Annotated in this window: 50 protein-coding genes; 12 read left to right on the forward strand and 38 right to left on the reverse strand. The window is 45.5% G+C overall.

Features of this window, described 5'->3' with window-relative positions:
* From B9T16_RS03615 to B9T16_RS03640, 6 genes are all read right to left on the reverse strand, one after another.
* The coding region (locus B9T16_RS03615) for a reverse transcriptase domain-containing protein (protein WP_410244118.1) at positions 1 to 612 on the reverse strand (612 nt) is incomplete at its 3' end.
* The gene (locus tag B9T16_RS03620) at positions 602 to 832 is read right to left on the reverse strand and encodes a reverse transcriptase domain-containing protein (protein WP_014274255.1); all 231 of its coding nucleotides are present in this window, start codon (positions 830 to 832) and stop codon (positions 602 to 604) included. The genes B9T16_RS03615 and B9T16_RS03620, both read right to left, overlap by 11 nt.
* On the reverse strand, positions 792 to 1,013 hold the full coding sequence (locus B9T16_RS03625; RefSeq protein ID WP_014276721.1) for a reverse transcriptase N-terminal domain-containing protein: 222 nt from the start codon (positions 1,011 to 1,013) through the stop codon (positions 792 to 794). The genes B9T16_RS03620 and B9T16_RS03625 overlap by 41 nt, the downstream gene beginning before the upstream one ends.
* A gap of 21 nt (positions 1,014 to 1,034) precedes the next feature.
* Entirely contained in the window at positions 1,035 to 1,259 is a 225-nt protein-coding gene (locus tag B9T16_RS03630; protein ID WP_014276720.1) for a reverse transcriptase N-terminal domain-containing protein, read from the reverse strand.
* Positions 1,260 to 1,933: 674 nt separating this feature from the next.
* Positions 1,934 to 2,332 carry a heterocyst frequency control protein PatD gene (gene patD, locus B9T16_RS03635; RefSeq protein WP_410244119.1) on the reverse strand — a complete coding sequence of 133 codons (399 nt, stop codon included), beginning with the start codon at positions 2,330 to 2,332 and terminating at the stop codon, positions 1,934 to 1,936.
* A gap of 134 nt (positions 2,333 to 2,466) precedes the next feature.
* Positions 2,467 to 2,631: a hypothetical protein gene (locus B9T16_RS03640; protein WP_410223138.1), complete on the reverse strand. Its 165-nt coding sequence runs from the start codon at positions 2,629 to 2,631 to the stop codon at positions 2,467 to 2,469.
* 199 nt (positions 2,632 to 2,830) lie between these two features.
* On the opposite strand from B9T16_RS03640, the gene B9T16_RS03645 reads away from it, so the two are divergent.
* The gene (locus B9T16_RS03645; RefSeq protein ID WP_410244120.1) at positions 2,831 to 5,125 is read left to right on the forward strand and encodes a RelA/SpoT family protein; all 2,295 of its coding nucleotides are present in this window, start codon (positions 2,831 to 2,833) and stop codon (positions 5,123 to 5,125) included.
* Between the two features lies 1 nt (position 5,126).
* Here B9T16_RS03645 and B9T16_RS03650 read toward each other — a convergent pair whose 3' ends face one another.
* The 6 genes from B9T16_RS03650 to B9T16_RS03675 form a co-directional block, all read right to left on the reverse strand.
* Positions 5,127 to 6,506: a hypothetical protein gene (locus B9T16_RS03650; RefSeq protein WP_006617020.1), complete on the reverse strand. Its 1,380-nt coding sequence runs from the start codon at positions 6,504 to 6,506 to the stop codon at positions 5,127 to 5,129.
* 222 nt (positions 6,507 to 6,728) lie between these two features.
* The gene (locus B9T16_RS03655) at positions 6,729 to 7,331 is read right to left on the reverse strand and encodes a pentapeptide repeat-containing protein (protein WP_410244121.1); all 603 of its coding nucleotides are present in this window, start codon (positions 7,329 to 7,331) and stop codon (positions 6,729 to 6,731) included.
* Between the two features lie 19 nt (positions 7,332 to 7,350).
* Positions 7,351 to 8,061, reverse strand: coding sequence for a hypothetical protein (locus B9T16_RS03660; protein WP_317268757.1), 711 nt, complete (start codon positions 8,059 to 8,061; stop codon positions 7,351 to 7,353).
* A gap of 92 nt (positions 8,062 to 8,153) precedes the next feature.
* Entirely contained in the window at positions 8,154 to 9,347 is a 1,194-nt protein-coding gene (locus tag B9T16_RS03665; protein WP_410244122.1) for a hypothetical protein, read from the reverse strand.
* A 578-nt stretch (positions 9,348 to 9,925) separates the two neighbouring features.
* Positions 9,926 to 10,564, reverse strand: coding sequence for a DUF3386 domain-containing protein (locus B9T16_RS03670; protein ID WP_006617228.1), 639 nt, complete (start codon positions 10,562 to 10,564; stop codon positions 9,926 to 9,928).
* 218 nt (positions 10,565 to 10,782) lie between these two features.
* Positions 10,783 to 13,260: a CHAT domain-containing protein gene (locus tag B9T16_RS03675; protein ID WP_410244123.1), complete on the reverse strand. Its 2,478-nt coding sequence runs from the start codon at positions 13,258 to 13,260 to the stop codon at positions 10,783 to 10,785.
* A 9-nt stretch (positions 13,261 to 13,269) separates the two neighbouring features.
* Here B9T16_RS03675 and B9T16_RS03680 point away from each other — a divergent pair, with 9 nt between their 5' ends.
* The 5 genes from B9T16_RS03680 (at position 13,270) to B9T16_RS03700 (ending at position 20,388) form a co-directional block, all read left to right on the forward strand.
* Positions 13,270 to 13,911 carry a hypothetical protein gene (locus tag B9T16_RS03680; protein WP_006617226.1) on the forward strand — a complete coding sequence of 214 codons (642 nt, stop codon included), beginning with the start codon at positions 13,270 to 13,272 and terminating at the stop codon, positions 13,909 to 13,911.
* A gap of 25 nt (positions 13,912 to 13,936) precedes the next feature.
* Positions 13,937 to 14,869 (forward strand): DUF1822 family protein, encoded by a 933-nt coding sequence (locus tag B9T16_RS03685; protein ID WP_410244124.1) that lies wholly within the window; start codon positions 13,937 to 13,939, stop codon positions 14,867 to 14,869.
* Complete coding sequence (locus B9T16_RS03690) at positions 14,869 to 17,172, forward strand: CHASE2 domain-containing protein (RefSeq protein WP_006617224.1); 2,304 nt, start codon at positions 14,869 to 14,871, stop codon at positions 17,170 to 17,172. The genes B9T16_RS03685 and B9T16_RS03690 overlap by 1 nt, the downstream gene beginning before the upstream one ends.
* A 34-nt stretch (positions 17,173 to 17,206) precedes the next feature.
* Entirely contained in the window at positions 17,207 to 17,992 is a 786-nt protein-coding gene (locus B9T16_RS03695; protein WP_006617223.1) for a DUF928 domain-containing protein, read from the forward strand.
* A gap of 317 nt (positions 17,993 to 18,309) precedes the next feature.
* The gene (locus B9T16_RS03700; RefSeq protein WP_035738032.1) at positions 18,310 to 20,388 is read left to right on the forward strand and encodes a protein kinase domain-containing protein; all 2,079 of its coding nucleotides are present in this window, start codon (positions 18,310 to 18,312) and stop codon (positions 20,386 to 20,388) included.
* Positions 20,389 to 20,624: 236 nt separating this feature from the next.
* On the opposite strand, the gene B9T16_RS03705 is transcribed toward B9T16_RS03700, so the two are convergent.
* From B9T16_RS03705 to B9T16_RS03720, 4 genes are all read right to left on the reverse strand, one after another.
* Entirely contained in the window at positions 20,625 to 21,299 is a 675-nt protein-coding gene (locus B9T16_RS03705) for a Uma2 family endonuclease (RefSeq protein WP_062945685.1), read from the reverse strand.
* Between the two features lie 367 nt (positions 21,300 to 21,666).
* A complete protein-coding gene (locus B9T16_RS03710; RefSeq protein ID WP_410244125.1) occupies positions 21,667 to 24,141 on the reverse strand; it encodes an ATP-dependent Clp protease ATP-binding subunit in 2,475 nt (824 codons plus the stop codon).
* A gap of 336 nt (positions 24,142 to 24,477) precedes the next feature.
* Positions 24,478 to 25,332, reverse strand: a complete 855-nt coding sequence (locus B9T16_RS03715) for an META domain-containing protein (protein WP_006617325.1) — start codon at positions 25,330 to 25,332, stop codon at positions 24,478 to 24,480.
* A gap of 314 nt (positions 25,333 to 25,646) precedes the next feature.
* Positions 25,647 to 27,170: a site-2 protease family protein gene (locus tag B9T16_RS03720; RefSeq protein ID WP_410244126.1), complete on the reverse strand. Its 1,524-nt coding sequence runs from the start codon at positions 27,168 to 27,170 to the stop codon at positions 25,647 to 25,649.
* Positions 27,171 to 27,245: 75 nt separating this feature from the next.
* On the opposite strand from B9T16_RS03720, the gene B9T16_RS03725 reads away from it, so the two are divergent.
* Complete coding sequence (locus tag B9T16_RS03725) at positions 27,246 to 27,893, forward strand: MBL fold metallo-hydrolase (protein ID WP_317268763.1); 648 nt, start codon at positions 27,246 to 27,248, stop codon at positions 27,891 to 27,893.
* A 75-nt stretch (positions 27,894 to 27,968) separates the two neighbouring features.
* Positions 27,969 to 28,433, forward strand: coding sequence for a hypothetical protein (locus B9T16_RS03730; RefSeq protein WP_006617322.1), 465 nt, complete (start codon positions 27,969 to 27,971; stop codon positions 28,431 to 28,433).
* Here B9T16_RS03730 and B9T16_RS03735 read toward each other — a convergent pair.
* The 8 genes from B9T16_RS03735 to B9T16_RS03770 all read right to left on the reverse strand — a co-directional run bounded on the left by B9T16_RS03735 (position 28,430) and on the right by B9T16_RS03770 (position 32,898).
* Positions 28,430 to 30,625 carry a PAS domain S-box protein gene (locus tag B9T16_RS03735; protein WP_410244127.1) on the reverse strand — a complete coding sequence of 732 codons (2,196 nt, stop codon included), beginning with the start codon at positions 30,623 to 30,625 and terminating at the stop codon, positions 28,430 to 28,432. The two genes, B9T16_RS03730 and B9T16_RS03735, sit on opposite strands and share 4 nt — an antisense overlap.
* Before the next feature lie 439 nt (positions 30,626 to 31,064).
* Entirely contained in the window at positions 31,065 to 31,235 is a 171-nt protein-coding gene (locus tag B9T16_RS03740) for a hypothetical protein (RefSeq protein WP_410244139.1), read from the reverse strand.
* On the reverse strand, positions 31,171 to 31,344 hold the full coding sequence (locus B9T16_RS03745) for a hypothetical protein (protein ID WP_410244128.1): 174 nt from the start codon (positions 31,342 to 31,344) through the stop codon (positions 31,171 to 31,173). The genes B9T16_RS03740 and B9T16_RS03745 overlap by 65 nt, the downstream gene beginning before the upstream one ends.
* A gap of 159 nt (positions 31,345 to 31,503) precedes the next feature.
* Complete coding sequence (locus tag B9T16_RS03750) at positions 31,504 to 31,674, reverse strand: hypothetical protein (protein ID WP_410244129.1); 171 nt, start codon at positions 31,672 to 31,674, stop codon at positions 31,504 to 31,506.
* Positions 31,675 to 31,679: 5 nt separating this feature from the next.
* Positions 31,680 to 31,838: a hypothetical protein gene (locus tag B9T16_RS03755; protein ID WP_014274976.1), complete on the reverse strand. Its 159-nt coding sequence runs from the start codon at positions 31,836 to 31,838 to the stop codon at positions 31,680 to 31,682.
* A 210-nt stretch (positions 31,839 to 32,048) separates the two neighbouring features.
* On the reverse strand, positions 32,049 to 32,183 hold the full coding sequence (locus B9T16_RS03760; RefSeq protein WP_286131442.1) for a hypothetical protein: 135 nt from the start codon (positions 32,181 to 32,183) through the stop codon (positions 32,049 to 32,051).
* 5 nt (positions 32,184 to 32,188) lie between these two features.
* A complete protein-coding gene (locus B9T16_RS03765; RefSeq protein ID WP_014274976.1) occupies positions 32,189 to 32,347 on the reverse strand; it encodes a hypothetical protein in 159 nt (52 codons plus the stop codon).
* A 32-nt stretch (positions 32,348 to 32,379) separates the two neighbouring features.
* Entirely contained in the window at positions 32,380 to 32,898 is a 519-nt protein-coding gene (locus tag B9T16_RS03770; protein ID WP_410244130.1) for a response regulator, read from the reverse strand.
* A gap of 256 nt (positions 32,899 to 33,154) precedes the next feature.
* Here B9T16_RS03770 and B9T16_RS03775 point away from each other — a divergent pair, with 256 nt between their 5' ends.
* Positions 33,155 to 35,191: an FAD-dependent oxidoreductase gene (locus B9T16_RS03775; RefSeq protein WP_410244131.1), complete on the forward strand. Its 2,037-nt coding sequence runs from the start codon at positions 33,155 to 33,157 to the stop codon at positions 35,189 to 35,191.
* 129 nt (positions 35,192 to 35,320) lie between these two features.
* Positions 35,321 to 35,824 carry a hypothetical protein gene (locus B9T16_RS03780; protein WP_006617761.1) on the forward strand — a complete coding sequence of 168 codons (504 nt, stop codon included), beginning with the start codon at positions 35,321 to 35,323 and terminating at the stop codon, positions 35,822 to 35,824.
* 255 nt (positions 35,825 to 36,079) lie between these two features.
* On the opposite strand, the gene B9T16_RS03785 is transcribed toward B9T16_RS03780, so the two are convergent.
* The 4 genes from B9T16_RS03785 to B9T16_RS03800 all read right to left on the reverse strand — a co-directional run bounded on the left by B9T16_RS03785 (position 36,080) and on the right by B9T16_RS03800 (position 40,997).
* On the reverse strand, positions 36,080 to 36,547 hold the full coding sequence (locus B9T16_RS03785) for a hypothetical protein (protein WP_410244132.1): 468 nt from the start codon (positions 36,545 to 36,547) through the stop codon (positions 36,080 to 36,082).
* Between the two features lie 97 nt (positions 36,548 to 36,644).
* Positions 36,645 to 38,321, reverse strand: a complete 1,677-nt coding sequence (locus B9T16_RS03790; protein WP_410244133.1) for a DUF3352 domain-containing protein — start codon at positions 38,319 to 38,321, stop codon at positions 36,645 to 36,647.
* A gap of 81 nt (positions 38,322 to 38,402) precedes the next feature.
* On the reverse strand, positions 38,403 to 38,624 hold the full coding sequence (locus B9T16_RS03795) for a hypothetical protein (protein ID WP_006617758.1): 222 nt from the start codon (positions 38,622 to 38,624) through the stop codon (positions 38,403 to 38,405).
* Between the two features lie 105 nt (positions 38,625 to 38,729).
* Positions 38,730 to 40,997: a heavy metal translocating P-type ATPase gene (locus tag B9T16_RS03800; RefSeq protein WP_410244134.1), complete on the reverse strand. Its 2,268-nt coding sequence runs from the start codon at positions 40,995 to 40,997 to the stop codon at positions 38,730 to 38,732.
* 21 nt (positions 40,998 to 41,018) lie between these two features.
* Here B9T16_RS03800 and B9T16_RS03805 point away from each other — a divergent pair, with 21 nt between their 5' ends.
* On the forward strand, positions 41,019 to 41,159 hold the full coding sequence (locus B9T16_RS03805; protein ID WP_353912561.1) for a hypothetical protein: 141 nt from the start codon (positions 41,019 to 41,021) through the stop codon (positions 41,157 to 41,159).
* A gap of 157 nt (positions 41,160 to 41,316) precedes the next feature.
* Here the strand turns inward: B9T16_RS03805 and dnaX are convergent, their stop codons facing one another.
* From dnaX to B9T16_RS03855, 10 genes are all read right to left on the reverse strand, one after another.
* On the reverse strand, positions 41,317 to 43,620 hold the full coding sequence (dnaX, locus tag B9T16_RS03810; protein ID WP_410244135.1) for a DNA polymerase III subunit gamma/tau: 2,304 nt from the start codon (positions 43,618 to 43,620) through the stop codon (positions 41,317 to 41,319).
* 34 nt (positions 43,621 to 43,654) lie between these two features.
* Positions 43,655 to 44,287, reverse strand: a complete 633-nt coding sequence (locus B9T16_RS03815; protein ID WP_410244136.1) for a HEAT repeat domain-containing protein — start codon at positions 44,285 to 44,287, stop codon at positions 43,655 to 43,657.
* Positions 44,284 to 45,159 (reverse strand): HEAT repeat domain-containing protein, encoded by an 876-nt coding sequence (locus B9T16_RS03820; protein WP_006618349.1) that lies wholly within the window; start codon positions 45,157 to 45,159, stop codon positions 44,284 to 44,286. Before B9T16_RS03820 ends, B9T16_RS03815 begins: the two co-directional genes overlap by 4 nt.
* A 25-nt stretch (positions 45,160 to 45,184) precedes the next feature.
* On the reverse strand, positions 45,185 to 45,448 hold the full coding sequence (locus tag B9T16_RS03825; protein ID WP_006618348.1) for a phycobilisome linker polypeptide: 264 nt from the start codon (positions 45,446 to 45,448) through the stop codon (positions 45,185 to 45,187).
* A 45-nt stretch (positions 45,449 to 45,493) separates the two neighbouring features.
* Positions 45,494 to 46,360, reverse strand: coding sequence for a phycobilisome rod-core linker polypeptide (locus B9T16_RS03830; RefSeq protein WP_410244137.1), 867 nt, complete (start codon positions 46,358 to 46,360; stop codon positions 45,494 to 45,496).
* 108 nt (positions 46,361 to 46,468) lie between these two features.
* Entirely contained in the window at positions 46,469 to 47,284 is an 816-nt protein-coding gene (locus B9T16_RS03835) for a phycobilisome linker polypeptide (RefSeq protein WP_006618346.1), read from the reverse strand.
* A gap of 183 nt (positions 47,285 to 47,467) precedes the next feature.
* On the reverse strand, positions 47,468 to 47,956 hold the full coding sequence (cpcA, locus tag B9T16_RS03840; protein ID WP_006618345.1) for a phycocyanin subunit alpha: 489 nt from the start codon (positions 47,954 to 47,956) through the stop codon (positions 47,468 to 47,470).
* Positions 47,957 to 48,067: 111 nt separating this feature from the next.
* Positions 48,068 to 48,586 (reverse strand): phycocyanin subunit beta, encoded by a 519-nt coding sequence (locus B9T16_RS03845; RefSeq protein ID WP_006618344.1) that lies wholly within the window; start codon positions 48,584 to 48,586, stop codon positions 48,068 to 48,070.
* A gap of 383 nt (positions 48,587 to 48,969) precedes the next feature.
* Positions 48,970 to 49,995 (reverse strand): ABC transporter permease, encoded by a 1,026-nt coding sequence (locus tag B9T16_RS03850; RefSeq protein ID WP_410244138.1) that lies wholly within the window; start codon positions 49,993 to 49,995, stop codon positions 48,970 to 48,972.
* 153 nt (positions 49,996 to 50,148) lie between these two features.
* A complete protein-coding gene (locus B9T16_RS03855; RefSeq protein WP_006618342.1) occupies positions 50,149 to 50,490 on the reverse strand; it encodes a hypothetical protein in 342 nt (113 codons plus the stop codon).
* 231 nt (positions 50,491 to 50,721) lie between these two features.
* On the opposite strand from B9T16_RS03855, the gene B9T16_RS03860 reads away from it, so the two are divergent.
* On the forward strand, positions 50,722 to 53,250 hold the full coding sequence (locus B9T16_RS03860) for a mannose-1-phosphate guanyltransferase (protein ID WP_035738034.1): 2,529 nt from the start codon (positions 50,722 to 50,724) through the stop codon (positions 53,248 to 53,250).
* Positions 53,251 to 53,258: the final 8 nt, after the last annotated feature.

The following is a 53,258-nucleotide window of genomic DNA, read 5'->3' on the forward strand; positions in this document are numbered from 1 at the left end:
ACTTATCAGTGCTGATTGTGGTGCGGTTTTATATTGTTTGATTACACCTTTTWTYATTTCTGTGTGGGCAACAACTGCTTTTTGGCTGGGTTTTATGTGGGTTTTATGTCCGATTAATCGACTCTTATATCCCCCTGTTTTTCCAGACTTGTATTTTCCTACTGGGTATTGCCTGATATTGAATCCGAGAAAATCAAACCCAGGTTCTTCTGTTTTGCCATTATACTCAATAGGTTTGAGTGTGTGACCAATTCGAGTCTTTTCGGGTTTAATCTCTAATCCTACAGGGTTTAACCATTCGGTGATAGCAATTTTGCACTGTTCAATGATTCCTAGGTCTTTGGATATGACTACAAAATCATCGGCGTATCGTATTACCGTGGCAAAAGGTTTGTAGTTGGTATTCTTAGGATACATTTTTTCTATTAACCTAACCATCCCCAACAGTGCGATGTTGGTGAGTATTGGACTTATTGCCCCTCCCTGGGGTGTCCCTGCTTCTGTATCCTCAAATACACCGTTATCTAGCACGCCTGCTTTKAGCCATTGTTTCAGGTCTCTTTTTAGGCGGCTTGGACAATGAATTTTGGACAGTAGGTATTCATGGTTCACGGTAAGAGCATTTTGCTATATCGGCATCAAGAACATAATATTGTCCTTGATTTATGGCAGTGTAAATTCTGCTAATTGCGTCATGGGCTGACCGTCCTGGACGGAACCCGTAGCTTGTGCCTTCAAATCTCGATTCCCATTCAGGTTCGAGAGCCGACTTAACCAAGGCTTGCCTTGCTCTATCTTGGATTGTGGGTATTCCTATTCCAGCTTTTTTCATCCCTACCAGGTTTTGGAATCCACACCCGTCGCAGTGGTTTTGCTTTGAGATTTCCCTTAATGTTCTTGACCAGTTCAAACCTTTGTCTTGGAGAGATTACTCTTACTCCATCAACACCGGCTGTCTTCTTGCCTTGGTTATCTTGGGGGGCGGGTTTATTAAGCTGACTGTTGGGAAGCATGGCTGACCGTGGAACCCGCCCCTACAGTCTCACTGCTAGGAGCCGGGCATAATATGATTTCACCAATAGACGTTGCCACCTTCGTGCCTTAGCATTTTGTCCCGATTTAGCTGCTCGAAATATACTCTTTTGGAGCTTGAAAACTTTCCGTTGAACCTTAGTCCATGGGATTGCCTTCCATGCGTTGTTCGTAGTCTTGATTGGTTTTGGTTTCCCAAACCCTTTCTTTAAACTCGCTATCGCCATTTGTACACCTACTAGGCTCTATTTCTTTACAATCAAACCGTGACCTGTTAGCATATCCCTGCCATTACAGTAGGGCGTTGGCTTTTGGTCACATCTCACATCCTCTAGGACTTGCGGTTACACTTATCCCTACTGATATCTCGACCAGATAATCAGAGTCCAGGAGGACTTAAAACGTTCCGTTTATATGGGCATTCCATCTTTAGATTTGTCCTTTCCACCGGGGTACTTTTAAAGGTCTGTGTAGGTAGTAACAGAAAACACCTACTTTTCCCCTTGCTCTTTTGAGCGCAGCGTATCAACCTATTTCGCTACTTACAATTGACGGTGGTTCAAGCCAGACATTTGGTCTCCCTAATCATGGATGGTTGGCAGTGGTCTCGATTCTGGTGTTGGGTTACACCTCGGAGCCTTCCGTTCCCCGCTTCAGTCTTGGGTTTGTGACTCCCAAAACTGGGGGTGGCTATCGCCGTTACCCTAATTTCCTAACTTTACTTATCCATTTCTGGGCTTCCTATAAGGAATTTGTATGAGTTAGTTCGTTTTGACCTTGGGTTCCCTGCCTTGTTTTGTATATTTCTATACCAAACTTTTGGGACATATAAACAGTTGTGAGGATGGTCAGTATTGCGCTCCTTATATTCAACCGAGGGGTTGAAATCCCCACCGGGTAGTTATTTCGGGCATTTCAGCCCTATTTCGTACCCGAACGTCTCGCACTCTGTGGTTTTGTCTAACACAACTGTGGAATATCCAATTACAATGGAAATGCGATCGCGCATAGAAGCAAGTCGCTCCCTGGTGGTAGCACTATGACGCGAGGCTTTCAGAAATCTTAGGTCTAACCCCAACAATCGCATCTGCTTATGGGTTTCTGTGATGTAGGACTGAAGTTGCGCCAGGCTGTCACTATCGCCTAGCTGCATAATCCGACTCTCAAACACCCTCTGAACCTCGCCAAAGGCTTCAGTCATCTGATTTACATCGGATTGGTCAGAAACCATGGTTTTTTGGAGTCTTTCCAAAGATTGCCTGAATTCTGTGATCGCTTTATGGAACTCCTTTGTTAACATAATGTTAAGAAGTTTGTCTATTATTTAACCATCATAGACAAAAATTGTACCTAAGCGCGACTGGGCTCACCCCAGGTTAATCTGGGTTAAATCTGGGTTAATGGTGATCCCTATGCAATTAGCATCCAATTGGGTTAATTGTTATGGTTATGAGATATGGGCGATCGCCCTATAGGAGAATACAGGGATATGTGGGGAATATCTGGGGGATAAGTTAGGATATTTCCCAAAGCCTGAAAATATCCCGTACAAAGGTGCGATCGCACGGCAATCACCCAGGTAACAGCCCCTGTGTGCAAGTGTGAATCGCTAACCTAATAGTAGCATCGCCGCCGGGGTTGTGGAGACTCCAGCGGTTCAATGATCAATTATTTTTTTCACACTGACTGCTGTTAGTCAGGAGAAAGCCCTATTTTACTCTGGGTCCGTCGTCCCACATATTTTGTATCGAAAACTACAAAGTCATCAAGTATCTGTAATTGAATAGGCCTAAATACCATGAACATCAAAACTCTATCATCCTCAAACACCTACGAATGCTTAGTGCCTGACTGGCTACAACATTGTCTGGACAACTCCCAAAGCCTGGAGTCATCAGATACCCGGTCATTTTCTCCAGACAATGATCTGATCTCGCGGGCTTTCCTATTTGCTTATCAACTGCATAAGGGACAATACCGCAAATCGGGGGAACCCTATATTAACCATCCCATTGCTGTAGCAGGTATACTGCGATTTTTAGGTAGTGATACCGCTATGGTGGCGGCGGGGTTTCTACATGACATCATCGAAGATACTGATGTCACTCCGGAAGAATTAGAAAGCCACTTCGGACCGGAAGTCCGCCATTTAGTGGAAGGTGTGACCAAACTATCTAAGTTTAACTTTTCTAATACCACAGAACGCCAAGCTGAGAACTTCCGGCGGATGTTTCTGGCTATGGCTCAAGATATTCGAGTGATTGTGGTTAAACTAGCCGATCGCCTCCATAATATGCGAACTCTGGAATTTATGTCAGAATCGAAACAGCGAAGTATTGCTTTAGAAACGCGCGAAATTTTTGCCCCGTTAGCGAACCGTTTGGGTATCGGTCGTCTGAAGTGGGAGTTGGAAGATTTAGCCTTTAAGTATATAGAACCGGAAGCCTACCGAGAAATTCAAATCCGGGTAGCTGACCGCCGGGCTATTCGGGAAGAAAAACTAGCAGCCTTAGCGGATATTTTACGCGATCGCATGGAAAAATCGGGGATCCGATGTTATGAAGTAACAGGTCGTCCCAAGCACCTTTATGGCATCTACAAAAAGATGCAAGAACGCCACAAGCAGTTTCATGAAATTTATGATATTGCTGCCCTGCGTTTAATCGTAGAAACTAATGAGGAATGTTATCGAGCTTTAGCGATCGTTCATGATTCTTTCCGCCCCATTCCCGGACGTTTTAAAGATTATATCGGACTGCCAAAACCTAACCGTTATCAGTCTCTACACACGGGAGTTATTGGGAACACTGGTCGCCCGGTAGAAGTGCAAATTCGCACGGTAGAAATGCACCATATAGCGGAATATGGAATTGCTGCCCATTGGAAATATAAGGAAACGGGCGGTTCAGAATTTGGCAAATTAACTGAAGCCGATGAGAAGTTTACCTGGTTGCGGCAACTACTAGAATGGCAAAGCGATCTCAAAGATGCTCAGGAATATTTAGATACGGTTAAAAACAACCTTTTTGATGAGGATGTTTATGTGTTCACCCCTGATGGTGATGTGATGGCTTTAAGCAATGGTGCTACTACGGTAGATTTTGCCTATCGGGTGCATAGTGAAGTGGGTAATCATTGCAAAGGTGCGAAGGTGAATGAACGGATGGTTCCCCTAGATACGGTGTTAAAAAATGGGGATATTGTGGAGATTTTAACCAATAAAAATAGCCATCCTAGTTTAGACTGGTTGAATTTTGTCAGAACTAGCACGGCTAAAAATCGGATCCGTCAATGGTATAAGCGATCGCATCGTGATGAAAATATCGCCAGAGGTCGGGAACTTTTAGAGAAAGAAATGGGTCGCAATGGTTTAGAATCTCTCCTGAAATCCGCGCCAATGCAGACAGTAGTTCATCGCTGCAATTATCACAGTGTTGATGATTTATTAGCTGCTTTGGGTTATGGAGAAATTACCCTGAAACAGGTGGTGCATCGACTCCGGGATGTGGTGAAAGCTAATAGTCCGGTTCCAGAAGTTTCGATGGAACAGGTGGCTAATAACCTACAAATGCAGAATTTAGCGCCTAGAAATACATTAAATGGCTCTGTACCTACTTCTACATCTACTAGCAAGTCTCCCATAGCCGGGGTTGAGGGGTTAATGTACCATATCGCGGGATGCTGTAATCCGATTCCTGGAGAGCCAATTATTGGGACTGTGACCCGGACTCGTGGGATTTCCATTCACCGCCAAGGCTGCCATAATGTTAGCAAGGTTAGTGGCGATCGCCTAGTTCCAGTTAGTTGGAATCCTACCCCCATTGACCAAGGACGACGGAAAACTTATCTGGTGAAAATTCAGATTGAGGTATTAGACCGGGTGGGGGTACTCAATGACATTTTATCTCGACTGAAAGACAACAATATCAACGTTCGTAGCGCTCAGGTTAAGACCTTTCGCGACGCTCCGGCTTTGATAGAGTTGGGTATCGAAATATGCGATCGCAATCAATTTGAGCAAACCTGTCTACAAATTAAAAACATCAGTGATGTTCTCAACTTGCGTCGCATGAACCGAGGCGATCAAAGCTAGGCTAAATTCGCCAATCTACAGAGGTGAGGGCGGCTTCCCACATTAAATGGGCGACTTCTGGGCGAGCAATATCGCTATGAGCGCCCTGGGAACCGCTACCCTCGCGGATAAATTCATCGGCGTTGATATTATAAATGGCTCCGGGAACTAAGGGATAATGGGCATCTATGGGTAACATATCGCAATTAACTGCTCGGAATTCGTGATCACCACTAGCCCCAAATGCTCCTAAAGCTCCATATTTAGGCAGGTTGTCGGTTGAGTAGAAACTAATCGATCGCCTGATTAAACTCGCAGCAGAAGCCCCTAGCGGATACCATTTACCTAGGGCGGTGTCCCATTTCGAGTGAGTAATAGCGATCGGACCTTTGACCAGGCTGTTGGTGATGATACCATGAAAATAACCCGGCACTCCTGGACTCAGGGGAATATCAGGAGAATAAGACCAGTGAGATAACGCCCCCTGTACCAGCAACAGGGAGTTAATGGGGTGGTGATTTCTCAAGTCGGTTCCCGACCCCGCCAAAGCCCCAGAAACGACGATACAGCCAAAACTATGACCCATGAGATGGAAACGCAGGCGATCGCCTCCCGCTTGTTGTAGTTGGGCTAACAGGTGAAAAGCGGCATTTTCCCCAAACTCTCGGGCGCGGTCTTTCATTTTCCAAAAGGAGAGGGTTCGCAACGGCGCTAGAAGTCCCCCCCAACTAAATCCGCTAAAACTGAGGGCTTCGGTTCTGGCTGCGGCAAAGGTAATTTCTGGATCAAAGGGATCGCGATCGGCACTGGGGGCGGCGGCAATGCCTATGGCTTGTAAACCAGCTTCGCGGTCTAATATTCGATAAGCATTGAGAACGTCTATAGGCAGGGTTTCTGGGGCTATATTTTCAGTGGCGGCATTAAAAATCACTTCTAGGGCGCATCTGGCGGCGGGGGTGTCGGCAATATTTTCCGCATAGCGATCGACCATTTCATCAACTACAGATAATCGCTGATTTTCCAGGTTCTCTTGGGGGGAATTATTCAAATTCATCGATAGGGGGGATTCTCCTAATTCATAATCTCCCCAAGGCATACTAGGCCAGTGTAAACCAATGGCTAGGGGATAAAATCCCGGTTGTACTTGCTGAAAACGTGCTTGATCATCTTTCTGCTGAATAACTGCTTCTATCCATCTTGTATACTGTCTCCGGGAGGCGGGAATATCACTTAACCAACCGTGGCTAAACAAAAATACATCGGTAACTGGTTGTTGCTGAATTACTTGTAAAACTCGTTCACTCATGAGACCGTCCGGGTCGTCAGTGCGTTCGTTTCCGTCTTTATCAAAGGCAATTAGATAATAGATAAAATCGCTGTTAGGGATAGTTTCAATGGGCATTTAATTTAAGAGGTGCTTATCATAATTAATCATAGCAAATCGGTTAATGATTTGGCAATATCGATAAATGGGCGGTTAGGGGTCAGCAGGGGAACCGGACGGATTAGAGATAGGCTTGATTACTTTCGATTATCTATCCCCCGGATTTTTTAAGCATCTGTAGCCCTATCTAAAACCAGGAAAAGGCTGTGGCTGCATCAACTAACCACAGCCCCTAGGTGATTAACTGGCTGGGGATTTTTTAATTATTTGTAATCCTGTGGGTAAACGCAGCATTTGTAAACCGATATTTCCCCGGGTAGGATTATAATCTAAGTTGGTATTTTCTAGGTTAGCCCCTGATAAATTCGCCCCTTCTAATTGGGCGGCTGAGAGATTGGCGGCTGTTAAATTCGCCCAAGTTAAATTAGCATAGTTTAAGTTTGCACGGCTGAGGTTAATATGAATAGCTTGACAGTGACTGAAATTCGCACCTACTAAGCTAGTTTTATAGAAGTTCGCCCCTTCTAAATAGGCGGCGGTGAAATTAGTGCGATCGCATTTACTACGGCTAAAGTTAGCGTTAAACAAGCAAGCATAACTCAAATCACTGTCTTGTAACTCACAATTAGCCAGGACTAAGTGACTTAAATCTAACCCTCGCAAATCCACGCCTTCCACAATTAGATTATTGAATCGGCGTTCTCCCCCCTGTAAGCGATTAATAAACTCGCTGCTACTGATGAGATTTTTTACGGGTTCAATGTCGTCAATTTCGGAGATATCAATATCGGCAGATTGGGATTTTTTGCCACTATTAAATAATTCATTCAGCCAGTTAAACATTGGTTTATCCTCCATGGTATCAATACTCTACTGAACCCCAGAATTGGGGAACTTGACGGGTGACGTTTTCTCGCAGTCGGGGAATTAAGAGCATCACAGTGATATAAAGGTCTTCAATTCCAGTGATTAAAGTGATTAGCTTCAAATCAGGATTAGGATAGCGACTGAGTTGATTTTGCAGAGCTTGCGGGCGCAGATATTCCTGTAAGTAAGACAAACCGTAACGCACATCATTAACTTGCTTAATTAAGGTCAAATAACAAGAGGCAAAACCTTCCTCAAATCCCGGTTCTGGAGCATCGGGATGATTCCTGGCGATCGCAGTTAAACGCTCCAGAAATTCGATAGTTTCAGTCAAGCTATCCAGCAACTCAAAACGCTGCTTTGAGTCGGGTTGATTGCCATTTTTAATGTTTTCACCAAAATCTGATATCAAGGCGCTTAAACTGTTAAATAAGCCTGGTAGAGATGATTCTATATGGTCTAGGTCGGACAATAATGCGCGGGCTTGTTTGGGGGATGTCAGTTGTCGTTGATAAGCTAACCTGGCGATTTCTTGCAATTGGGGGAGAGATTCACAGCGCCCAGTTTTGCGGTAGTTTTCCAAGAACCTGATCAGCAGAATGCGATCGCTAATTTCAGCGGGGGAAATGTCGGGTTTATTCTCAATGGGAGTAAGATGAGAATTGTTCAGATTACGATTAGGTTGTTGCATGGGAATCACTTTCATGGTTGCTAAGGATTTGAGCCAATGGCGGTGGGATAGTCTGTGAAAATATCCTGGTCAATTGAGATAGTAGAAAAGCACCCTAATTTGGCTGGTTATTTTTTGGGGGAATTATCCGGCAAATCTGCACCACTAATAAGATATTCGAGATAGGCTTCTATGGCTTCTCCCACTGCATCATCCCGCGACATAATCACATCCTCGCGGCGGGCGTGGGCGAGAGTCATCCAACAGGCGGCGGTGCTACTGACCACGGACAAAACCATCCAACCGAGGGAAATTCCCAACCCCGCAATATCAAAGCGCATGACTTTATAGGTGAGGTTTAACATGGCTAACCGGATGATTTCAGTGCCAGAGATTAGCTGATAATTATCATCAAAATGTCGGTCAAATAATTGGGGCATTTGTTGAGCCATAAATAGGACATCATCGCCGATTTGATGACGCTTGGCTAATTTATTTGCCCAGTCCTGCTGTGCTTGTTGTTTGATGGCGATCGCCTCTTGTTGTAGCCGCAACATCCGCTGTTCTGCGGGCAGATTTTCCGTGGGAACCGTCCGCCAATTGCGATCGCGATCGGCCCAGGAGCCGTATAATTTGACATATAAAGTATCCCAATTAGGATGATTGCGGGACGTGCTTTGAAACTCTTGCCGTAACTTTTGGTACTCTTCGCGCGCGCTTTCATAGGCGGGAGTTGTAGCCGGAATATCCGCCAAATTCTGAGTTTGTGTCTCGATGATTTCCAGGGCTTTTAAACTGCTAAGTTCCGGGCGATTATTCAGGGCTTCGCTACCGATAGCAGCCGCCAGAGATTGCAAGATTGACATAGCGATCATTGCCGCCGCCCCCGCTTTTGCCCAGTCCTGGTTGCCCCGTTTTCGTCCCGCCACAGCAGTACCATTTTCGTTAGTGAAACGCACCAGTAACAGGTTCAGCATTGGGCTAAAAATGAAAGCCAAAACGCCAAATTCCTTGAAAGCAAAAAACAAAATTGGTTGATTGGTTATGGCATTAACCAGACTAGCAGTGCTAATTACCCCCGCCGTGAGTTGGGAGTGTTCGACCAATTCATCAGTGACCCGTTTTTTGCCATAGAATTGTTTGGGATTTGCCCAAATGAAACCTAGGAGAAATAAGCCGATCTTCTTTGGAGTCTGTTGGGAATTATTAGCTTGGGGGCGAGGTTCTAACAGTTCTGGGTGCAGTTCCCGTAAAGTTTCGGCTGCCTTTTTTGCCTCTTGTTGAGGTTCGGGAATAGCAAAGGATTCAAAAGGTTGACTCATGGTGGGTGTTTTTTTGCTAAGATGGGCGAAATAGCCCCCCCGTGATTCAGCAAGGGGGACTCCAAATACTTATCAGTCCAATGACACTGAATTTATACAGTGATAGTCAATTCAGTTTCATCAACAGCCATTTCAGAACATTTCGCCAATCGACTTGAACCCTATGTGCAGCCGCACCTTCATGATTTAATTATCGGTTGGGGCGGGTTTATTAATATCCCGGTGGCGATGCAAAATTGACAGCAGAACCCGCCCCTACAATTATCAATTGTCCGGTGGGGCGGGTTTATTAATATCCTGGTGGCGATGCAAAATTGACGGCRGAACCCGCCCCTACAATTATCAATTGTCCGGTGGGGCGGGTTTATTAATATCCTGGTGGCGATGCAAAATTGACGGCGCTGGGGCGGGTTTATTAATATCCCGGTGGCGATGCAAAATTGACAGCAGAACCCGCCCCTACAATTATCAATTGTCCGGTGGGGCGGGTTTATTAATATCCTGGTGGGGATGCAAAATTGACAGCAGAACCCGCCCCTACGCGGTGGCTTTGTTCAAAATGAGATTACCAAACTAACCTAGCTTAACAGTTGAATGTTAGAGAAGGTAAAGCGATCGCTCCGATCGCTTTCTGGGTTGTGGATAATCCGCTCACTGAGGATTTGATACTTGCCTACTGGGGTATAGGAATCTTCAAAATCGCTTTTTTCCCCCTTCTGTGCCCCCGTTTTGGGGTCATGATAAACAGAATCATAACGGTGGGAAAGATAACCCTCCGGCGTTTGGTGGCTGCTGTGGGTGTAGATCGTCACTACCACCCCGTGAATGTGACGATGCACCATGCAAACCTCATTATTGCGGAGTTGGTAGCGATCGCCTTCCCCCTTGCCGCCGATAATGATTTCTACCGCCCCGGTTTCGTCCGTTTCGCCATAGCTAAACGTATTTTCTCCATGCACCGCCTCAAAATCTCGACGTACCCGGTGGATCGCCGTTTCCCACAGTTGCCCATGGATAGCCTTTTGCGCCGCCTCGTCAGCAACATCTAGCACTTCTGCCTTCATATCCGACCCGACCTTCGCCCGACCATGAATCACCTGGCCATCATGTTCGTAGGTGACATCAGCAGTGTAGCCTGGGAAATCCGCATCCCAGGTGTAACGATTTTCATAAGCAGCGCGGAAAAGTTCGCGAGCAGAAACTTGTGTAGCCGTCATAAATACTCCGAGTGTGAAGATGAACAATTATCAATTAGTATAAACCATTACAAGCAGATAGCCTTGGTGGGGCATTGCGCCCTGGCGATAGGGTTTCCCTCCCCCTAGCGGTTTCTCCCTGTCTGGTAACGGTCATTCATTCACACCAAAACTACCTCCCCCGCTACAGTTTCCGGCAGGGGGGTCACAAACCAGGAGTCAGAAACGGGGTTGTATTTCTATTTGAGAGATTCGCCCATGAGGGTAAAAGCTGCCCAATGTTTGGGTTGAGGATATTCTTCCATAGTGGTCAACATGGCTTGTCGTAAAGCCACAGCCCGATCGCCTTTTTGGGGTAGAAGTCGATAAAATTCCTGCATTAATTTGGCGGTGGGTGCATCCTCTGCTTGCCATAGAGAGACAATCACACTTTCAGCCCCGGCACCAATAAAGGCACGAGATAATCCGATGATACCATCACCTGTAATTCTGCCTCCACCTGTGTTACAAGCACTTAAAACCACTAAGGAAGCTGTTAAATTCAATCCCATGATTTCCTCAGAAGTGAGAAACCCCCGATCGCCATAACTTGGAGTTAGTGCGATCGCCCCTAAAACACCCCCAGACTCGCTAAAATCATCCAGTAACCCGTGGGTTGCTAAATGCACGATCGCCGCCGCATTAATGCGTTCCAAAACCTCTGATTTCGTCGCTGCACTACCAATTAACGCTTCTGTATTCAACATAGAGGCGATGGCGATCGCTTCGGCTTCTGCACCGGGTAAATTAGCTAATCTCTTGGGTTCTTCTCCCGGTTCTATAGACAATTTTGGCATCACCGGATTGCCCACCACTAGAGCATTGGCGGGGTTATTTGTCCTGTTAATTCTCCGGTTTTCTGCCAGTTGGCGAGTCAATTGTAACACCTGAATGGCTGGGGCGGTTAGAATAGTATGGTTGAAAATTAAATAGCGATCGCTTTCATCGATTAACGCCGGAAACGGCACAAACAATAACTCCTGGTGGGGGATAAATATCACCTTATCTTCTGGATTTTGCGGCAGTAAATCGGCAATCGGTTTTATCAGTAAATCGTGCAATTGTTGCAAGTGACTATTTCTGAGATTGCGGGTAGAAATGCTGGGCAGAGTTTCCGTGATTCCCTGGCGAGTTCCCCGCACCAAAGCCGTTAATAAACCTTCCGCTTCCGAGTCCGTACCCTCCGCCAAAAAAGGCACTAAAGTCTCCCTAAACGTTTCTAATTGGCTTAAATTTACTTCCCGAAAAGTGATGTTTCCCGTCGGCTGCACCACCCAAATAAATAAAGCGGAATTGTTGCCGAAATTATCACTAATAATCGAATATTGAACTAGGGTAGCATTTTGCTGTCCTGCCACTTTTTGAATGTCGGAAATCCTCATAGGCGGATTATTTTGCCGGTCATATTCTTGCACCGCTTCAGGAGATAGTTGTTGGGCGATTAATTCCAGGAAAGCACGAGCGCGTCCTCTCTCGGCAATTTCTAAGGCGATTTCCGGTTTATTTTGGCTAATTAATGCTTTTTGTAGTATACTATAACTAGACCGATATTTATCAAAAATCGAGACTTTATTGGCATCGCTCAAGCCGGGTCGCAGAGATTCTAATGCGTCAATTGCCGCGTATAAGGTTTGGGTAGCTTCCGCGATTTTTCCAGCTTCAAATAAAGCGACACCTTTATTATTGAGGGTGACAGCAATTCCGGCTGTATTCCGTAAATTTCGCCGAATTTCTAAGGCGCGATCGTAGAATTCTATGGCTTGGGAATAGTCCCCCATTAATCGATGAACTGAACCGATATTATTCAAGGCTTGACTCTGGGCATCTTCTTCACCGATCGCCCTCATAATTTCTAATCCTTGGTTGTACAATTGCAACGCTTGGGAATAGTTGGCTAATTTCTCATAAGCCGCCCCCATATCTAACAGGGTTTGACCAACCCCGACAGCATCTCCGATTTCCGAGGCGATCGCTAACCCTTTCCCATAGAATTCTAACGCTTGGGAATAGTCCCCCAGAGCATGATAAACCGCCCCCATATTAGCGAGAGTAATTCCCACCGCAAAATCATCATCTTCTTGTGCAAATATCGCCCCGGCTTGTTGGAAATAAATCAGGGCTTTTTGAGGTTGTCCTAAAGCTCGATAAATTTGCCCCATATTATTAAAAATAACAGCCGATCCATAGGATTCTTCTGCTGGCAAAACTGCCAAGGCTTGCTCATAAAAATTGATGGCTTGGGGATAGTTAGCTTGGGAGGAAGAAAGCGCCCCCAAATTAATCAGAGTTTGGCTAATTCCCTGTCGGTCGTTAAGATTTTGGCGAATAGTTAAAGCCTCGTTTAAAAAATGCCCAGCCTGGGGATAATTGCCCAAATTGCGATAGACAACACCGATATCATTTAAAATCAACGCTTCTAGTTGGCGATCGCCTTCCACCCGCACCTTATGCAAAGCGCGATCGAAGGTTATCAACGCTTCTTTCAATTCACCGCCAGCGACCTGTTTATCTCCGATTTCATGCAATTGAATCGCCTCAATGACCAGATCTTCTCCCCTTTCTTGTGCCAAAACTGGCAACCCTGTTACCGGAAACCAAAGAAATTTGATAAACTCAATTTTACCCAGAGTCATAAACGCAATCAGAAACAGACAGGATGAAATGTTTTTTAGAGGCATTTTACTTAAATGATTAATGGCCAATTACAATCGCTCATTACCGAGACTTGTCGCCACCCTCCCGGAAGCCTAAAACGCCAGCAAGGGTTAACTCAACTGTATCGAATGATTGTCAAATCAGGCAAGCTATGGCGAGAAAATACCCCCTATTATGAGGAAGTCTGGCAACAAACTTGGCTATATTTTTGCCTAAATCTCTGTGAAGCCACCACCGGGAAAGATAAATATGATAGCGATCGCAGTAGCATCACCACCTGGCTAAATGTTTACCTAAAAATGCGCCTCAAAGATAGGGCTATTAAACACCAAAACCAGAAACAACAAATGGTTTCGGCTTCACAACCGCTATATGATGATGACACCCTCACCTTTTTGGATACCTTTGAAGCCCCCCCAGATATCCCGCCGATCCTGCAAGCTACCCGCAAGTGGGCGGAAACTGACCCAGAGGGAGAATTGCAGCGTCTCCAACTCCGGGGTCGAAAAGATGTTACCTGTCAACTGTTGATTTTACGTCGTTTACCCCCCGAAACTACCTGGGAGGATCTTTCCGCAGAGTTGGGTTTACCAGTTTCTACCCTCAGCAGCTTTTATCAGCGGAAATGTCTGCCACAATTGCGTAAATTTGGCGAATCAGCCGGATATCTATAAAGAGGTCATTCAACCAATAACAATTATGGCTAATCATACCCAACAAACCGAAAATTCTGCCTTACCCATGTTGATCGGCACAAATTCGCGCCGCCTCGCCCAACAATTTGCGAGGGAACAACCCAATCGCCAAAAAGCTGAACAGGTTTATTTTAACACTCTGGCGGTTTGTGTGGTGCGTAATTATTTGGAGTGGATGGGAATTGCTACCCAACTCAATGCTGGTGATAGTTGGAATCCGATCGCCCGCTTGGCTAGTGATGTGGCAGATCTACAGGTGACCGGATTGGGGATTCTCGAATGTCGTCCGATCCGCGAAAATCAGCAAATTTGCCGAATTCCCCCGGAAGTTTGGGGCGATCGCATTGGCTATGTAGTCGTGGAAATTGAAGATTCTTTAAAAGCCGCCAATATTCTGGGATTTATTCATAGCATCGATCGCCCAGACATCCCCCTGAGTCAGTTGCAACCCGTAGAAACACTGTTGACCACTTTATCTGGGTTGCGTCGGCAGAATTTGGTCAACCTTAGTCAGTGGTGCCAAGGAATCTTTGGGGAAACGTGGCAGGATTTGGGCTCAATATTTAGCACTCCAAATCTCGCCTATAATTTTCGCACTTCTCCACCAGATAGACAAGCTGAGATAGAAAGGGGAAAATTGATTGATTTGCAAATGCAGTTGGGCAGTCAAATGGTAGTATTGTTGGTGGCGCTAACACCAGAATTTGATACTATGGCAGTCAGAGTGCGACTTTATCCCCCTGATGGAGAAATTTATTTACCGCCGAATTTGCGGTTAGCATTACTATCAGACCAGGCAGATACTTTACAAGAAGTGCGATCGCGCCGTCATGATAATTATATCCAACTGCCCCGATTTACCGGAGAAACGGGGGAACGCTTTTCTATTCAAGTTGCCCTAGAAAATGCCATGATTATAGAGAACTTTGCTATTTAATGACCAGTCCCAAAAAACCAACTATTGTTGTCATTAATCTAGGATATGGGAATTTGCTATCCGGTTTTCCCCATGTCACCGCCCTACTTTGGGAACCGGAAAATCCCCGTCCCCTAAAATTTACTGGCGCGTTACCTCCCGCCCAGGAATTAGATGGGATTTATCGTCGTTGGAATTTGATTTATCAAGCACTTTATCGCCGTCCAGGATGGCATCCCCGCATCAAAATAGATCGGGAAGATATCACCAATGTTTCTCAGGTAGAATTTTCGGATATTTGCCAGCAGTATCTTCAGGTTATTAATGAGTGGCTGGGTGCTGAGAAATTTAGAAATATCGATCGCCAATTGCGATCGCATCTCAACCAGAATGACGAAATCCAATTAATTCTGGAAACTGATGATGAATTAGTGCGGCGTTTACCTTGGCATTTTTGGGATTTTTTGTCTGATTATCCCCAAGCCGAAATTGCTTTAAGCGCCCCAGAATATCAGCGAGTGCAGAAGTTAAACCGAAGAAAACAGATTAGAATTTTAGCTATTTTAGGCAATGATAACGGCCTCGATCTGGCGGAGGATCGCCAAGTTTTGTCAGAAATTGCCGATGCGGAAACTGTTTTTTTGGTTCAACCTTCCCGTCAGGAAGTTGACCAACATTTATGGGATGATCGCGGTTGGGATATTTTATTTTTTGCCGGTCATAGTGAGAGTGAAGAAAATGGTAACGGGGGTTTATTGTCGATTAATGCCACTGATAAAATCGGCATTTCTCATCTAAAATTAGCCTTAAAAACGGCTATCAGCCGTGGCTTACAACTAGCGATTTTTAATTCTTGCCAGGGGTTATCCTTAGCTGCGGAATTTGCTGATTTACATATTCCCCAAATTATTGTGATGCGAGAACCCGTGTCGGATCGGGTAGCCCATGTCTTTTTAGTCGGATTTATTCAGGCTTTTTCTAGGGGTTATTCCTTTTACTTGGCAGTGCGACAAGCCCGGGAACGTTTACAGGGTTTAGAAGATAAATTTCCCTGTGCTAGTTGGTTGCCAATTATCTGTCAAAATCCCGCCGAATTACCGATAGTTTGGCGACAGCAACAGCCCCCAATAAAACCTGCTTTTTCCCAAGGGCGCGATCGCACTTTTTGGTTAAGCAGTTGGGGGATAGCTTTAATAATTCTAATTATCCGCCAATTGGGAATTTTACAAGGGGGGGAATTGAAACTCTATGATCACTTAATGCGATCGCGTCCTCCCGAACCACCCGACCCCCGAATTGTAGTCGTTGAAGTGACGGGAAATGATGTACAATCACGACAAGAATATTCTATCTCTGATGGCACGATTAGTCAAGTATTGCAGCAATTAGAACCCCATCAACCCAGGGCGATCGGGTTAACCATTTATCGAGATTTTCCCGTCCCTCCTGGGGATGCAGAATTGCGAACACAAATGCAGCAACAAGACAATTTATTTGCTATCTGTAGTTTCCCCCGGGCTAATGAACCCGCTGTGCGATCGCCTGATGTCATCCCCAATAATCGCTTAGGATTTGATGATGTCCTCGTCGATCCTGATGGAATTTTGCGACGACACCTATTTTTTATGAGAGCTAACTCCGACTGTAACACGGGTTTTTCCTTGAGCTTTCAATTAGCCCGAAAATACCTAGCGGCTGAGAATATTTTTCCCGATAATCAAGGTAATCAAAACAACCCCTTACAATTAGGCGAAGCGATTTTTAAGCCCCTGGGAAATACCCATAGCGGAGCATACAAAAATCTACCGACAGGGGGATGGTATGTGATGTTAAATTATCGTTCTTTTCCCATAGCCAGAACTCTGACCCTAACCCAAGTTTTGCAGGGAGATTTTGACCCTAACCTAGTCAAAAACAGAATTGTGCTGATTGGTTTTACCAGTAGAGTCAACGCTAAATTTTTTAGCACTCCCCACCGCGCCGGACAATCTCCCTCTGATCAAGTACCAGGAGTGATGGTGCAAGCACAGATGGTCAGCCATATTCTCAGTGCGGCCCTTGATGGTCGTGCCCTGATTGGGGTATGGGTTTGGTGGCAAGAAGTGATTTGGGTGGTAGTGTGGTCAATGGCCGGAAGTGCGATCGCATTGTACATCGGCAACAGTGACATCGTGATGATTACAGCCATCGTCATAGCGATCGCCATTCTATATATCCTCTGCTATCTGCTACTGCTTCAAGGCACTTGGGTTCCCCTCCTCCCCCCAGCATTGACATTGGCGATCGGTCCTTTTTTGCGTAAATTTCTCCCCCCATTGCGATAAGTAAATATAACCCCAACTACCCAGGAGTAGCAGCTTGTCCAGTCCTTTAAGAAAACCGCCGCAACCCGGCAAATTGCAGTTATCCATCGCCTTGATTCTCCTAATCGCTATAGTGCCAATACAGCGAGTTTACGGCACTTATAGCAGGGAATTACGCCCGGAAAATCATCAATTCCCATTACCCGATGTCCTGGTTGCCACAGCCTTTGATGCACCAGACCCCCAACCCCCAGAAGATCGCGAAGGTTCTGGGAGTCGCACCTCCTGTCCCGCCGTGGATAAACCTCTGACCGCATTAATTCCCAGTCAAGTGAACTACACCCTATCGGGACATCCCACATTCTGGTTTTATGTGCCTTATTCCTCGGAGCTGACCCGTGAGGTAGAATTTGTGGTCTTGGATGAACAAGAAACCCAAGTTTACCAAACCGTGGTCAGGATTACCGACACACCGGGAATTGTGAGTTTCCGCCTACCGGAAAGCCTCCCCCCCCTGGAAATTGGCAAAAAATATTTGTGGCAATTCTCCTATCGATGCAATCCGAGAATTCGGGCTGAGGATGACTATGTACAAGCAATGGTGGAAAGAGTTGCCCCCTCAAGAACCCTAACCAGTCAGCTAGAAGTGGCAACAACACCCATGCAGCGGGTGGAAGTCTATGCGGCGAATGGGTTATGGCACGAAACTCTAACCACTCTCGCTGAATTGCGTCGCGATAATCCAGGAAATGCAGATATCGCAGCCGGGTGGACGGAACTTCTGGAATCGATTGGTTTGGGTCATCTAGCGGTGGAGGCGATCGGGGGTTGTTGTCGTTAGTCTCGACGGGAGAAACGGGGTTTCTGGGCTGTTTGAGGATTAACCCCAAAAATTTTTCCCAATTTGCGTAAAAGTTATCCGCGAAGGCGATAGGTAAGTGTAACCTGCAATTTCAGGAGTGATGCCGATTGTCAATTTACAAGCGATCGCGCCCTGCTTATGTATTCAGGAAATTCAGTAAAAATACTGATGTCTGGAAACATAAGAACGGCTTTAATGGATAATTAACAGAACTTATGATTAACGTTAAAAGGCGATCGTTCCCTCTGTCCAGTCCGTCCCACTCACCGAATCAGCCCCAGCCAAGAGTAGCGATCATGCAAACGCCCTTAAATAATCAGCATCAACTTATAAATGGTCGCTATCAAGTTATAAAATCCCTAGGAACCGGTAGTTTCGGCGAGGTATTCCTGGCACAAGACACCCAGATGCCCTTGCAGCAAAACTATGTGATCAAGCAACTCAAGCGCCAAGTTCAACGCCAGTTTAACAATATTGTGAAAGAACGATTCCGGCAGGAAGCGGCAACATTGCAAACTTTGGGGGAGCATAACCAGATTCCTCGGTTGTACGCTTACTTTGAGGAACTGAACAAGTTTTACTTGGTGCAGGAGTATATCGAGGGTGAAACACTAGAAGCGAAGGTGCAAAGGGAGGGTAAACTCAGCGAAAGTGCCGTGAGGGCAATTTTGACCAGTCTGTTGGGAGTGCTTCAATACATACACGACAAGCAAATAGTCCATCGCGACATCAAACCGGACAATATTATTTTGCGCCAGGAAGATGGCAAGCCAGTGTTGATTGACTTTGGTGCCGTTAAGGAAGCCATGAGTACCCAGCTCAATACCCAAGGAAATGCGGTTAACTCGATTGTAATTGGTACTCCTGGGTTTATGGCTTCTGAACAGGCAATCGGTAGACCTGTTTATTCTAGTGATTTATATAGTTTGGGACTGACGGCAATTTATTTGTTAACAGGTAAGCTGCCGCAAGATTTGGCGATCGACCCGGGGACGGCAGAAATCCTTTGGCGACAAGATGCACCAGAAGTCAGTGGCGGTTTAGCCAATGTGTTAGATAAAGCAGTTCGCACCCGCGCTGGCGATCGCTACTCTAGCGCCGCAGAAATGCTCAAATCTCTTACGAATACACAGATGCAGCCCAATAATATTCCCGCTTCTGTACCACAACCCACATCAACACCAACATCACCAAAACGTGGGCTATTGGTTCTATCGACAATTGTTTCTATAGTTGTTCTAGGGTTGGGGTGGCGATCGCTTCCCTACCTGTGGAAACCGAAAGTACAAGCCCAATCCTTAACAATTGGCAGTTTAAGCAATCCCAAGTACAACACCGACCTAGTAGATTATTTACGACAAGAGTTAATCCCCAGTAATTTTATTGATTTTTTTCTGGGTAAAAAAGTAGACTTGGCGATCGATGGTGACCATAATCTACCTTACCAAGAAGCCAAGGATCGAATAGCCAAGAAAGAGTGGGATGTCGTCTTTACCCTGTCTCCGATCATTTCTGTTGCTGCCCAAGATAACAGTTATACGTTTGCCGCTTTAATGTTTCCTGAACGTCCGCCTTATTATTATTCTGCATTGTACGTCAGAGCGGACAGCCCAATTCAATCTATCAATGACATAACACCAAGCACCGTAATTGCCTTGGGCGGGTTCAACTCAGCATCGAGTTTTTATATGCCCGTTTACGATTTGTATGGCAAAACTCTAACCGTAGATATGGGACACCGAGGGCAGAATATTCGGGAAATGGTGAAGACCGGAAAAGCAGATTTGGGTGCGGGGGCTTTAGGTGATACAGTCAAAAACGATCCAGATATCCGTATCATCCACCTGAGTCGAGCTATTCCGGGTGCAGGAGTATATCTCTCTCCCGAACTTTCAGAATCAGACAAAAAGGTAATCGAAAGAGTTTTGTTCAACGCCCCTCCAGACCTTCAAAAACAAGCCAACTATGGCCCAGGCTCAGAATCAGATTATACCAATTTCAGAGGAATTATCCGGAGAACCGAAGAAATTTTAGTTTGTTCTGATTTTGGGAAGAATCCCGTTAATTTCTTTTGTGCAACTGAGGCGGGTACAGTTTCGACAACAGTTACTCATGGCGGGAATGTGATCAGGGGTCGAGTCAATGGCTGGAGGCGGCCGACTGTTGACACAGTTTGGTTAAATTTGATGGCAGAAGGTAATCAACTTTATCGGGTGGTAGTATCTTCGCAAATTCTCAATCAAGTTCCTGGTGGTACGAATTTGCTGGAACTTCAGAATAAAGAGATTAAAGTTCTGGGAGTAGTCCCGAATCAAATAAGTGATGGCATACTGGAATTAAATATTCAGAATTCAATGGAATTGGAGGTTTTATAAAACAAAATATCTATACCGAGGAATAAATGGGGTATATTCCCCATCATAAGGTTAGTTATCGCGGAGGTTTCCGAAAGCAGGTTTTCTTTTGGGAACGCCCATAAACCCCCCTTCTTTTGGGAAAATTAGGCGATCGCTCATCTGATCCGAACATAACTAAGGCGCGATAATAAACACACCCAGAACACAATCAGCAGATTCCTTTACTTTCTGGGTGTATTCCTCCTCAAAGGGGATTACATAGCATCAGGGTCAATGCCTAATTCCCGCAGTTTTTCGGCGAGGCGGTTAGCGCGTTCTGCCTCCTGTTGGGCGCGTTCTTCGGCTTGTTGGCGATCGCTCTCTAATTCGATATAAGTCGAGAATTTCCGCCCATCGGGACGATACAATTCTAACCCCGACTCCGAGATTTCAAATCGTACCCCTAACCGGGGAGAAATCCAGCCGTTTATAGTTTCAATAAGCGTGAGTTGATTCTCTGTGCGAATCCAGCCACAGCAGTCAATTTTATCGGGGTCATAAATATAGTATTCTTCCACTCCATAACGCTGATAAAATTCCAGCTTTTTCGCCATTTCCGTTAAGGTATTTCCGGGAGATAAGACTTCAAAAACTACTTGGGGGGCGATATTATTTTCCTGCCATTGTAAATAAGACCCCCGTTTTCCTTTCGGTCGTCCCAAGGCTACCATCACATCTGGAGCCACTCGCAGTTTATTGTTGCCTTCTAGGGGATACCAGAGTAAATCTCCGGCTACGAATACGTTAGGGTCATCTTTAAAGAGGGCATCAATTCCCCCTTGAATCGTGACAATCCAGCGGAATTGTTCCGTATTTTCTGCCATAGGTTGACCGTCGCTTTCGGGGTAGATAATTGGGGTTTTGGGGGTGGTTTTAATCTCTGTAACCATGTCGCCTCCTTGGGGTGGGTTGGCTAAAATCAGATGTGGAAAGTTAGAATGAATATGTTGCCTATTTTGAGGTTGATATGCTATTATTAGTATAGCAATGTCTGCCCTAATTGGATTAGAGGGGTTGAGGTATTTGATTGTACCGATGGATATTAGGGGATGCTCAATCGGTAAAATTGTCTAGGGAAAGAATGGGAAACACCCAGATCACAAGAGATAGAGGAAAGTCGGAATCAAAGATTGTGTGGAAATTTGATCGCCTCTGTAAATCTGATGACGATCGCATTATTTAAACGCCGAAAAATCTATAAAAACCATGGCTAAATAAGAGACGAGGGATTATTCCTCGTCTCCCAAGATCAACTACTTAGCCGTTAGTGGTGGCATATTCAGGAAGCCGACGCAGACGTTCTTCACCCGTGATCACTTTGACCTGTCCATCATCATCCAAGTCTACCAAAGCCTGATCACCTGGTTTAAGTGTACCCGATAGCATAGTTTCCGCCAGGACATCTTCTAAGAGGTTCATAATCGCACGACGGAGGGGACGAGCGCCATAATTAGGATCATATCCCACCTCAACAATATGATCTTTAAAGCGATCGCTCACTTCCAAGACAATCTCCTTATCCCGCAAACGAGCAAACACTTCCTCCAACAGGATATCAGCAATCTGTTTAACCTCATCTTTCGTCAACTTACGGAAGACAATAATCTCATCAAGACGGTTAATAAACTCCGGTCGGAAATACTGTTTCAACTCCTCATTAACCAAATTGCGAATTCGAGTATATTGAGCATCTTCCGGTGATTCCTCAAACTCAAAACCGAGACCGCCGCCACCCTTTTCAATCACCTTCGATCCGATATTCGAGGTCATGATAATCAGAGTATTTTTGAAACTGACAGTGCGACCTTTAGCATCAGTAAGTCGTCCATCCTCCAAAATCTGCAATAGCATATTAAAGACATCCGGGTGAGCCTTTTCGATTTCGTCAAACAGAATCACCGTATAGGGACGACGACGCACCGCCTCCGTCAGTTGTCCACCCTCATCATAGCCGACAAAACCGGGAGGGGAACCAATCAGCTTAGAAACTGTGTGGCGTTCCATAAACTCCGACATATCCAAACGGATCATCGCTTCCACGGAACCAAAAAAGTAATAAGCCAAAGCCTTAGTTAGTTCGGTTTTCCCCACCCCGGTTGGACCGGAAAAGATAAAGCTGGCGATCGGTCGGTTGGGGTTTTTCAGTCCCACCCTAGCGCGACGAAGAGCGCGGGAAACAGCGCTAACAGCCTCATGTTGACCGATCAGGCGCTGATGTAGGGTATCTTCCATGTGCATCAGTTTATAGGACTCAGATTCAGTCATTTTAGTGACCGGAATTCCCGTCCAAGCCGAGAGAACATCAGCGATATCCTCTTCGGTAACAATTAAGTTAGTTTTGATGCTAGTTTCCACTTGAGAAGCAGCTTCAATTTGGTCTTTGCATTGCAATTCACGATCGCGCAATTCTCCAGCCTTCTCAAAATCCTGAGCTTGAACAGCCGCATCTTTTTGTTTAACAATGTCCGACAGTTCCACTTTCAGATCTCGCACTTCTGGGGGTAACTTAGAGTGCATCACCCTCACCCGTGAGCCAGCTTCATCAATTAAATCGATCGCCTTATCAGGAAGAAAGCGATCGCTGATATAGCGGTGAGATAGTTTCGCCGCCGCCAAAACCGCCTCATCAGAAATACTCAAGCGGTGGTGTTGTTCATAAGCCGACCGCAACCCAAATAGAATCTCGATAGTTTCCTCAACGCTAGGTTCTCCCACCATTACCGGCTGAAATCGGCGTTCTAAGGCAGCATCACGCTCAATATACTTGCGGTATTCATCCAGAGTCGTTGCGCCGATACACTGCAATTCTCCCCGTGCTAAAGCCGGTTTAAGCATATTAGCAGCATCCATAGTTCCCTCAATAGCTCCCGCTCCCACCAGGGTATGGATCTCATCAATTAATAGGATAATATTGCCACTGGCTTTAATTTCCTGAACAATTTTTTTGAGTCGTTCTTCAAACTCTCCCCGGAAGCGGGTTCCCGCCACCAGAGTTCCCATTTCCAGGCTCACCACTTGTCGGTTTTCCAGAAGTTCCGGCACATTTCCGTTAATAATACGTTGAGCCAGTCCTTCTGCGATCGCCGTTTTACCAACCCCCGGTTCACCAATTAGCACTGGGTTGTTTTTAGTACGGCGACCGAGTATTTGAATCACCCGTTCTATTTCGCGATCGCGTCCTACGATAGGATCTAGCTTTCCTTGAGCTGCTAACTGAGTCAAGTTAGTCGAAAACTCATCGAGGGTAGCCGTTTTGCGCCCCGAACTGCGGGAGGTTCCCCCGGCTGAGGCGGGGACTTCCTCCCCTAAATTCTTAATCAGTTCTGTGCGTAATTGTCGGCGCTCAATACCTAAGTTTTCCAGAACCTTGGCTGCTACACCTTCTTCATCTTGCAACAGCCCTAGCAATATATGTTCTGGCGCAATATAATTATTGCCCAACTGCCTAGCCTCTTTCATCGCCGCCTCAAACACCCTCTTAGCGCGAGGTGTAAACGGAATTTCTGGTGGCATAAAACCAGAACCGCGCCCAATAATAGATTCAATCTCCCGGCGGGTATTATCCAAGTTTAGGTTTTGGTCTGAGAGTACCTTGGCGGCGATACTGGTTCCTTCCCCAATAATACCCAGTAGCAGTTGTTCAGTCCCAACGAAGTTATGTCCTAAACGTCGTGCCTCTTCCTGAGAGAGCATCACGGCCTTGATCGCTTTATCTGAAAAATATTCAAACATTTTGTGCTTTTCCCGTCGAGCTATTGTACTTACCTAACCCTGGGGTGTGCTTTTGGTCCGTGCAGGAGGAACATCACACCACCAAGATTTGTAAACTTTTATGTATTTTGCCTATCCTTACTCTATCGCTACTCTAGCAATAATGTAGTAAGGATAGCCGTAATTTTGCTGAAACGGGGACTAAGGGCTAGGGAAAGGGTTGATCAACCCGTCCCCAATTTTTAGGCCTTACTCAGCCAAGAACTTTACCGTAGCAAAATAATTGCTAACGGATCAACCAGGTTTCTTGGTGGCGGTTGATGTCAAATTAACCGCCTAATTATCAATTATCCCTACTCAATTATCATGCTCAAATACCATGATACCTGAACCTGATGCGTTTTGGAAGGTCATCACCAAATTATTACCATTAGTCCGAAACTCTTGCACCCCCTCTAAAGCCTGCATAAACTGCGATTCTTGAGTCATTAACTCTGGTTCACAAGCCATGGAAGTTGAGGCTAAGGTGGTAATTTCTAATTGCTGGTCTTTCACCTCATAACCACCGATTAAACGATTACAACCACCAGTTCCAGAGATGCGATTTTCGGCAAACTCCAAGGTAACTTCACTATGGGCGACGACATCAATCATAGAGTCAGATTTTGTCCAAAATAACAACCGCCACGGCTTATTTAACATTGAGTCCAAACTGGCTTGCTCATGCTTGGTAAACACCATAAAACCCGACCCTGAATCATTTTGGTAATTCATGATTAAATTATCACCATTTACCCGAAACTCTTGCACACCTTCTAAGGCTTTCACAAATTGGAACTCTTGGCTCATTAAGGGTTCTTCGCAAGCCATTCTCGTGCCACCTACCCCACTAATTTCTAGGCGATTATCATGGACTTTATAGCCTGCCATTAAACGATTACATCCCGCCGAACCACTAACTCCATTTTGGTCAAAAGCTAGGGTGATTTCACTACCAGAAACCACATCAACTAACCTATCAGCTTGACTCCAGAATGAGAGTTTCCAGCTACTATCTGCAATGGGGTGATTCATAGCTATATATTGTTCAGAAATATTTTGATTAAACACTGACCCAGACTGGGCTATCCCTTGATTAGCAAACCATAAGGGAGAAGCGATCGCACAGGTAGCTACGACCATTAAACTCTTCCATTGACTTAGTTTTAACATCTTTTTTCACTCCTTAGCAATTCACGAATTAACCATCTAAGTAGAGGAAATCCTGTGGGTTTCTGACCCACGTTTTTAAATCACACTAACCGTAAATTTGGCATCATCTAACACCAGGAATTATTGGGCTTAAATCTCTGGATGCTGTCAGTTTGCTTAATTTTTTCCATCCATCTTGATGATAAGACATAAGTTGACATCTGCCCTCACCATTTTAGATAATGCGATCGGGTGAGCAAAATAGTGAACAGTATGACCAGGCTCCTCGACCTGTCTTAATGGGGTGTAACTTTAGGAATTGTGGTGAATGGTGGTTAATTCACAAGTTGAGTCAATAGGCGAGGCATAGGTAAAATAATGGTTAGTAAAAGTGCCAAAGTAATCAATCCGATTATATCTCGGATCTCATCAACTTCACTAACATCATTAAGGGCTGGTTCATGATTAAGGGGCAAAATGAATAGCAGGATGGCTAAAATCATAAATTCCGACTGAATTAAAGCCACGAATAACATCAAAAAGCGGGTAATTTGAGCAATAATCATACTCAGGCGCTGACCAAACATAGCATGGACCATGTGGCCTCCATCTAATTGACCAATAGGAAGTAAATTAAAAGCGGAAACCACCAAGCCTATATATCCAGCGATCGCCACCGGGTGTAAATTGATAGCCATACCCCTGCTTAAAGCATCTCCTAAAGCGAGTTTTGCCAAGATAGTTAAAAACATCGAAAACCTAGGATTAAGGGCATTAAAGGTCAAAATTCCCGACTTATCAGGCACAATATCGACGACTTCCGAATGAGCAAATCCCCAGAATAATAAAGGAATAGTCACCAGTAAACCAGCCCAGGGACCAGCGACACTGACATCAAATAAAGCGCGGCGGTGGGGATATGGCGATCGCGTTTGAATAAAAGCGCCAAAAGTTCCCAGAAAAAAGGGAACTGGAATAAAATAGGGGGGGGTGACCTGAATCTGATGGTATCTAGCGGTCAAATAGTGGCATAACTCATGAACCCCCAAAATCGCCATTAAAGCGACAGCATAGGGAAACCCGATCAACAATAGGGAAGGATCATCCTGCCAATCCTGATTTGATATTCCCATAATTGTGCTTCCCGCCACAGTAGTGGTAAACAGAGTAATCACCATGAGCGCCAAGGCTAACAGAGGCTGACTCAGCAGGTCTTGATCAGATTTGGGAGTCCCGTCGGGGTGACGTTGGGGATTTGGGACTAGGGCGAATAGGGGTTTATCAGATAAATCTCGTTGAAATATTACCAAAAAGCGATCGCCAAAATTTGCCTCAATTTTCTCTCGTACCGTTTGATAAGCTATATCAGGTTGCGATCGCAATTGACCCCGACAAATCACCGCCTGGGGTCGATATTCAACATCATGCAACGGAAACACAGACCAAGGGAAACAAGCCCTTAATTTAGTCTCCTCACTCTGGCTGATAGGTGACACAGGTTCTGGAGTTTTGGTAGTTTCTGACACAGACGAATCTGTTTCACTTCCGGCATCTTCTGGGGTAGGATATTGCCGACCAATATGCACCAAAATCCAATATAGACAAGGACAGACAATAAATGGAATAATCACCAGTAAAGCCGGAATCGGGGCCTGTTTGCCATAAATTATCACCCAGCCACTCCAGATAAAAGCAGGTGCCATCATCACCAACCACAATATCCAAACCGGAGTCCTGGTAATGCGGGTGACACTTTGGCGCAAAACTAAATAAGTAACAAGTCCTAGAATTAGTAGTAATAAAACCATAATGATATTTTGATCGCAGGGAACACCGTAACCGGGAATCAGGGAAACCATAAAAGAGGATCTGGTATAGTTTACCGATAACTCGTTGAGATTCAAAAATAGCCCATAGCAACACCAAACAGCGTAATGGTCCAACAGCAGTCTACAACCAAACCACCGAAACCTATTTTTGAAACAATTTATGGATTTTCACCAAACCGAGATACTCTAGGTGGGACAGCTTACCTTATTGTAGAAAATTCAGGTAATATCTTGATCGATGCTCCCTCTTGGACAGAAACTGAGCAAAGGTTTATCCAGGAACAGGGGGGCCTACAATGGTTAGTGATCACCCATCGCGGCGCTATGGGTAAGGCTAGGGAAATTCAGAAAGCCACTGGCTGTCGAATTTTGTGCCAAGAACAGGAAACCTATCTGTTACCAGAAGCTGAGGTCATATCTTTTGAAAGGGAATTTTCCCTAACTCCTGAAATGACGGTGATTTGGACTCCTGGACATTCTCCCGGTTCCTCCTGTGTTTATACTTCCCAGTATGGGGGGATATTGTTTTCAGGTCGCCATCTGTTACCTGATGCTAAGGGTAAGCCTGTCCCCCTGCGAACTGCTAAAACTTTTCACTGGTCGAGACAACTTCGCAGTGTGGGGGTTCTATTGGATAGATTTACGCCGGAAACGTTACAATGGATTTGTCCTGGGGCTAGTATTGGCTTATTACGGGGTAAGTTGGCGATCGCTCAAGGTTATCACCAAATCGCTGATAGCATTAGGGAATAGCTAACCTGAATTGTCCTTTGCCGCTTTTGTGGCAAAATATTCTATAGCTGTTGCTAAATTTATCCCCAAATAATTATGACTTCTGCAACTACACTTTCCGATGCTCCTGATTTGACAGGTGATGATTACATTGTCATTGGTTTAGCCCACTGCTTTATTAAAGAAGATGGGGAAGTCCAACCTGTTACTATCGCCGAACCCATCCCCTCAGCCGCCTTAGAAGCTATTATCAAGGGTATTCCTACCTCCTATAAAATCGCCTCTGCTGTGACCCTGGGAACCTTACTCACCGATGAGTCTGTTACACTTCCTCAAGCCTTCAGCCCAGACACTCAACTTTGCGACGACTTTAGAGAACGTACCATCGCCGCCGCGCGTACCTACAAACGCCGTGAGGTGGCTAAGTCTCATATTCCAGTCGGAACTACCTTCGAGAAATTGAACTTTTCCACCGAACGCAAACGCCTACTTAATTCTGAACGAATTGTTAGCACGGAAGATAACGTTAAGCAACACGCCTACACCCACCAAGTTCTCTAGTTGCACTTTAGCGGTATATATATTCTGAACTCCAAGCCGCCTTGGGGTGGGGAAACACAAGCGAGTTCACCACCATGCTTTTCAACCACTAGGTGATGGGCTATAGACAATCCTAGGGCGGTTCTTTGACCACAAGTAGGCGTGGCTAGTAATGGTTCAAACACCTGTTGAACGTCCTCTGGGCTTAAACTGGGACTATTATCAGCTATGGAAATCATCACCCCTTTTTTGTCTTTTGACTCCATCATAGTAGTGGTTACTGACAGGGTAGGATGAGCTATGCGATCGCTTCCTACCATCGCCATTTCTAGCCGATCTATATGGTAGGTGATCAGATTCATAAATACCTGATTTAATTGTCCGGGATAACACTCGATTAACGGTAAATCTCCATAGGTTTTTACCAGTTTTATACTCCCTCGCCCTCCCTTAGCCTGTAGGCGATTTTGCAAAATCAGCAAGGTACTATCTAAGCCCTCATGAATATTCGCCGCCTTCATTTGGGCTTCATCTAGGCGGGTAAATACACGCAGCGATCGCACCACGTCCCTAATGCGTTCCGCTCCCACCTGCATAGATTCAAACATCTTCGGTAAATCTATTTTAATAAAATCATAACCTATCTCCTCCATTTCTTCCTCAATTTCTGGCGGGGTTTCTGGATAATACTGTTTATATAAATCTACCAATCTCAGTAGATCCTCAATATACTTATATCCATGACCCAGATTCCCAAAAATGAAATTAACCGGATTATTAATTTCATGAGCAATTCCCGCCACTAATTGTCCCAGAGAAGACATTTTTTCAGTTTGCACCAATTGGGTTTGGGTGCGTTGTAACTGTACTAAAGCCGCTTCTAACTCGCTACGGCGGCGAGTTTCCTGTTCCTCACTTAGGCGCAGCGCCATTTCCATATTACGGCGTTCGGTAATATCTAACCCAACAAATACCGCCGCCGCCCCTCGATGATATTTTTGAGCTACAATTAAATAGGTGCGTGGTTCACCCTTAACATTAGCAGTAATTTCCCGCGAACTTGTCCAGTTATTGCTATCAAAAAAAGCATAGACAAATTGATTGAATTCTGGGCTGGTTTGCAGAAAACCTACCTCTTTACCGATGAATTGATGGGTGGGTACACCATAAGCATTAGCTAGGTGTTGATTAACCCCTAAATATCTTAGGTCTGAACTTACCCAAGACACTAACCCTGGTACAGCATTCAAAACAGCTTCGAGTTGGTCGCGCGACTCGGTAATGACTGAGGAAGCCGCTTGACGTTCGGAGATATCTCTAGCAAACCAACAGAGTAGTGGTAAGGTGGGAGAATGACGATCGCCTGTTTCTATGGCAGTATTAACTTTAATATGAATATCTGAGGGTTTAACCTCCAAATAGTTAACATTCACTTCCACAGGACAAATTACGCCATGGCGACAACTATGGCGTGATTCAAAAGTTAGCGAACCTTTATGGCGGATATCCTCGCACTGGACAGACCAGATAGTTGGGGATAGGTCAGGGTCAATATCGTAGATTTTCAGTTTGAGTAATTCCGCCCGGGAATAGCCTAATAGCCTACAGGCGGTGTCATTAACATAGCATAACCTACCATCAAGGGTAATCCACAATACCGCATCCGCCGCCCTATCCATGGCTAATTGGGTCAGTTGTAGGGTATCTTTTAACTGTTTCGATTCTGTAATGGCTTCTAACGACAGGATTAAACCAGCGATCGCCCCGGTTTCCGTTTTCCAAGGCTTGACAACCCATTTCACCCATTCTATACTGCCATCACTCAGGCTCAGACAAGTTTCTAATTCCCAAATGTCTAAGGTTCCTGCTAAGGATGCCTCCGCGTTTTCATGCCAGCGATCTGATAAGTTGGGAAATAGCTGATCATGGCATACACCCAGTAAATTCTCGGAAATTTGACTATCACTATAGTGGTCTTGCCATGGCTGGGATATAGCCACATAACGCATTTGGCGATCGACCATAGCGATCGCTGTCGGCATTGATGCCATCAGTTGATTCAATAGTATATCTCCTGATATCCCTGGAACTGCTGCACTATACATAGAATTATAGCTACAATTATAGCCATTGCTAACTGATGCCGCCTCCTGGGATGAAAAAGATTGTGTGGACTGGTTATTCACAATTCGCGATACTCCGGTTAATTGCATCTAGTTGGCACAGTTAGAAATTACAGAGGAACATTGGAGCGTTTCGGATCATTTATGTTCTATTTCTGTTCCATTTCTACGTTCCATGTCAATTATTATGGGGGGTCTCACCCTCCATTGTATTCTTTGTTACTGATTTTGTCTATATCCCTTTTCAGCCTATGTTCCACGCCCCTATAGCCAGCGGACTGGGTAGGGTGCGTCAGAAGCGGACTCTCTGAATCCTCACCGGACAATTTGCGCCTGACGCACCACAGCTTAATCATATAATCCGTAGGGTGCGTCAGAAGCGGACTCTCTGAATCCTCACCGGACAATTTGCGCCTGACGCACCACCTATTAATATAATCCGTAGGGTGCGTCAGAAGCGGACCATATGAATCCTCACCGGACAATTTGCGCCTGACGCACCACCTATTAATATAATCCGTAGGGTGCGTCAGAAGCGGACCATATGAATCCTCACCGGACAATTTGCGCCTGACGCACCACAGCACAGCGATCGCCATGGTGCGTCAGAAATCCATTTCCTCTTGACATCTATTTTAGGCTGACGCACCACAGCACAGCGATCGCCATGGTGCGTCAGAAATCCATTTCCTCTTGACATCTATTTTAGGCTGACGCACCACAGCACAGCGATCGCCATGGTGCGTCAGAAATCCATTTCTTCCCTTGATGATAATTATCCGTATCTGACGCACCCTACAGGTTGACATCTATTTTAGGCTGACGCACCACAGCACAGCGATCGCCATGGTGCGTCAGAAATCCATTTCTTCCCTTGATTATAATTATCCTTATCTGACGCACCCTACAGGGTTACATCTATTTTAGGCTGACGCACCACAGCTTGATCATATAATCCGTAGGGTGCGTCAGAAGCCGACTATATGAATCCTCACCGGACAATTTGCGCCTGACGCACCACAGCACAGCGATCGCCATGGTGCGTCAGAAATCCATTTCCTCTTGACATCTATTTTAGGCTGACGCACCACAGCACAGTGATCGCCATGGTGCGTCAGAAATCCATTTCCTCTTGACATCTATTTTAGGCTGACGCACCACAGCACAGCGATCGCCATGGTGCGTCAGAAATCCATTTCCTCTTGACATCTATTTTAGGCTGACGCACCACAGCACAGCGATCGCCATGGTGCGTCAGAAATCCATTTCTTCCCTTGATGATAATTATCCGTATCTGACGCACCCTACAGGGTTACATCTATTTTAGGCTGACGCACCACAGCTTGATCATATAATCCGTAGGGTGCGTCAGAAGCCGACTATATGAATCCTCACCGGACAATTTGCGCCTGACGCACCACAGCACAGCGATCGCCATGGTGCGTCAGAAATCCATTTCTTCCCTTGATGATAATTATCCGTATCTGACGCACCTTACAGGTTGACATCTATTTTAGGCTGACGCACCACAGCACAGCGATCGCCATGGTGCGTCAGAAATCCATTTCCTCTTGACATCTATTTTAGGCTGACGCACCACAGCACAGCGATCGCCATGGTGCGTCAGAAATCCATTTCCTCTTGACATCTATTTTAGGCTGACGCACCACAGCACAGCGATCGCCATGGTGCGTCAGAAATCCATTTCCTCTTGACATCTATTTTAGGCTGACGCACCACAGCACAGCGATCGCCATGGTGCGTCAGAAATCCATTTCTTCCCTTGATTATAATTATCCTTATCTGACGCACCCTACAGGGTTACATCTATTTTAGGTTATTAATTAACCCATATTTAATCTGTCTAAATGATGGTAATTAAACATAATTTTCTGAATTTTAGCGAAGACCGAACCTAATTCTATTTGGTCAATAGGTAGTAAATCCAGCACATCTAAAACCCGTTGCAATCCCAAAATAATTTCTGCCCGCAAGTGTAGAGCGGGAAATCCTGGTAATAAATCCTGCGCCCCTTGTCTGATAGCCCAAAGACGTTCTGCTTGTGATACTTTTGCGGCGGTTTCATGGGTTAAAATAACTTGAACTTCGGGATAGTTAAAATTACACCAACGACAAAATTCATAGGGGCTTTGTTCTTGCTTTATAAAATACATGACATCAACAATACATAAATCAGGGAGCTGGTTTATCAGAGATTTCTTCTGCAAAAATAACTGTAAATGGGAGGATTTATAGTAGTTGTAAACTGATAGACCTTGGGAAGACAAGATTAAATTCCAAATCATTTGCTGTGGCTTCGATATTTGAGCAACTAGGACAGTTTTAGGAGGGTTATTTATCATACAAAAACTCACTTTTTGTTAATCAAGCACAATCCCATCAGTCGAAATAAATCAACCTTCAGTAATAGCTTTTGATGGTTTTTGTAGAGACACCCTTAACCTAAATAACAAGAATCACCAAATCTTGAAATCCGACTGACTAAAATTTAGACTCCGTGTTATGATCTATAAAATAGCCGTTTTTAAACTCCACCCCAAGTGCTAATTATAGCATGGGGACTGGTAATCTTAATCTCAATCAACTAATTAGTTGCCAATGCCTGAATTTCATCAATTATTCCTAAATTTGCCATCTATTTCTCGCCGACAAGCTATCAAGATTTTAGGAGTCAGTATAGCTGGTGGAATCCTAGGCTATTCACGATTCAAAAAACCACAACCCACTATCACAGAAAAAGACTCAATTGCTCTTCCCTATAGCTTAAACAACCCCAAAAAAGTTGTTGTAGTCGGTGCCGGATTAGCAGGTTTAGCCTGTGCCTACGAACTCAGCCAACGGGGGTTTGCCGTGACCTTATTGGAACGATCGCCCCAACTCGGTGGCAAAATTGCCAGTTGGCCGATTCAGGTAGGAAACCAGACGTTTATGATGGAACATGGGTTCCACGGTTTTTTCCCCCAGTATTATAACCTGAACAGCATCATTAAGGAACTCCACATCAGAGATAATTTTTTATCTCTTAAATTCTACTCGGTAGTTCTGAGAAATAACACTTATGATCCGGAAGTGTTTCGCCCCAATCATTCAGCCTTTCCCTGGAATATAGTAGATTTAGCGATCGCATCACCCAACCGACTCCGGTGGGGAATTAACCTCACCAAACCCCAACACTGGGAAGTTTTCCGAGAAATTGGTGGTTTTGCTATTCCCGACAGCTTTGAAAGACTAGATCAGATCTCCGTCAGCGACTGGGTAAAGGGAGAATTTCCCCAGGGTCTTTATGACTTGTACTTTCTCCCCTTCGCTAAGTCTAGCCTAAATGCGCCCGATTCTCTTAGTGCGGGAGAACTGATGCAGTTTTTCCATTTCTACTTTTTTGGGAACCCAGAAGGACTAGCCTTTAACGGGACCCGCGAAGATATGGGTAGCAGTCTTGTCCAACCCATAGCCGATGCAATTATTGCTAAAGGGGGTAAAATTATCACCGGAGTCGCAGTCTCTGAGGTGAAATGGCAGGACGGACAAATTGACTCCCTTACCTATACCACCGGAGACCGTCACGGGTTAGCACCTTTTTGGGTAGATCGCCATGTCAGTTTAGGAAATACTGGGGAATATTTTGGCGCGGCGGATGAAGTTTATGCTGTTAACCCCGACAAAACGGAAGCCATTTCCCTCACCTGTACTCACCAAGGTTGTACAGTTAATCAGGAGTCTGATGGACGTTTTTACTGTCCCTGTCATGGCGCTATTTATGATCAACAGGGTCGGGTGATTTCTGGTCCCCCTAAACAGGATTTACCCCGCTTTAAGGTTCTCCAATATGACACTACTCGCCTACAGTTAATTGCTGAAACTAACAAACCCCCCAAGGGTAGGGGGGATAATAGGGAGCTAAAACAGGAGGTAAGCTCGCTCTACTCTAAAATGGCGGATTCTGAACTTTCCGTTACATCTGTTACACAATCTACGATTAGTTTAGCAGCGGACTATTACATATTTGCTACTGATGTTCCGGGGGTTAAATCTTTATTTTCGCTGTCTGCAGGGGATGTTAACCCACAGGTTCAACAACAGATCGAAAAATTAGCGATCGCTGACCCTTTTGCGGTGTGTCGATTCTGGTTTGACCGAGATTTTCCCTGGGAACATAGCGATTTTACCTCGGTATCGGGTTATCAATTAACCGATAGCATTACCCTATATCATCGCCTTCAAGACACTTATAAACAGTGGCATCAACAGACCGGAGGAAGTGTGGTAGAACTCCACGCCTACTGTTATAAAGAAGCGGATTTCCCCACTCAATCAGCCTTGCTGACTACCTTTGAACAAGAACTATATGAAATAGTCCCGGAACTGCAAAATGCCACGCTATTACATCGAGAATTAGTCAATCAAAAGAACTTTTCCGGCTATCCACCGGGTAGTTATAGCGATCGCCCTTGCACAAATTCCGGTGTTCCTAATCTCCAATTTGCGGGAGATTGGGTAAAAATGCCTTTTCCCTGTGGTTTAATGGAAAGGGCGGTTAGTAGTGGCTTATTGGCAGCCAATCATATTATACACGAAGAAGGATTGCAAAGGCGGCCATTATTATCAGTCCATCCCAAGGGGATTTTCACCATTTAACATCACACATAAAAACCTTGACAATTGGAGTAATTTGTGATAATAAAAAACCCAGAAATTGAGGTTATTTGTTAAGTGCATCGATGGAAAACCTCATGAAACCTAGTATTGGTATCACCACCCATAATTATGACAAATAAACCAGAACCCAACCCCAACTCAGAAACTGACTATCAATTAGACAGAGATATTCTTTCGGGTCGTCAATTCACCTTGGCTGATGTTATCGGTAGGGAAGGAGGCAGTTTTTTAAAGGGGGAATCACCCATCCCGATTTTAACCCAGGCTATCAATGAAATCAATGGATTTATCAGCAAAAATCTTTCGGACTCCCCTGGTGCATTAAAAATGGTTTTGCAGACTTGGGTAAAAAATGATTCAGGAGTTACAAAAAAGGTAAATCAACCCCTAATAGCGTTGCGCGATATCCTAGAATCCATTACCTCTAATTTAGAATTACTGTATGAATTTGTGCGACAAGTTGATTTTAAATGGGGACAAATGTATGATGAATTACCTCACTTTCAGCAACCAGGACAAGAACCCCATCCTGATGATGAATATACCCATGAATCGGTCAAAAAACAATTAACTGATTTATTAGAAAAGGTGAATAATCACCTATCAATATAAACCGGGGTTAATTCGGGCAAGAATATGGTCTATATGTCGAGAGATACAGCAGCTTTTAATATAGGGATAGGGGGCTGTTTAAGTAACCTTTAATAGAAAGGCTTGATGACAGGTAGGAAGTCACCAAAAACGGGTTTCTGGCGTTTAGGGCTAAGTCTTAATTTCCCTAGCCCAAATGTTCATAGAAACCCGATATTAAGGTGGCGATTTAACTTTCGTCGATCGCCTATGACTTCCTATGGTGTCCGCCTGAATTTAGTAGATAAAAATACCTCCAGTTGATTGAATATTAACAGTGCGTAACCCAGCTTGGTCGCCACTAGGTCTGACTGTGAGGGTGATGTTGTTATTAACAACTTCGATGTTATATTGCAGACTCAAAGAAGCAACTAAGGGGTTAATCACGATATAAGAGTCTAGGGGAAGGTTGTTATAACTAATACTTTGTCCATTAGCTAAATTTGCGGTTCCCGTGGTGGTCAAACCATACTCTAGGGTGACACTAGATTGATTGACGAGGGTTAGGTTAACCGACCTTTGTGGATTAATTCGGGCGACAGGTTGCCAAGGTCCGGGGCTATAGGTAGAAGCCGCTGGGGGATTTTGGGCTAGAATAACTCCTGTAATTGTTTCGGAAGCATTAAGGGTTTTTGGCTGTACTACCAATGATAAACACAAGGTAGTTGCTACACCTAGTCCGGCTACATTAAGACGACGGTTCATTTTATGATTCTCCTGAATACAGGCTAACATCAAGTGCGAGGAGTTATCTGTATTATTGCCCAATCTGGATGTTTTGGATAGCCAATTAACTAGGAGTTTATTGGAGGTGGGCGAAAACAGTGGCTTTTTGTACGCCATTTTCCCGACCTCTGGCGCTGATAGTCAGCGATCGCAAATGATTAAAGAAAGGTTGGGCGGATAATTCCACCAATCTTAGTAAAGGCATTTGTTGGCGTAAAATTGGCCGACTGACATCCCAATCAATATAAAAATAGCCATCATTTTTCCCAGAGAGTAATTTGATGCTATTGCTAAATTCTGGATTAGTCAGAATGTTTCCAGTTTCCACCCTATGGATAGCTGCATCCATCGCCTCAACAGAAGTGGTAAAAATTTCGTAATCCCCAACCGTCGCGTGAACCCCCATGGCTTCCGCTTCAATCACCTGTTTTTTGGGGCTGGTCTTATTTTTAGACTTAATGGGAACAGTTTTAAGTTGTGTCCAAGCCCATAGGGTATAGTCCCCTAATACAAAACTCCCGACACTGTAACCCCTCTCAGTTGCGATCGCATCTAAAGCCTCGATAGCAGTTGCGGCTAAAGGGGTGCGTTTGGCGACAAATACCCAATCATTGCGATCGCCTATGGGGTGGGGGACTAGGGCGAGGGCGTATTCTTCTGTTACCCAATTAAAAATATCTTCGGGTAAATCAACACCCCAACTTTCTTGTATGGAAACCCGCGCGCGTGTTAAAACTCCCCCCAAGGTCTCATTACTCCCGATAGTCCCGGAGGTTTGCGCCCACAAATCGTTTAAATCTCGTCCGGTCACTACTAGGGGACTATTGGCGCTGATATAGTTTAAAGCCTTGGGGGGTTCTGACAATAACGGCGGCTCAAATTCTTCGCTGGTGGTAGCAATTATGGCTGTATCTGCTAATAATCCTTGGGGGTTTAGGGTCAGTCCTAGGGCTAAATTGGGTTGAATGGGTAGGGCGTTGATTTCATCGGGGGTTAATTCCCAATTCCCTAAATTTAGAAATACTAATCCAATTTGGCTGGAGTCTAAAGCGGCGATCGCTTTTTGATAAGTCTGGGAGTTGGCTAGGTTTAGGGTTGATACCTGGAAATTATTAATGGCTTCCCGCAATACTTTGGGATAGTTAGCAAATAAAATAAAGCGATCGCTTAATACTGCTGTCGCTAATGTGGGCGCTAATTCTACCGACTCCCTTTGGCGGTAGGTAATACTTACGCCTCGATAGGTTTCCGAGGTTACCATTACTCCCGACACCGCTTGTCGTTGCCAAAATAATTCCAGAAATTCCTGACTCTGTTGGGGATTTTGGCTGGTGAGGGCGAGAAGATATCCCGGTTGTTTATCATTGCTACTGTCGCGATCAATATCTGCGGCTATCAGAGACAGGGTTATTTCCCCCCCTAACCACGGTTTAATATCCCGTTTGTAGTTGAGTCCTGTATTCCCTAGTAATATCTTTTTAAACCGGTTAAATTCCTGATGCGATCGCTGTCTTTGTTTCGGTTCAGCTAATACCTGGCGGAAGGCTTCCAGGCGGTCTGGGTTCACCAACAACGATGCCGTAAACGGCGCATTTTTGGGCACAAATACTGTCGCTGTAGGAATGGTTTTGGCATTCGCCTTCAATAACGATAGGGGAGTTTCACCTAATAGCGTCAGGAAGAAACTCACCCCCACCAGTAGCAGGGTCGCAGTGGCGATACCTAACAGAATGAAAAAGGACTTCAGCTTCATATTAATCTGAGTTTACGGGGGACGGTTGATTGATCAACATAGTCTCACCAATATCTTCTCACAGATGGGAGTTTGGTGAACCTAATCACCAGATTTTTTCCTGGGAGGTTCGCTGAACATAAACCACCACAATTCTAACCCAATTAAGCCTATCCCTGCTAGGGTGATACCTAGTTTTAAGCCTAGGGGTTGTTCGATTTTACTAAATTTACCATATTCGCCACCACCATGATGATGATGGTGCGGTGATGCGATCGCTTCCACCGGAATAGATGCGATCGCACCTAATAACATTAACATCATGAAACAATTATTGATTCTTCTAACTTTCATCATCTTGTGCGCCTCTGGGTTTGTTTACTAGCTAAGTGAACCATGATTAATTAGCAGGTAATTGGGGATTTGTTTCTATAACTGAGTTCGCTGCAATCTTAACGCATTTGTCACCACAGAAACCGAACTCATAGCCATCGCCGCCCCTGCTATAATAGGATTAAGTAACCAATTGGTTAGCGGGAATAAAACCCCAGCAGCGAGGGGGATACTGGCTGTATTGTAGAAAAAGGCAAAAAACAGATTTTGGCGGATATTCTTCATCGTAGCACGGCTGAGTTTAATCGCCGTCACAATCCCCTGTAAATCTCCCGAAATTAACGTAATATCTCCGGCGGCGATCGCCACATCAGTTCCCGTCCCGATCGCCATTCCTACATCAGCTTGTGCTAAGGCTGGCGCGTCATTAATTCCATCTCCTACCATCGCTACAATCGCCAGTTTGTTAGACTTTGTAACCCTCTCCTGTTGCAGAGATTTAATAATCTCTGATTTCCGGTCAGGACGGACTTGGGCAAATACCCTATTTATCGCTACCTGTTGAGCGATCGCTTCCGCCGTTTTCTGATTATCTCCCGTTACCATTACCACCTGTAATCCCATCGATTTTAAAGCCTTTACCGCTGCCACTGAAGCCGGTTTAAGACTATCTGCAATCCCCAATAATCCCTCAATTTTCCCATCAATAGCAATCCAAGCCGTCGTCTGTGCTTGCGTTTCCCAACTGCCTTGTTTATCTTTAAAAATACTCGTATCAATTCCCAACTCTTCCATCCATACAGAAGTACCAATTTGGATTAAGCGATCGGAAACCTTCCCCTGTACTCCCATTCCCGCCATCGCCTCAAATTCCACTACTGTAGGCAAAGGAAATTCCACCTGCTGAGATTTAGCATATTCCACAATCGCCTCAGCTAAAGGATGTTCTGATTTGGCTTCCACCGCCGCCACCAGCCGCAGCAGTTTTAACTCATGATTATTAGTCGTTCCTCCCACCGTGATATAATTAATTACTCTCGGCTTACCCTCCGTCAAAGTTCCCGTTTTATCTAAAACTATAGTCTGGATTTTGTGGGCTAATTCTAGGCTGTCTCCCCCCTTAATTAAAATACCATGTTCTGCCCCCAAACCCGTCCCAACCATTACCGAGGTCGGAGTCGCTAATCCCAACGCACAAGGACAAGCGATAATTAATACACCTACCATAGTCACTATAGCTAGGGTAATATTTTCCGTCCAATTAAACCAGATCACAAAAGTAGCGATCGCTATAGCTATCACTGCCGGGACAAACCAGCTAGTTACCTGATCTGCTAATGTTTGAATCGGTGCTTTTGCACCTTGCGCCTGTCGTACTAACAGCACAATTTGCGCCAAAACAGTTTCTTCTCCCACCCGTGCCGCCGTAAACTTAAAGCTACCAGTTTTATTAATTGTCGCCCCAATCACTTCATCACCAATCTGCTTTTCTACTGGCACACTTTCCCCCGTAACCATCGATTCATCTACCGTCGATCGCCCTTCGATTATCTCTCCATCAACCGGGATTTTTTCCCCGGGACGAACTATCACAATATCTCCCACCTGCACCAATTCAATCGCGATATCTTCCTCCTTACCATTACGAATCACGCGGGCAGTTTTTGCTTGTAATCCTATTAATTTTTTGATGGCTTCTGACATTTTCCCTTTGGCGCGATGTTCTAACCATCTCCCCACTAAAACCAACGCAATAATCATCGCCGCCGACTCATAATAAACATCGGGACTCAATCCCTGACCCAACAAAACATTAGGAAATAACGTCACAAACACCGAGTACACATAAGCCACACCTGTACCAATCGAAGTTAGAGTATTCATGTCGGCGTTACGCTGCTTAAATCCTTTAATTGCACCTGTGAAACAACCTTGACCACACCAAAACATCACCGGAGTAGTTAACACAAATTGCAGCCAGGGATGATGCAGCCAACCCGGTATAAAATGGATGTCTAAACCTGTCATCATTGGTAAGCCACCAATCATCAAGAATAAACTCACAAATCCCGAAAATGCCACCTTCTTAATTAGTGCTTTTTCCTCGGCATCACTCTCCGACTCTCCCGGCTTTTCTAACTTTCCTAAACCCCCTAAAGGTTTCGTTGTATATCCAGCGTCATAAATCGCTTCTTGAATTGCCTCTAAACTGACCGCTTCTGGGTTATAATCTATAGCAGCTTGTTCAGCACCAAAGTTGACTTGACATTGATTAACTCCATCAAGTCTATTCACTACTATTTCAATGCGGGATGCACAGGATGCACAACTCATCCCCCCCACTTGTAAATGAGTGGTTTTCATGACTAAATCACCATTAGACCTTTGATAATTTCATACATTGAGTTTAAAGTCTCCTGTGAACTGGAGAGTCAACAAAAAAAACCGATTTCTCCCAGACCCCTTGACAAACTCAGAGCGATCGCTTATCATGGTCTCGTGGGGGTAACATGGCTATACGCTTGATTTTTTATTCAACACTACCCCCTCAAAAAACCCGATTTCTCCCAGACCCCTTGACAAACTCAGAGCGATCGCTTATCATGGTCTCGTGGGGGTAACATGGCTATACGCTTGATTTTTTATTCAACACTGCCAAGAAACCCGATTTCTCCAGTAAGACTTAAAAAGGTACGTCATCTTCACTGTCATCATCTTCTGGAGAATCAAACTCTATAGTATCCTCGAATTCCACAGAAGAAGAAGAAACAGTTGTCACCTGTGTATTTTCCGTAGACAAAGGGATAATTTCCCCATCAAAAAACTCCGCCAGTTTTTCAGCCGCCATAGCCACATCATCAACCGGAGTATTATTTAAATCATGATCTACGTTAACCGAAACCTCCGCCGTCTTAGGAGTTGTTAATTCGGGCGGTTTATCAGTTTCTGTTTCCCTAGTAGGTGGTGGCGGGGGTTCCGGTGGAGGTGGTGGAGGCTGTACCCTCTCAGTCATCGGTTTTGTTTCAGGCTCAACCCCAGGAGAAATCGGCCCCATTCCCACTTCTAAATTTACCTGAATTTTAGTCTTAAAAACCTTCTGACAAGCAACTTCTAAACTAGCAATTTTCGTCTGGGCTATTTTTAATAATGGAGGCGATTTAATCCCAATACAGACTACATTACCATGGTGCGATCGCAAACAACCATGTTGACGCATCAAAGCCTGAGTTCCAAATTGTTCGATCGCACTAAGTATCTGTTCCCAAAGTTCCCCCAGACCATAGTTTACAGGTTCCTCTTGATGAGCAGTAGTAGGCTGTTCTAATGGCGGCGGGGGTGGTGGCGGCGGCGGGGGTGCAGCAGACACAGGAACAGCTTCTGAGGGAGCTTGAGTAGGCGCAGGAGGCTTATAAACAGGCTGTGACCTCATTTTTGAGGTAGGCTGAGGCTGTACATTTACCACCTCTGTAGATACAGTTTGAGGACGCAAAGCCTCCGGTAATAACCCTAATAAAGTCACCTCCAACCATAAACGCGGCTGAGTGGTATTTTTAATCTGTACCTCGCTATCGCGCAGATGTTTTTGACCAGCCAGGATAATTTCATGTTCCCAGCGTTGGGAAAACGCACATAAACTTTCCCAAGTCGGTTGAGTAAGTTTCACTAAATCCTGGCGATTTGGTGCGCTTTTAGCGATTAATAAATCTCGGTAAAATTCCCCCAGATTTTGCAGCACAATTAAAGGTTCTCGACCCCGGTTAAGTAACTCCCTGGTTTGGTCTAAAATCCCCGTCGCGTTACCCTCTGCGATCGCCTCTAATAAAGTCATCAAATCCCGTTCAGGAACCGCCCCCACCAAGTCCCAAACCCGTTCTACAGTAATTTCACCTGACAGTAAACTTAATTGGTCTAACAGGCTTTCCGCATCCCTTAATCCTCCCTGAGCAATTTGAGCCACCATCATCACCGCTTCCGGTGTAATAGCAATGTTTTCCTTAGCGGCGATAGTTTCTAAATGAGTCGCCATGGCTTGTAAAGGAATGCGCCGAAAATCAAAGCGCTGACATCGAGAAATAATCGTCGGGAGAACCCGTTGAGGGTCCGTAGTCGCCAGCACAAACACCACCCGATCTGGTGGTTCTTCCAAGGTTTTTAGTAAAGCATTAAAAGCCGCCGTACTCAACATATGGCAATTGTGAACTAGCAGACCATTCGCCACAAAATTATGATTATGTTCTACCTCAATATCATAGACATGATTAACCCCTAACTTTTCAATAGATTCTACCTCTTGTAATCCCGTATTGACAGCCACATCAATTTCCGGTGATAATATCTTCATATTGGGGGTAATATCTGCCGCCTTTACCCAGCCTTTATCTGTCCTAATCAGATGATTACCAGTGCATTTAATCTCAGTCCGAATAGTTTTAATTTTCCAAGTCTCACGAACCCCCTGGTCAAGCCAGCGTAAAACCTGCTGCCATTCCCATTGTTGAGTAGACTCATTATAACTAAGAACTCGACATTCTTCGAGAGTCCGATCATCAATTCTCAGCCATCCGCGATCGCTTAAAATCAGAGCATCACCCGTCAGACATTCATCAATTACATAGACCTTATAGCGACATTGAACCGGGGAAAACTGCGTCCGTTCAATTAAATCCCGGATATTATCAACCCCCGTATTACTAGCAGCATCAATCTCCACAAAATCTAACGTCGCTCCCGTAGTGATACCCCGACAGACCTCGCAAATACCACAGGGAGTTTCTGTCGGGTTAGAACTTTGTAGACAGTTAAGAGATTTCGCTAAAATCCGCGCACTAGAAGTTTTACCAGTACCCCTCGGACCGGTAAATAAATAAGCCGGAGCAATACGCCGCGACCGGATCGCATTAGTCAGAGTTTGAGCGATCGCCTCTTGACCCACCAGAGCAGCAAAAGTTTGGGGACGATATTTGTGGTGAAGCGGTTCGTAGGTCACAGTAAAATCCCAACATCCCAAAAGCAACTAATTATTAACTAATCCCTAAGTTTACCCTCGCCAGACTAGCCCTAGCAGAAACCGCCGGAGTTTCATCATTATTAACCATCCCCTCCAACCTTTCAGCAACCTGTGTAAACCAATTGGGCTTATCCACCTCAGAAGCCGCCAAACCTTCCAAACCCACAACCGTCGCATAACGAACGATCCATTCCGTATCATCAGAAGTATGCAGCAGAGTTTTTAGGGTTCTTTCCTTAGCCTCAGACACCACTTCTGATGACATATCCTCCCAGTGAATTGCTCCCAAACCCCGCGCCGCCGCACGACGCACACTCAGAGCAAAATCACTACCCGCCGCCTCCAGCAAAACATCCAAACCCCTAGGATCACCAATACCAGACAAAGCCCGCACCGCCCAAGCCCTAGCACCATAGTTATAACCATCTAACCTCTCTAGTAGCCCCACCACAGCAGGTTTACCAATGGCTATTAATCCCTCAACCGCCGCCACCGCCGCGCCAGGGTTGTTGTAACCCAAAACACGAATTAACATTGGTACTGCATCCACAGAACCCGTCGCCGCCAATTGTGACACCGCCCCTATCAGTTTTCCCGCAGAGTCCGCCTGTTCAACCGCTAAAATTAGTTCCTCAACCCTTGTCATAATAGAGAATCCATCAGCTTCATGATTTTAACTGCCTCTTCAGATAGGCATTTGTCGCCAATTTGACTGAGATGATGTTCCAGAATTCCCTGTAAAGCAATTAGTTTCAGGCTATTTTCAGCTAGGGTATTGGCGATAGGTTCCGCCGCCTCAAGATATCCGATCGCCCCTAAATCCATTAAAGCACTGCGTCGCAATTGTAAATCTTCCCCCCCCAAAGCCACAATTAAGCGATCGCCATAAACCCGATCACCCGTAAGCTGATACATAGCCCTCAAAGCCGCATATTGTATTCTAGCGATCGGATGGTTTATAAAAGGTTCAATATCAGCTAACGCCTCAGTTGCACCCAGGGTTCCTATGGCTTCAATTACCGCATCATAAGGCTGTTTTAAATGAGGTTTACCCGCTATCGGTTCAGTATCTTCTACCCCACCCACCAATAATCCACGCAAAGCCGAAGCACAACTAGAGTCTCCCAGACCTTCCAAAGCCTGAGCCGCCGCCTCTCGTACATAAAAATCTTGGCAATCTAAGCATTTGACTAGGGGAGTCACCGCGCGCCGATCGCCCAATTTACCCAAAGCCCGAGCCGCATTTCTCCGTAAAGGGTAGCCCCCGTCGGCCGTGCGATCGGACTCATCATCCAAAGCCCTAATTAACGCATCAACTGCGATCGGTTCATCAACACGAAAACGCCCCAACCACCAAGCCGCATAATAGCGACGATTTGGTTCTTGATGGTTTAGGGCGGCGATCGCCTGTTCTACTGTCCAAGCATCACCCCCTTCAGCTTCTCCCCCAGTTAAAGGCGCATTATCTGCGCCCACTAGGGGGGATGCACCTGGGGTTTTTGATTCAGAATCCTGCATGAAAATCAGAATTGAATGGTCTAAATTATTCGCCCTCAGCCTCAGACACCGTATTATCGGTCGTCATCGGCTCAATGCTAACAATTTTACCACCCATGCGGTTAATCCGCTGCATTTCCTGATTCATCCGATTGTAAGGAACAATTACAAATTGACTCCCACTCGAGCGAATCTGATATTCACTCTTGTCGGTTTCGTCATTCTGACGCATTCCCACCACTTCGTATTTAAAGAAGCGAGCGCCCGAAGGACTACTCCCCATTTTTCCAGCACTGATGTAACCCAACATTGTTCCTATTAATCTCCCAAAACAATCAAGTTTTCTCTTGCCATTCTAAATAGGCGTAATGCTGGCAATTGTGCCACCTTGGCGCTGAATTTCCCTCAGTTGTGCCGAAAGCTGCTCATAAGGAACAATGAAAGCCTTACTGCAACGACGTACTCTGGGATAACGGCGCTCACGAATTCCAGAAACCTCCAGACGGTAAGTCCGTCCCGCTTGCAGAACTCCACCTTGGCTGAACCCAGTGCTAGGAGTTACACTCTGTCCAGATGGACGATAGGACCAACCATCCGAATCCCCAGAAGGAGCCACTACCACAGAAGCGCGGTTAGCACCTAGTTCCTGCGCCAGACGAGACATAGTGCCTTCACCTTGGGCGCTATCACTGTTAGCATAACCCCGATACAGACGGAACATCCGGGTGAAACCAACCGTTTTTTGTCCCCGCTGAGTCTCGAAACCACGGTAGTAGGGAACAATATTCTCGCCGAAGCTCTCCAGATATTCTGGAGAATCAATATAAGAATCGATATCGGCATCGTACCCTTCGTTTTGGTATAAGTCTAAGTGGAAAACCACCTCCGACTCATCATAGGGAGCCCGACCCAACAGGTGTTTGTAATTTAGTTCAATTACACGGGTCTGGAAATTCGGGTAAAAGAATTTCTTTTTATAAAGTTCTGACTTCGCCACGCACCGCACAAATTCGCGTACTGTGATGCTACCATCGCACAACAGCGACTCCGCACTGATGAGGCGCTCAGAAGCCATCAGATAATCATTACCCAGCAATTGACGGTATACCGCACGAATTACCTCTTGGGCATTTTCACGACTCCAATTGGGACGCAACTCTACCGGAGAACTCTCCTGGAAAGCTGTTGTCCCTAACCGAGACGATTGGGTTGTAATGGCCACTTAAATCCTCCTATAATCACAACGGAATTACTTGCGGCTTTAGTCCTAGACAATCTAACTTGATTATGCTATTGTTATTAACTGGTTAACAGTTAACAACTTGCTGTTCTAAGCAGGGGTCACGCTGATGACCCGTCCGCCCATGCGGTTGATCCGCTGCAACTGTCCTGAAAGTTGCTCGTAGGCTACTGTGTACTCTGCTGTAGCTTTACGCATTCTCGGTGTCAACTGCGTGGGTTTTTGTACTACTACCACACGATATAATTGACCGCGATCGCCACCATTGGCCCCCACCAGAGCCTGTCCGCTACCTGCTGGACAAATCGGCGAAGAAGTATTGCGAGCGACTTCCCAAGTTAAACGTCCTTGGGTTTGGTTCTGGGCGCGATCGCTATTCGCGTATCCCCGGTAAAGTTGGAAAATCCGGTTAAATCCCACAGTCCACTGACCCCGTTGGGTAGCAAAACCACGGTAGTAAGGGACCACATTTTCACCAAAACTCTCCAAATACTCAGGAGAATCCAGGTAAGAATTAATCTCCGCTTCGTAGCCTTCCTCGTTATACAGATCAACGTGAAACGCCATTTCTGACTCATCCAAAGGAGCCCGACCCAGCAAATGCTTATAGTTCAGTTCAATAAACCGAACTTGGCTATTGCCATAAAAAAACTTTTTCCGGTACAGTTCCGAAACAGCTAAGGCTCGCACAAAATCCCGCACCGTAATTTCACCCTGGCGCAACAAAGACTCAGCACTAGTTAAGCGCTCCCGTTGCATCAGGTGTTCATTACCCATCACCTGACGATATGCAGCCCAAATCACAGCTTGGACATCACCCTCGGTGAAGTTAGGGCGCAGTTCCACTCGCTCAGACTCTTCAAAAGCTCTGATTCCTAGGCGACTTGCTTCTGCTAAACCAACCATTATTAATCTTCTCCCGATTTTTTTACGTTATAGAGAAAAAAACTCTTTTTAATCGGTTAGGTAATCTCGGATACCGATTTTACCAAGCTCATCCCGCTTTAATAAAATATGCCCGGACTGCTAAATAACTGATAACCCAATTGCTAACAGCTATTTACCGTTCCGGGCAACGCAAAAAAGGACCTAGCTCAGGGCGTTGATCGCGTAGTCGAGGTAGGAGTTAGCTTCAACAGCAGCGTCACCAGACAAACCGTGGTTAGCTTTGATGTATTTCAGAGCTTCAATGTACCAGCTTGGAGAAAGCTCGAAAGTCCGGTTGATTTCATCAATACCGGCAATCAGGTACTCATCCATGGGGCCAGTTCCACCAGCAATCAGGCAATAAGTTACCATCCGCAGGTAGTAGCCGATATCACGAGCACATTTGTCCTTACCGCGTTGGTCTGCCGCGTAGTTAGGCCCCTGCATTTGGGTGGTGTAGGGGAACTTGTTGTAAACTGCTTGGGCAGCACCACTGATCAGACTATCAGATTTGGAGGTCAAAGCTTTAGCAGCTTCCAGACCAGCTTTGGCTTGACGAAAACGGCCAAAAGCTACTTGGATTTCGGTGCTGCTTAGGAAACGACCTTGGGAATCAGCGATAGAAACTGCTTCGGTTAGGGGGGTTTTCATTCTCGAGTTATCTCCCGATTGGTTTACAAAAAATTAGGTAACAAAGAGAAGTCAAATAACTTAGACTTCAGCTAAACTGTTTGAATTGTGATATGCTATGGAGCTGCTTAATTAGGAAACTGCAGCAGCAGCACGGTCAAAGTAACCAGCGATTTCTGAAGCCAAAGCGCTACAATCACCAGGAGTGATACCTGCGGGATCGTTAACGATCGCCAGAGCAGCTTCTTTCATTTTGCCAACACCGACAGCAACGGAGGAACCGGGAGTTCCCAAAGCCAGGTAAGTTTCACGCAAACCGTTCAAGCAACGATCTTCGAGAACACTTGCATCGCCAGCAAACACAGCGTAGGTTACATAGCGCAGGATGATTTCCATGTCACGCAAGCAAGCAGCCATACGACGGCTGGTGTAGGCGTTTCCACCGGGAGCAATCAGTTGGGGTTGCTCTGCGAACAAAGAACGAGCAGCGTTGGAAACAATGGTGGAAGCGTTGCTGGTAATGCGGTTAACAGAATCCAAACGTTTGTTGCTTTCAGCAACCATTTGGCTCAGAGCATCGATTTGAGCTGTACTCAGCATTTCGCCGCGAGTATCAGCTTGAGAAACCACCTTGGTGAAGGCATCAAACATGGATTTATCTCCTACTTGTTGACTTGCTTAGAGTTGAGTTGGGATTGGACACACCATGAATGATCACGACAATCAATCCATCGGTGTCACCTCCTAAGACCCCTTCCGGGGCGAACCATCGACAAAGGTTTTTAACAATTGCCCCGTGGTTCATTTCTTCAGTATCCTAGAACACTTTCCGAAATCTTAAAAGATTGTACACGGTTTATGAGAAGAATTTTATATTTTGATACAAATGTTAATCAAACTTCATAAATCAACATTCGCCTTCCTTCTCACCCCTTCAAATATCCTTTATACACTGCCAACGCCCTTTAGTTTGTTAAAATTTATTAAGAAAAATAACTAAGTATTAATAACTAAGTATATTTTCTGACAGGGAATTAATAGCGAATCCGTGGGTCAATACAAGCATTTAAAATATCGATCGCCAAACTAGCCGCCACCACAATCACGGCCAAAAATACCACCACCCCTTGAACCGTGGGATAATCCCGCAGACGGATAGCCTCATACAAGCGATTAGCCAATCCCGGCCAAGAAAAAGTGACCTCAGTTAAAATCGCCCCCCCCAACAAGGCAGCAAAAGTCAGCCCCAACACAGTAATTACGGGAATCATGGCATTTTTGAGAGCATGAGCCAGCAAAATCCGTAACTCCGGCACTCCTCGCGCCCGTGCCGCCTCGACATAATCAGCTTGTAGAGTTTGTCTCAAATTGACGCGGACAATGCGCTCAAAAATCCCACTGAGCAAAATGCCCAAAGTCACACAGGGAAGACACAGATAATATATAGTCGTCCAGAAAGTCCCCAAATTGCCACTCAACAAACTATCAACGGTATAAAGTCCGCTATAAGTAGGAGGAGGAGTCACGGTCACCGGAAAACGACTCCCCAAAGGAAACCAACCCAGCCAGACTGCAAAAATCAACTGCAACAGCATCCCCGCCCAAAAAGCGGGAACCGAATAAGTAATAATTCCAAATAAGCGTCCCCCAGTGTCCCAAATAGTATTAGGTCTAAAAGCGGCCACAGCCCCGACAGTAATTCCCACGACGACCGCCACCAACATACTAAAAACTGCTAATTCGACGGTARCGGGAAAATGATCACTAATAATCTGCCAGACCGACTGTCCTTGAGTAGTTATAGAAGTGCCCAAATCGAAGCGCAGTAGAGCCCCCATATAACTTATATATTGTTCTAGCAACGACCCCCCCAAACCCAACTGCGATCGCAATGCCTCCTTAGCCGCACTAGGGGCTCTAGGGCCAAGAATAGCATCGACCGGATCACCTGGTGTCGCCCGCAACAACAGAAACACCACCGAAGTAATCGTCCACAACATTAGTGGAGCCAATAACAGGCGAGTAATCACATAAAATTGCAGCGCTTTAGCACGAGACATCAGATCAAGCCACGAAACAACTCGCACCCATCAGCCAACCGGATCAAGAGTGCGATCCCAAATCATATCAATAGTTAACTATTTATGGCACACCATCATGGGGCGGGTTTCTTCTGATTTTCCTGAAACCACCCGCCACCCGCCATGTACCCATTAAGCATCAAGTAACGACTCAAAAGTAGTCCGCAAAGACTTCAAATCAGCCACCCGCGCCACCAGCAAATTCTCGTGACCAGCATCCTCAAGTCTGCCTTTCCAATACTGGATACTCTCAGAATTATTCATCCAAAAATTAATCACCGTATCCACAACGCGATCGCATTGCCATCCCCGCTTAGATGCGACCATTTCCACCGATTCAAGAAACATATCCAGGGTACACTGACGATGGCCCAGATATTCAATGCCGCTGGTCTGTTGTTCCTGTTGCTGCTGTTGCTGGTAAAAAAACGAAAGAATTGGAGAAACTCCCACCAAGTTAAATGTGTATTGCATACTTGCCTCCAAATCATCTGTGAAATGGAACTTAGTTATATCAACTAACCTGCCTACAAAGGGGTAAAATTAAATACAATCTAGCCCTGTACACTCAAACTTTTCGGCGAAATTCATAAAAATTTATGATTGGGCAGCATTCAGTGAGCAAAACCAAAATGAATCTAAAGAAAAGCTAAATCTTAGCCGGAAAAGTTTAAGATTGTTTTTAATAAGCCGCCAGGAGGAATTATGAGAGCAGTGCTGATGGCTGGGGGGTCAGGAACGCGACTCAGACCTCTTACCTGTGATTTACCCAAACCAATGGTGCCTATACTCAACCGCCCCATTGCCGAACATATCATTAACCTACTGAGGCGGCACCACTTCCAGGAAGTTATCGCTACCCTGCACTATTTACCCGACATCATGCGGGAATACTTCCATAATGGCAGCGACTTTGGCGTTCAAATGACCTATTCGGTGGAAGAGGATCAACCTCTGGGAACTGCAGGATGTGTCAAAAATATTGCCGAACTCTTAGACAGTACCTTCTTAGTGATCAGTGGCGATAGCATTACTGATTTTGACCTCAGCGCCGCCGTTAAGTTTCACACTTCCCAAAAATCGAAGGCTACGTTGATATTAACCCGGGTTCCCAACCCCCTCGATTTTGGCGTGGTGATTACGGACGAGAATCAACGCATCAAGCGGTTTTTAGAAAAACCCTCCACCAGCGAAATATTTTCCGATACGGTCAACACGGGAATCTATGTCCTAGAACCGGAAGTCCTGGAATATCTGCCCCCTAATCAGGAATGCGATTTTTCCAACGACCTTTTTCCGCTTTTATTAGACAAAGGGGTTCCTATGTATGGCTTTATTGCAGACGGTTACTGGTGCGATGTGGGTCATTTAGAAGCCTATCGTGAATCCCAATATGACGCATTACGCGGAAAAGTTAAGCTAGATTTTCCCTACGAAGAGCGATCGCCAGGAGTCTGGGTCGGGGAAAACACCTACATTGATGATTATGCCCGCATTGAAGCCCCAGTCATTATTGGTAATAACTGTAGAATTGGACCGCGATCGCAATTAGAAGCCGGAACTATCCTCGGAGATAATGTCACTGTAGGGAGTGATGCTAACCTGAAACGCCCCATTGTTTGGAATGGAGCCATTATCGGTGAGGACGTACATTTACGCGCCTGTGTGATTGCTAGAGGAGCCAGGGTAGACCGCCGCGCCCACGTCCTGGAAGGGGCAGTAGTCGGCTCCCTATCCACCGTAGGAGAAGAAAGCCTGATCAGCCCCAATGTCCGCGTTTGGCCTAGTAAAAAAATTGAATCTGGGGCTACCCTCAACATCAACCTAATTTGGGGAAACACCGCTAGGCGTAACCTTTTCGGTCAACGGGGGGTTCTCGGACTCGCTAACATTGATATTACCCCCGAATTTGCGGTTAAACTAGGAGCCGCCTACGGGTCAACCCTCAAACAAGTCGCCACCGTTGCGGTATCCCGCGACCAACGGCGCATTTCTCGCATGGTAACGCGATCGCTAATTTCGGGCTTGATGTCCGTGGGAGTCAATGTCCTTAACCTAGAAGACACCGCTATTCCCGTAGTCCGCACCGTGATTCGTAACCTCACCGTTGTTGGTGGTATTCATGTGCGCCTATCTCCAGATCGCTCCGATCAGATTCTGATTGAATTTCTCGACAACAAAGGCATTAACATCACCAAAGCCAAAGAGAAAAAAATCGAAGGTGCTTACTTCAAGGAAGACCTGCGACGGGCGGGGGTGGCTGAAATTGGTAACATGACCTACCCCAGCGAAGTGATCGACACCTACCGCACCGCCTTTGAAAGACACCTCAATATCGAAAGCCTGCGCCACAGCAACGCTAAAGTGGTGATAGATTACGTCTATGCAGTATCGGGAGCCCTTTTACCCCGACTACTGGCTAAGTTTGGTTGTGATGCGGTCGTCCTCAATGCTAGTCTGAATCAAATTGCTATTTCCCCAAGCGATCGCGAAAACCTACTCGATCAACTGGGCCGAGTGGTGGAAGCCCTGAGAGCTAATTTCGGCGTTCAAGTCTATGCTAACGGCGAACAGTTTATTTTAGTAGATGAAAGTGGTAGCCTAATTAGGGGAGAAGAACTAACCGCCCTGATGGTGACTATGGTTCTGACCGCTCACCCCAGAAGCACGGTGGTAGTACCCGTTCAAGCCTCCTCCGCCGTCGAACAAATCGCCCGACGACACGATGGCATAGTTATCCGCACTAAAGCCAACCCCACGGCTTTAATGGAAGCCTGTCAAGCTCATCCTAATGTCGTACTCGGCGGTAGTGGTGATATGGGGTTCATCTTCCCCCAAATGCACCCCGGTTTTGATGCCATGTTCTCGATTGCCAAAATGATTGAAATTCTGACCACACAGGAGCGATCGCTCGGTCAAATTCGCACCGATCTCCCCCATGTCATACACCGTCGCTATACTGTTCGTTGTCCTTGGTCTGTTAAAGGCGCACTCATGCGACATCTAGTAGAAACCCATGCCCCAGAAAACTTAGAATTGATCGATGGAGTCAAACTCATTAACTACCAAGACGATAATTGGATTTTGATCCTTCCCGATGCCGGAGAACCCCTAATCCATATCTATGCCAACAGCGACGATCGAGATTGGGCTGATACTACCCTCAGAGAATACCGAAATATGGTACAAGATTTTGTAAATCAAGTTCAAGGTATGAACCGAGAAGACTATTAGCCCTGATT

The sequence above is a fragment of the Arthrospira sp. PCC 8006 genome (genome assembly GCF_046480465.1).
Classification (GTDB): domain Bacteria; phylum Cyanobacteriota; class Cyanobacteriia; order Cyanobacteriales; family Microcoleaceae; genus Limnospira; species Limnospira platensis.

Coding starts and splice junctions, on each gene's coding strand:
- B9T16_RS03855 (WP_006618342.1), bottom strand. CDS start 50,490: ATGCAATACACATTTAACTTGGTGGGAGTTTCTCCAATTCTTTCGTTT.
- B9T16_RS03775 (WP_410244131.1), top strand. CDS start 33,155: ATGCCTGAATTTCATCAATTATTCCTAAATTTGCCATCTATTTCTCGC.
- B9T16_RS03675 (WP_410244123.1), bottom strand. CDS start 13,260: ATGCCTCTAAAAAACATTTCATCCTGTCTGTTTCTGATTGCGTTTATG.
- B9T16_RS03845 (WP_006618344.1), bottom strand. CDS start 48,586: ATGTTTGATGCCTTCACCAAGGTGGTTTCTCAAGCTGATACTCGCGGC.
- B9T16_RS03835 (WP_006618346.1), bottom strand. CDS start 47,284: ATGGTTGGTTTAGCAGAAGCAAGTCGCCTAGGAATCAGAGCTTTTGAA.
- B9T16_RS03780 (WP_006617761.1), top strand. CDS start 35,321: ATGACAAATAAACCAGAACCCAACCCCAACTCAGAAACTGACTATCAA.
- B9T16_RS03665 (WP_410244122.1), bottom strand. CDS start 9,347: ATGAGTCAACCTTTTGAATCCTTTGCTATTCCCGAACCTCAACAAGAG.
- B9T16_RS03720 (WP_410244126.1), bottom strand. CDS start 27,170: ATGGTTTCCCTGATTCCCGGTTACGGTGTTCCCTGCGATCAAAATATC.
- B9T16_RS03820 (WP_006618349.1), bottom strand. CDS start 45,159: ATGCAGGATTCTGAATCAAAAACCCCAGGTGCATCCCCCCTAGTGGGC.
- B9T16_RS03790 (WP_410244133.1), bottom strand. CDS start 38,321: ATGAAGCTGAAGTCCTTTTTCATTCTGTTAGGTATCGCCACTGCGACC.
- B9T16_RS03815 (WP_410244136.1), bottom strand. CDS start 44,287: ATGACAAGGGTTGAGGAACTAATTTTAGCGGTTGAACAGGCGGACTCT.
- B9T16_RS03700 (WP_035738032.1), top strand. CDS start 18,310: ATGCAAACGCCCTTAAATAATCAGCATCAACTTATAAATGGTCGCTAT.
- B9T16_RS03715 (WP_006617325.1), bottom strand. CDS start 25,332: ATGTTAAAACTAAGTCAATGGAAGAGTTTAATGGTCGTAGCTACCTGT.
- B9T16_RS03705 (WP_062945685.1), bottom strand. CDS start 21,299: ATGGTTACAGAGATTAAAACCACCCCCAAAACCCCAATTATCTACCCC.
- B9T16_RS03645 (WP_410244120.1), top strand. CDS start 2,831: ATGAACATCAAAACTCTATCATCCTCAAACACCTACGAATGCTTAGTG.
- B9T16_RS03630 (WP_014276720.1), bottom strand. CDS start 1,259: ATGGCGATAGCGAGTTTAAAGAAAGGGTTTGGGAAACCAAAACCAATC.
- B9T16_RS03650 (WP_006617020.1), bottom strand. CDS start 6,506: ATGCCCATTGAAACTATCCCTAACAGCGATTTTATCTATTATCTAATT.
- B9T16_RS03825 (WP_006618348.1), bottom strand. CDS start 45,448: ATGTTGGGTTACATCAGTGCTGGAAAAATGGGGAGTAGTCCTTCGGGC.
- B9T16_RS03785 (WP_410244132.1), bottom strand. CDS start 36,547: ATGAACCGTCGTCTTAATGTAGCCGGACTAGGTGTAGCAACTACCTTG.
- B9T16_RS03800 (WP_410244134.1), bottom strand. CDS start 40,997: ATGAAAACCACTCATTTACAAGTGGGGGGGATGAGTTGTGCATCCTGT.
- B9T16_RS03685 (WP_410244124.1), top strand. CDS start 13,937: ATGGCTAATCATACCCAACAAACCGAAAATTCTGCCTTACCCATGTTG.
- cpcA (WP_006618345.1), bottom strand. CDS start 47,956: ATGAAAACCCCCCTAACCGAAGCAGTTTCTATCGCTGATTCCCAAGGT.
- B9T16_RS03725 (WP_317268763.1), top strand. CDS start 27,246: ATGGTCCAACAGCAGTCTACAACCAAACCACCGAAACCTATTTTTGAA.
- B9T16_RS03730 (WP_006617322.1), top strand. CDS start 27,969: ATGACTTCTGCAACTACACTTTCCGATGCTCCTGATTTGACAGGTGAT.
- B9T16_RS03625 (WP_014276721.1), bottom strand. CDS start 1,013: ATGCTTCCCAACAGTCAGCTTAATAAACCCGCCCCCCAAGATAACCAA.
- B9T16_RS03760 (WP_286131442.1), bottom strand. CDS start 32,183: ATGTCAAGAGGAAATGGATTTCTGACGCACCATGGCGATCGCTGTGCT.
- B9T16_RS03620 (WP_014274255.1), bottom strand. CDS start 832: ATGAAAAAAGCTGGAATAGGAATACCCACAATCCAAGATAGAGCAAGG.
- B9T16_RS03690 (WP_006617224.1), top strand. CDS start 14,869: ATGACCAGTCCCAAAAAACCAACTATTGTTGTCATTAATCTAGGATAT.
- B9T16_RS03770 (WP_410244130.1), bottom strand. CDS start 32,898: ATGATAAATAACCCTCCTAAAACTGTCCTAGTTGCTCAAATATCGAAG.
- B9T16_RS03680 (WP_006617226.1), top strand. CDS start 13,270: ATGATTAATGGCCAATTACAATCGCTCATTACCGAGACTTGTCGCCAC.
- B9T16_RS03660 (WP_317268757.1), bottom strand. CDS start 8,061: ATGAAAGTGATTCCCATGCAACAACCTAATCGTAATCTGAACAATTCT.
- B9T16_RS03745 (WP_410244128.1), bottom strand. CDS start 31,344: ATGTCAACCTGTAGGGTGCGTCAGATACGGATAATTATCATCAAGGGA.
- patD (WP_410244119.1), bottom strand. CDS start 2,332: ATGTTAACAAAGGAGTTCCATAAAGCGATCACAGAATTCAGGCAATCT.
- B9T16_RS03860 (WP_035738034.1), top strand. CDS start 50,722: ATGAGAGCAGTGCTGATGGCTGGGGGGTCAGGAACGCGACTCAGACCT.
- B9T16_RS03795 (WP_006617758.1), bottom strand. CDS start 38,624: ATGATGTTAATGTTATTAGGTGCGATCGCATCTATTCCGGTGGAAGCG.
- B9T16_RS03670 (WP_006617228.1), bottom strand. CDS start 10,564: ATGACGGCTACACAAGTTTCTGCTCGCGAACTTTTCCGCGCTGCTTAT.
- B9T16_RS03735 (WP_410244127.1), bottom strand. CDS start 30,625: ATGCAATTAACCGGAGTATCGCGAATTGTGAATAACCAGTCCACACAA.
- B9T16_RS03655 (WP_410244121.1), bottom strand. CDS start 7,331: ATGTTTAACTGGCTGAATGAATTATTTAATAGTGGCAAAAAATCCCAA.
- B9T16_RS03750 (WP_410244129.1), bottom strand. CDS start 31,674: ATGTCAAGAGGAAATGGATTTCTGACGCACCATGGCGATCACTGTGCT.
- B9T16_RS03710 (WP_410244125.1), bottom strand. CDS start 24,141: ATGTTTGAATATTTTTCAGATAAAGCGATCAAGGCCGTGATGCTCTCT.
- B9T16_RS03740 (WP_410244139.1), bottom strand. CDS start 31,235: ATGTCAAGAGGAAATGGATTTCTGACGCACCATGGCGATCGCTGTGCT.